We start from the raw sequence: 55,378 nt of genomic DNA on the forward strand, positions 1-55,378 counted from the left end.
AATGGTATTCAAACCCTCCGAGACGACCCCGCTTTGTGCCTTGCAGGTCGCTGAAATCCTGCATGAGGCGGGCCTGCCCGCCGGGGTCTACAACGTCATTCAGGGCATGGGCGACGTGGGCGGGGCATTGGTCACCGACCCACGCGTCAACAAGGTCTCTCTCACCGGATCTGTGCCGACGGGCAAGAAGGTCTATGCGGCCGCTGCCGAGGGCATGAAACATGTGACGATGGAGCTGGGCGGCAAATCGCCCCTGATCGTGTTTGAGGATGCCGATATCGACAATGCCGTGGGCGGCGCGATCAACGGCAACTTCTACTCCTCCGGTCAGGTCTGCTCCAACGGCACCCGTGTATTCGTGCATAAGGATATCAAGGAAAAATTCCTTGCGCGTCTGGCCGAGCGCGTCGGTGGCGCCGTTATGGGCGATCCGCAGAATGAGGCGACGAGTTTTGGGCCAATGGTCTCTGAGCGGCAGATGGAGATCGTTCTGGGCTACATTGAGAAAGGTCAGGAAGAGGGCGCACGCCTGATCTGCGGCGGCAAACAGGCCGATATGCCGGGCTACTTTATCGAGCCCACCGTCTTTGCCGATGTGACCGACGATATGACCATCGCCCGCGAAGAGATCTTTGGCCCGGTCATGTCGGTCTTGGATTTCGAGGACGAGGCGGATGTGATCGCCCGCGCCAATGACACGGAATTTGGCCTTTCGGCGGGTGTCTTTACCAAGGATTTCACCCGCGCCCATCGCGTCATCGGCCAGCTGGAGGCGGGGAGCTGCTTTATCAACTCCTACAATGACGCGCCGGTCGAAGCGCCCTTTGGCGGGGTGAAGGCCTCGGGCGTGGGGCGTGAAAACTCCAAGGAGGCGATCAAGCACTTCAGCCAGGTCAAATCCGTCTATGTGCGCATGGGCGATGTGGAAGCGGCGTTCTGATTGCCCTTCCGGTCAACGCCCACCCACCCGCCCCGGTGCCCGGAAGGGCAATCGTGTGGCGGGTTCAAAGAAACCCTTCTACGGCCTTTTTGCCGGTGACGGAGACAAGCGATGAGAGCTGATTATGTAATCGTGGGCGCGGGAAGCGCAGGCTGCGCCATGGCTTACCGTTTGTCCGAGGCCGGGAAATCCGTCCTGGTGATCGAACATGGGGGCTCGGATGCGGGCCCCTTCATCCAGATGCCCGGTGCGCTGTCCTATCCGATGAATATGTCGCTTTATGACTGGGGCTATAAATCCGTACCCGAGCCGCATCTAAACAACCGCCAGCTGGTCACCCCGCGTGGCAAGGTGATTGGCGGATCGTCCTCGATCAACGGGATGGTCTATGTGCGCGGTCATGCGGGCGACTATAATCATTGGGCGGAAAGTGGCGCTTCGGGATGGTCCTATGCCGATGTTCTCCCGTATTTCAAACGCATGGAGACCTGGGATGACCGCGGTCATGGCGGTGATCCCGATTGGCGCGGAAAGGACGGCCCGCTGCATGTGACGCGCGGCCCGCGCGATAATCCGCTGCACGATGCCTTTGTCAAGGCAGGGCAGCAGGCGGGCTATCCGGTGACAGCGGACTACAACGGCGCGCAGCAAGAGGGCTTTGGCCCGATGGAGATGACCGTCTACAAGGGGCAGCGCTGGTCTGCGGCCAATGCTTATCTGAAACCGGCGCTCAAGCGCGAGAACTGCGGTCTGATCCGGGGTCTTGCCCGCAAGGTTGTCATCGAAGAGGGCCGCGCCGTCGGTGTCGAGATCGAGCGTGGCGGCAAGGTCGAGGTCATCCGCGCAAATGCCGAGGTGATCCTTTCGGCCTCTTCGCTCAACTCCCCCAAGCTATTGATGCTGTCGGGCATCGGCCCCGCGTCCCATCTGGCCGAGCATGGGATCGAGGTGGTGGCCGACCGGGCCGGCGTTGGCAAGAACCTGCAGGATCATCTGGAGTTCTATTTCCAGTTCGCCTCCAAACAGCCGATCACCCTGTACAAATACTGGAACCTGTTCGGCAAGGCGCTGGTGGGCGCGCAGTGGCTCTTTACCAAGACGGGCCTTGGTGCCTCGAACCAGTTCGAAAGCGCGGCCTTCATCCGCTCGGACAAGGGGGTGGATTACCCGGACATCCAGTATCATTTCCTGCCCATCGCGGTGCGCTATGACGGGCAGGCAGCGGCCGAGGGGCACGGGTTTCAGGCCCATGTGGGGCCGATGCGCTCCCCGTCGCGCGGCGAGGTCACGCTCAACTCGGCCGATCCCAAGGACGATCCGCGCATCTTCTTCAATTACATGTCGACCGAGCAGGACTGGATCGATTTTCGCAAATGTGTGCGCCTGACCCGTGAGATCTTTGCCCAGGACGCGATGAAGCCCTTCGTCAAACACGAGATCCAGCCGGGCGATGCCCTGCAGAGCGATGACGAAATCGACGGCTTCATCCGCGAGCACGCCGAAAGCGCCTATCACCCCTGCGGAACCTGCAAGATGGGCGCGGTGGATGATCCGATGGCGGTGGTCGACCCGGAGTGCCGGGTGATCGGCGTTGAAGGCCTGCGCGTGGCCGACAGCTCGATCTTTCCTCGGATCACCAATGGCAACCTCAACGGGCCTTCGATCATGACAGGTGAAAAAGCCTCTGATCACATCCTGGGGCGGCGCCTCGCGTCCTCGAATGCGCAGCCCTGGTTCCACCCGGATTGGCAAAACAGCCAAAGGTAGATTTGCTCGGCATCGTGATCGCCCGTTGGGGGGAGGTGAGCTCTCCTGTCGTGGGCGCATTCAGGACAACGATTTTAGGAAGGCGTATGAAAAGGCTGCAACTGGGGGAGGCGCTCTCTGCCAGTGCAATTGCCTTTGCGGGGTGTTTCGGGACAACGCAGACGGTGCCGGTCAACGTCGACTTCTCCCGCACGAACTATGGCTTCATCACCTCCGGCAGATATGCTGCGGGCAGTTTCCTCGCTTGGGACAGGGAACAGGATGAACGGATATTCCCTGGCAGGATTACTGGGCTTGTGCCGCCCGATCCGGGCCGGGGTGTGGTTGCGGCCTACGCGGGCGGGCTGGAGAGTGGCGGCGAATACGGAAATGACGGCGGCTGGCCCGTGCCAAGGCAGATGCCGACGGGGCCCAGTCCGTGCCGGTCAAGGACGGCAGCGTCAAGGTTCAGCTGAACGGCCGCGGACTGGAGGGCGTCGCATCAGATCGGTGGATGTCTCCGGTTTGCCTGATCTGCTCAGGCGCAGTGGTGAGGACAGCTGACAACCGGGCGGCGCAATCGTGCGTCTTTGAAAAAAGTGCCTTTCGGCAGGCAACTTGATCCGGGTCAAAGTGAGGCGTTTCGGGCTGTCCTAATGTCCACAAGACAGATGAACAGAAGGAGCGAACAGATGTCCAACACACCGCACGAACTCGCCGAGGAATTCCCCGACAAAGTGGCTGCGATCAGCGCTTTGAAGCAATCCGATGCCCATTTCGCCAGGCTGGCGGATGAGTATCACGAGATCAATCGCGCCGTGCACCGCGCCGAAACCAATGTGGAGCCGGTCGAGGAGCTGGCAGAGGTCGAAATGCGCAAGAAGCGCGCGGCCCTGAAGGATGAGATCTGGGGCATTCTGGCCAAGGCCTGATCTTTCGATTTTGCGTAAATGGTGATTGGGGTCCGCAGTGCGGGCCCCTTTTTTTGGAACCCGTTTTGTTGAACTGGATTCAAAACACCCCGTCTCTCGCCGTAGGCTTGAACGGGCGTTTCGAACCCTCCGTTTCCGATGAAACGCAACGTGCTTGAGATCAGCTGACCTCGTAGGGCAGCACGCCGCGTGCATTGGCATCGATGCTGAGGCGCCGCTCCAGGGGCGGGACGGATCGCTGGTGGCAGTCCTTGCGCTCGCAGATGCGACAGGAAATGCCGATCGGCTCGTAGGCCGAGGCATTTGTCACATCCAGACTGTCGGCATAGACCAGCGCATCAGCGTGACGCACCTCGCAGCCAAGGGCAATGGCATAGCGGCGTACAGGCGATCCGAAAGAGCCGCCCGGTTTCGACACATCGCGCGCCAATGAGATGTAGCGGACCCCGTCGGGCGTTTCCGCAAGCTGCCGCAGGAAACGGCCCGGTGTTTCAAATGCGCGGTGCACGTTCCACAAGGGGCAGGCTCCGCCAAAGCGGGCAAATTGCAGGCGCGTGGCCGAATGGCGCTTGGTGATGGTTCCTGCCTGATCCACGCGCACAAAGAAGAACGGAATGCCCTTGGCGCCGGGCCGCTGCAGGGTCGAGAGGCGATGCGCCACCTGCTCGATGGAGGCGCCGAAGCGTGTCGCGAGCAGCTCCAGATCGTGGCGGCAGTCCTGTGCGGCGGACAGAAATCGCCCATAGGGCATCAGCGCTGCGCCCGCAAAGTAGTTGGCAAGGCCAATCTTGGCGATGGCGCGGGCTTCATGGGTCTGAAAGCGCGCAAAATCGAGTGTGGCCTCCAAAAGATCGTCCTGCGCCAGCAGTGCAACCTGCAAGAGGAGTTGAAACACCTGCGTCGACGGCGCCGTTCTGTTGGATAGGCGCAGCGTCTTGCTCGCGGCATCATATCCGCGCAGGCCAGTCATGTCGGCCATTTGAACGGTGATCCCGGCGGTCTCCAGCGCGGAAAGGGCCGCCGTGCGCACATCCGCCTCTCCGGCAAATCGTTCTGCGGCGCGGTCCACTGCATCGATGTAATTGTCGCAGTAGTGAAAGAAGTCGCGCACCTCTTCCCAGGGGCTGGCCTGAATGCGGGCGTCCTCGCGCCCCAGCGCCTCGTCCAGCGAGGCAAGCCGTTCGTGGGTCTGCCGATAGGCGCGGTGCAGCGTTAGAAAAGCCCGCGCCAGGGCCGGGGCATTGGAGGCGGTGAGGCGCAGATCCGCGAGCGGCGGCGGTTCGTCCGCAAAGACCGGATCAGCCATGGCCTCTCGCATGTCGCTGACCAGGCGTTCGCTGTCTCCGGCGCTCAGCTCGGTGACGTCCATACCGAACTCTTGCGCCAGCGCCAGAACAACGGTCGTTGATACCGGCCGGTTGTTGTTTTCCATCTGGTTGAGATAGGGCAGCGAAACGCCCAGCTTGGCGGCGAAGGCCTTTTGAGTCAGGTCAAGCCGGGTGCGCATCTCGCGCAGCTTGGCGCCGGCATAGAGTTTCTGGGTGGCCATTGGAAGTGCCTTTGCAAAAACGGAGTGCGCCTATTGTATAAATGCAAATTCCTTTGGGCAAGGTCGCTGCCGCCCGCGTCATAGCCCGAGACTTTTCTCTCGCTTGATGACCATGATGATGGCGGCAAGACCCAAGAGGGCGGTCACGAGCATGATCGCCAGCAGCGGCACGGCTGTCGCGCCGGGCACCAGCACCCAGCCTGCCATGGCGCTCAGCCCGGCGCCGCCACCGATCATGATGGCGCCGCTCAGGCCCGAGGCCGAACCGGCCAGGTGCGGGCGCACGGATATGGCGCCGGCGGTTGCATTCGGGATCGCCATGCCATTTCCGAGGCCGACAAAGGTCATGAAACCAAAGAAGGTGTAAAGGCTGTCCATCCCGGCGAGCGCGATGACCATTGAGACGGCCACACCGGTGCCATTCACGATACATCCCCACAAAACCATCCGGTTCACGCCAAGTGCGGTTGAGTAGCGACCCGATACGAAGTTCCCAAGGAAGTACCCCACCGCAGGGGCTGAAAAGCAGATGCCCAGAACCGCTGGATCCAGATTGTAGACCTGTGTTCCAACAAAGGGGGCGCCGCCGAGGTAGGCAAAGAAGGCCCCAGAGGCGAGGCCGGAGGCCAGTGAATACCCCCAGAACCGCGGCGAGCGGAACAGCTCGGGGTACTCGCGGAACTGAGCGACAAGGGTCTTGCCGCTTTTCTGGGCGGTCTCCCCGAAATCGAAATAGGTCAGCGCGTAGATCGCAAGACCGAGCGCAAGCAAGAGCCAGAAATTCGCCTGCCAGCCAAAGGCCTGCTCTAGGACGCCGCCAATGGCGGGGCTGATCATGGGCACCACGGCCATCCCCATGGTGACATAGCCGATCATGCTGGCGGCCTTGTCGGTGTCGTAGATATCCCGCACCGCAGCGCGGCTTAGTACCATGGTTGCGGCAATGGCCGCCTGTGCCATGCGGAAGAACAGAAAGACACCCGCAGTCGGTGCGAAGATACAGCCCAGTGTCGCCAGCAGAAACAGGACGATGCTGGTCAGGATGACAGGTCTGCGCCCCATCTTGTCGGAGATTGGCCCGACGAGGATCTGCACCACGGCATTCACCCCGAGGTACAGAGCCACGGACAACTGCATGAGGCGATAATCGACCTCATAATAGGCAGCCATACCCGGAAGTGACGGCAGGAACACGTTCATGGCCAGAGCGGAAATACCCGCCAAAAGGATCAGCGTGCCAATGTGCGGTGGTGAAACAGGGGAGCGGGACCCGCCGGTTTTAATTGTCATGGCAAGGATCTAATGCAGCAGCATCGGCTTGTCCATCGGCGCAATTCCACAGGTCATGTGCAGGCTGTCGGTGCGGTGCGCCTTCGGTGCCAGAGCCACAGGTCGCCGTCTTGCTCCGGCGGCGACATGGGCGCACCAGCTTGTCATCTGCGCCGGCTTTCTGAAAAAAAAGCGGCATTCCCGCTTTGTCTCATGGGGGGGCGTGCTCTTGCTTGGTGAGCTGCCAGGCGGCATGCGCCACCAGCGAACAGAGGGCGCTGTTCCTGGTGCCGGGGTGCAGGGGCGCAGCCGGTTCGTTAAAGGTGCCGGGTTCGCCGCTGGAATTCATTCGAGTTTTGCGAATTATTCAAACTTGCAGATCGCCTATGCAAAGGCTTTGCAAATTTGCGACAAAGGGCTTTGGTCCTTGCGGCGCGCAGGTTACAGTCCGGCGTAAATCTATAGGGGACCTGTGCCATGAAAGATATCCTTTCCGAGCTGGAAGAGCGCCGCGATGCCGCGCGGCTGGGCGGTGGGCAAAAGCGGATCGATGCGCAACACGGCCGCGGCAAGCTGACGGCGCGCGAACGGATTGATCTGCTGCTGGACGAAGGCAGCTTTGAAGAGTTCGACATGTTCGTCTCGCATCGCTGCACCGATTTCGGCATGCAGCAGCAAAAGCCGGCAGGCGACGGTGTTGTGACGGGCTGGGGCACTATCAACGGCCGTCAGGTCTATGTCTTCAGTCAGGACTTCACTGTCCTTGGTGGATCCGTGTCGGCGACCCATGCGCAGAAGATCTGCAAGATCATGGATATGGCCGTTCAGAACGGCGCGCCAGTGATCGGGATCAACGACTCCGGCGGGGCGCGCATTCAAGAGGGCGTCGACAGCCTTGCGGGCTACGGTGAGGTCTTCAAGCGCAATGTGATGGCCTCGGGCGTCGTGCCGCAGATCTCGGTCATCATGGGCCCCTGTGCGGGCGGCGCGGTTTATTCCCCGGCCATGACGGACTTCATCTTCATGGTGAAGGACAGCTCCTACATGTTCGTCACCGGGCCGGACGTTGTGAAGACCGTGACGAATGAGCAGGTCTCGGCCGAAGAACTGGGCGGTGCGGGCACCCACACCAAGAAATCCAGCGTTGCTGACGCGGCCTTTGAAAACGATGTCGAGGCCCTGGCCGAGGTGCGCCGTCTGGTGGACTTCCTGCCGATGAACAACCGCGAAAAGCCGCCGGTGCGCCCGTTCTTTGATGACCCGGCGCGCATCGAGGATAGCCTTGATACGCTGATCCCCGAAAACCCCAACACGCCGTACGACATGAAGGAACTCATCGTCAAAGTTGCGGATGAGGGCGACTTTTACGAGATCCAGGAAGAGTTCGCCAAGAACATCATCACCGGCTTCATTCGCCTCGAAGGGCAGACCGTGGGTGTCGTGGCAAACCAGCCGATGGTTCTGGCTGGCTGCCTTGATATCGACAGCAGCCGCAAGGCGGCGCGGTTCGTACGTTTCTGCGACTGTTTCGATATTCCGATCCTCACCCTGGTTGACGTGCCGGGCTTCCTGCCGGGGACCACACAGGAATATCGCGGTGTGATCAAACATGGCGCCAAGCTGCTTTATGCCTACGCCGAGACCACGGTTCCCACTGTTACGGTGATCACGCGCAAAGCCTATGGCGGTGCCTATGTTGTGATGGCCTCCAAGCATCTGGGCTCCGACTTCAACTATGCCTGGCCCACGGCCGAAATCGCGGTGATGGGCGCCAAGGGCGCAACCGAGATCATCCATCGCGCGGACCTGGGCGATGCTGAGAAGATTGCCGCCCACACGGCCGACTACGAGGACCGGTTCGCCAATCCCTTCGTTGCGGCAGAGCGCGGCTTTATCGATGAGGTGATCCAGCCCAAGTCCACCCGACGCCGCGTCGCGCGGGCCTTTGCCAGTCTCCGCAACAAGAAGCTCCAGGCCCCGTGGAAAAAGCACGACAATATCCCGCTGTGACTTTGAACAATGGAACGTGACGATACCAACTATTTGGAGGCTATGTCCGAGGTCTCGGATCAATCCAAAGCTTCTATTGGCATTTCCTCTGTGCCGCTGGGGATAATCTTGGTTCAGCTGAGGTACCTAGCGAACGTTGATACTACTTGGATCAAGGTTCTTGCCACTGGTGGTGTCGTCACGCTTTTTATCGCAACCGTTCTGGCGTGGATGATGGCCGTGACGATCCAGTCCACCTACGCGATGGAGCTGTACCGAAGGGACGGAAAAGAGTCGGTCAAAGGCAGTGACTATGCGAAATGGATTTTGTCATTGGCAAAAGACCCAGCTGCATACACTGAGCACTATGCCTTGAGTGTAAGCAGAAAGTTAGTTGTGCCATTCTGGGTACTTTGTTCTATCGGCTACTTGTCCCTATTTGCGTTGGTGATCGCTATTATCTGGCAGTCGCCGACTGAAATAGCGGTTCCCTCAAGACTGGTAGCTGAATGACCGGCAACTCTTGGCATATCCTGCGCGAGGAGGGGGCTTTGACGCTGTGCCGTCAGTCTCCGCCCCGCTTTGATGTGGCGGCTGTCACGGAACTGCCCCTGGCAGATCCGCTGCGGCTGGCGCATCAGATCCGACAGGATGTCTGGCGGGCGCTTCAGAACGTGCGGGGATTCTCGCCGGTGGTGCGGGTGGCGCGGAACTCTGAAGGCCTCAGAGTAACGGCTGGCGGGCGCGTTCTGGGGCAGGTGTCTGCAGTTTTGGCTGGACGGATCGGTGACGTTCTTGCGGATCCAGCCAACCGGAGCCGCTGGTTGCGTCATGCGCGTCGGGGATATGAGGTCAAGCTGTGAAACCGTCAATTCGTGAAAATTCGTGCGGTAAGATACGCCAAAAGGTGAGTCCGCAATTCTCCCTATGCCCCTATGCGGGTGCGGTGTTCTCGCGCCGCCACGGAATGACGCGCGGAAATATCATTCTGCACAAAATTGTAACAGCATTTGACACGAAGGGCGAATCGGCTCCATGATCCGGGTCACCGGCATAAGGATAGCGCGCGCCGCGTGCGCAGCGCCTGCAGCCCCGGCAGGAGGAGCCCATCGTGCATGGGGTCGGGGCTGCGGTTATGCCGGACTCGCAGGCGGGGTTCTGCTGAGCCTCTTTTCTTCTGCGGTGGCAGCCGCAGCAGATGGTGCCGTCAAGCGCGTTTCCGTTCCCTCTGGCCAGCCGGTCACACTGAATGAAATCCTGCTGGACCACGAGCCAGGCGCGCCTTGGCTGCGGTTGCGCTTTGTTGCGCCGCAGATCGCCCGCAACGGCGGCGCCATCACCCACGATCAGGCCGCACAGGATATGGATCACCTGTGCAAGGATCTTGCCTTGCCGTACATCGAGGCTCAGTCCATCGCACCAGAGCGCATTGTCATATCCTTTGCTGACCGCGCCGTTCCTTTTGGCGCGCAGGACGCATCGGCCACGCAGTTTTTCGAGGTTTATCGCCCGTCAGATGAAACCTGCATCTGGGAGGGTTTCTGATGGTGCCACAAAATCTTGGGGCACCGGGTCAGCGGGCCTCTCAGCTTGCGGCTTTGCCGCCACATTGGGCGCAGGCGCTGTCTTTTCGATGTGAAACCCCTGGTTTGCCGGCTATGATTGCGACGGGTGGCGACAAAGCCGCCCGTTCATTGAGGTCGAGCCATGTCCAGATGCACTCTGGCCATGGTTTCAAGGCAAAAATCAGGAGACAGAAATGTCCAAGAGCATCAAGCTTTTCACGCTGGCAAGCTTGCTGGCGGCCGTCGCAGCCTGCGGCAGCAAAGAAGAAGAATTTGTCGTCGTCGAGCCCGAACCCATTTCGGTCGAGCCGACTTACAACGGCAAATACAAGTAACACCGACAGGGGTCCGGCCCTGTGGCCGGCCCCCGACGCCGTGCGCGGTGCCGGATCGGGGGCATCGTCATGTTGAAACACCGTGGCTTTCCGGGCCGTCTTCCGGGTACCGATTTCCAATTCATAATCCGTCGTCCAAATCCCAAAGGGGTCACGCCGATCACCCGGCGCGAACGCTACCGGGACCGCCGTGCACCGGACCGGCGCGCCGATGCGGCCTTCATGAAGGCCCTGTGGGAGCACTTTGGCGACCAGCCCTTCGAGCGTGGCAATCTGGATGCCGGACGCCTGAGCTGGCTGTTCGGGCGCGAAGTGGTCGCTGTGGACGAGGACTTCGATCCCGCCGACTATGAGGCCCTGCTGGTCATTGATGTTGATCTGGCGCGCCAGTCCTTTCCCGAAGCCTTTGAGGGCGAGGGATACTGATGCGCGGCGGTCGGCCTTATAACGCTTTGCTGCGCAGCCCCGCCGGTCCCGGGGGTCGGGCGAGCGTCGGCACGAATTTGCACAAGCAGAAGCCATTTCAGCGGGAAACTGCGCAGCGCAGCGGGGCAGGGGATGCCGGGCTTTCACGCCTCGTCGAAACCTGCCAACCTCTGATGGCGGCATGGGGCTCCTGTGCCGCTACGCATCTGTTCCAGTCCCTCGACTTGGAAGGGCAGGCCCGCGTCCCCATCCGCGGCCTGCCCGTTTTTTCGCGGCCGCGTGTCGCTGGGCGCGCATGGGCAGAACCCCGCCCGGCATTGGGAGAATTCCGGCGGTTTGTCGCCATATCTGCCTGCGATGATGCTGCCGTATTGTCGGGGGACCGTGTTCCGGCCATTTCTTCTTGCCAAGAACACCTGAGCAGAAAAGGAAATTGGCAATGCAGGCCAAACAAATCGCACTGGCCCTCGCACTTTGCGGCGGGCTCGCTGCCTGTGGGCAGACAACCGGCGAACAGGTCGTATATGGTGCCAGCGCAGGGGCGCTCGGCTCGCTCCTTCTGGACGGCAACCCTGTCACCGGCGCGGCTGTCGGCACCGCTGCAAACCTCATTTACTGCAAGGAAAACCCAGGCAAGTGCTGATAGCACTTCCGCTTTCCTTGCCCTGACATTCCGGCCTTCCGTGGCCGGTTCACCCACCATTCAGATGCCGTGCCCGGATATGTTCCGGGGGCGGCATCTTGCATTCCGGCCCCATGAAACACCGGGGCCCACAAGAGCACAAGGGACTGCCAATGTTTGAAAAGATCCTGATCGCCAACCGGGGCGAGATCGCCTGCCGTGTCATCAAGACCGCGCGCAAGATGGGCATCAAGACCGTTGCCATCTATTCCGATGCGGACAAGCAGGCGCTGCATGTCCAGATGGCGGACGAGGCCGTGCACATCGGCCCGCCGCCTGCCAACCAGTCCTATATCGTGATCGACAAGGTGATGGACGCGATCCGTCAAAGTGGCGCTCAGGCGGTGCATCCCGGGTATGGTTTCCTGTCGGAAAACGCCAAGTTCGCTGAGGCGCTGGCTGCCGAGGGCGTGGCCTTTGTCGGCCCCCCTGTCGGTGCCATCGAAAGCATGGGTGACAAGATCACCTCCAAGAAGATCGCACAGGAGGCCAACGTCAGCACCGTGCCCGGCTACATGGGCCTCATCGAAGACGCCGACGAGGCGGTGAAGATCTCCAATGACATCGGCTATCCCGTGATGATCAAGGCCTCCGCCGGCGGCGGCGGCAAGGGCATGCGGATTGCATGGAACGACGAAGAAGCCCGCGAAGGCTTCCAGTCTTCCAAGAACGAAGCAGCAAGCTCGTTCGGCGATGACCGGATCTTCATCGAGAAATTCGTGACCCAGCCCCGCCACATCGAAATTCAGGTCCTCTGCGACACCCACGGCAACGGCATTTATCTGGGTGAGCGGGAATGCTCGATCCAGCGGCGGAACCAGAAAGTGGTCGAAGAGGCGCCGTCGCCGTTTCTTGATGAGGCCACCCGCAAGGCGATGGGTGAGCAGGCCGTCGCCCTGGCCAAGGCGGTGGGCTATGCCTCTGCCGGTACGGTGGAGTTCATTGTCGATGGCGACAAGAACTTCTATTTCCTGGAAATGAACACCCGCCTGCAGGTGGAACACCCGGTGACCGAGCTGATCACTGGCGTTGACCTGGTGGAGCAGATGATCCGCGTTGCCGGTGGTGAGCCGCTGAGCATCACCCAGGACGACGTGAAACTCACTGGCTGGGCGATTGAAAACCGTCTTTACGCTGAAGATCCCTATCGGGGCTTCCTGCCGTCCATCGGCCGTCTGACCCGCTATCGCCCCCCGGCAGAGCAGGCCTCTGGTCCGCTGCTGGAGAACGGCAAATGGCAGGGCGATGCGCCTGAAGGCGCGGTTGCGGTGCGCAATGATACCGGCGTCTACGAGGGCGGCGAGATCTCGATGTACTACGACCCGATGATCGCCAAGCTCTGCACCTGGGCACCCACCCGCGATGCGGCGATTGCCGCCATGCGCGATGCGCTGGACGGGTTCGAGGTCGAGGGCATCGGTCACAACCTGCCGTTCCTGTCGGCGGTGATGGACCATCCCAAATTCGTCAGCGGCGACATGACCACCGCCTTTATTGCCGAGGAATATCCCGACGGCTTTGAGGGGGTTGAACTGCCCGAGGCCGAGCTGCGCCGTATCGCGGCAGCCACCGCAGCCATGCACCGGGTCGCCGAGATCCGCCGCACCCGCGTGTCGGGCCGCATGGACAACCATGAACGCAAAGTCGGCACCGATTGGGTCGTGACCCTGCAAGGCCAGTCCTTTGATGTGGTCATCGATGCGGATCATGACGGTTCTACCGTGCGTTTTGCCGATGGCGACCCAATCCGGGTGACATCTGACTGGACACCGGGCGATCAGCTGGCGCGCATCTCCACGGATGGCGACATGCTGGTTCTGAAGGTGGGCAAGATCTCGGGCGGTTTCCGCATTCGCAGCCGTGGCGCCGATCTGAAGGTGCACGTGCGCACGCCCCGTCAGGCCGAACTGGCCCGCAAGATGCCGGAAAAACTGCCGCCGGACACCTCGAAGCTGCTGCTTTGCCCGATGCCCGGCCTGATCGTGAAGGTCGATGTCGAAGTCGGTCAGGAAGTGCAGGAAGGTCAGGCCCTTTGCACCGTTGAGGCGATGAAGATGGAGAACATCCTGCGCGCCGAACGCAAGGGCGTCGTCTCCAAGATCAATGCCAGTGCTGGCGACAGCCTTGCGGTTGACGATGTGATAATGGAGTTCGAATAAGGTGTGCCATCGGGCAGTCCATTCACGGGCGCGCGCTGCTCCCGGTTTTGAACGAGACAGGGCTCGCCCTGTCGGCCGGGCTGCCCGTGGTCCTTTGTTTTTTGGCAAAACGCCGAAATGCACCAATTCTTCAGATCTCGGTGCCAAGCTGTTCCAGCGGGTGATCCGCGCCACTGGGCTGCATGCTGACCGCATCGCGGCCCGTCGGTGCAGTTGCCCCGGGTTCGAAAGGTATCAAGGGGTTCTGGAGGCGACGAATGCAGCGGTTCACTTTAGGTCTCATCGCCAGTCTCGTTTACCTGGCGGGCTGCGCGCTGGACAAGGAAGAAGAGGTGCGGGCGCATGTTTCGCCCTGGGTGCAACTGGGCGATACCTATTTCTTCGAATCCTCCTCAAGTTGTACGGCCGCGGTTTTCCATACGGAAAGCCCGCGTATCAGTTCTTTGGTGTCCAAAGCACGCTCGGTGTCGACGGGTATGAAGATGCTGTCAGAAGGCAAGCCTGTAGCCTTCGACGTGGGCGGCAAGACTCCGAACATGCTGACCGAGGATATCATGTCCCGCGATCTGCCGCAGGGAATCAGCGTTCTGAATTCGGGCCTTGCCGGGGCCAACTGCATGAGCGAACTGGTCAAAGGGATCTACTACCAGGCCATCATGAACCCCCAGTCGCGGCTGATTTTCGACCCCGACGGGGATGCGATGATCGTGGTGGACCGTCAGGCCGGGGCTCTGATTTACGTGCGTGGCAGCGGCTAGGGCCTCAGCTGCCGCGCCGCTCTTCCACTTCGCGCAGGCGGGACGGGAATTTGTCGATCGTGCGATTAAGCTCGCGCACGCTCCAGGGGTGCGGTTTGCGAAGCTTGACCCCACCGTCCTTGCCCACCAGTACCAGCATAAAGCCGCGCGGGCGCAGCGCCTTGCGCAGTTCGGACCGTTTTGAAGGATCGGTGTCGGTCAGCACGACCACATCCCGGTCCAAGAGATCTGCGGCCCCCTTTTCAAGTCGCTGCATCTGGTCCTGGAACCGCGGGTCCTCGGGACTGTCCGCAAAGACGACAACCGGCCGTTTGTGCCAGAGAAAGGCGTCGAGCGCACCGTCATACTCCGGCAGGACAAGCACCGGCGCGTCTGTTGCCGTAGTATCATCCGCCAGCGCCAACACCGGTAGAAAGGCTGCAAGAACAAGGGCTAGGATTGGTTTCATGGTCTCTCCTGTTGCCGGTAATATATGTCGCCCGCCCGTGAATGCGATGGGGGATTGCCGCACGAGGGAAAAAAATTCAACTCGCATTAACCGCTTTGAGAGGGGGGATGCCGCATGATGATGCCGTCTCCTACTGATCGTCCGCAAAAGCGGGCCCCGTCCAAAGGACAGGAAAAGCGATGCAAGTGATTGTTCATCTCGGCGCCCATCGGTGCGCCACCACCTCGTTTCAGGATTATTTGCGGTTCAATGCCCCTGCGCTGGCCGAACAGGGATTGGAGGTCTGGGGGCCGGATCGAACCCGACATGGGCTGTTTCACGGTATCCTGCCGACACCCTCTGCGACCCCTCAGGCCAAGGCGGCCAAACGTGCAAAGGGGCGGCTCCGGATGCGTCTGGACCAAAGCCGTGCAGCGGGTGTGCAGCAGCTTGTGATCAGCGACGAGAACATGATTGGCAGCCTGCGTGAAAACATCCGGCTGGCCGGATTGTATGATGGGATCGGCGAACGCCTTGCCCGGTTTCACGAAGCCTTTGACGGGGCGGTGTCGGTGCTGGCTGTGAACCTGCGCAGCCTTGAGAGTTACTGGACCTCGGCCCTGACCTATGCCGTGGCACGGGGGCATCCTGTGCCGACCACGGGTCTGCTTGACCGCCTGGCGGGTAGCCCACGCAGCTGGCGCGATGTACTGACGGATATCGCCTGCTCGATGCCCGATGTCGAGATCCGTGTCTTGCCGTTTGAAACCTTTGGCGGACGGCCAGAGGTTCAGTTGGAGCTGTTGACGGGCCTTGCGGGACCCCGTGAGAACGCTCGGATGCGCCATGCCGCCTCGCCCCGGCTGGAAGAACTGCGTGCGATGATGTCCACTTCGGCGGCTCGCGCCCTGCCGGACGGCGAAGGGCGCTGGCGCCCCTTTGACGAGGTGCAAACCGCAGCTTTGCGCGAACGCTATGCGGATGATCTGATGTGGCTGGCGGCAGGTGCCGATGGGCTGTCTCAGATCCGGCTTATGAATGACCCAGACAAACAGGCAGCGGGAGATAACCCGCTCCAGAACGACTTGACGAGAGGAAGACCCCATGACGAAGACAGACGATTGGCGGGCTCTGGCTGAAAAAGAGCTGCGCGGACGCCCGCTTGAAGATCTGACCTGGCAGACGCTCGAAGGTATCGAGGTCAAGCCGCTTTACACCGAAGACGACACCAAGGAGCTGCCCCATATGGGCGGCATGCCCGGCTTTGGCCCCTTCACCCGGGGCGTTAAGGCCACCATGTATGCGGGCCGCCCCTGGACGATCCGTCAGTACGCGGGGTTTTCCACGGCTGAAGAATCCAACGCCTTTTATCGCCGCAACCTCGCTGCCGGTCAGCAGGGCGTTTCGGTCGCCTTCGATCTGGCGACGCACCGTGGCTATGACAGCGACCATCCGCGCGTTGTGGGTGATGTGGGCAAGGCCGGTGTGGCCATCGACAGCGTCGAGGACATGAAAATCCTCTTTGACGGTATTCCGCTCGACAAGGTGTCGGTCTCGATGACCATGAACGGCGCGGTGATCCCGATCCTGGCCAACTTCATCGTTGCGGGAGAAGAACAGGGCCACGACAAGAGCCTGCTGGCGGGCACCATTCAGAACGACATTCTGAAAGAGTTCATGGTGCGCAACACCTATATCTATCCGCCTGAACCGTCTATGCGGATCATCTCGGACATCATCGAATACACCTCGAACGAGATGCCGAAATTCAACTCCATCTCGATCTCGGGCTACCACATGCAGGAGGCTGGCGCGAACCTCGTGCAGGAGCTGGCCTACACGCTGGCGGATGGCCGCGAATATGTGCGCGCCGCCATCGATGCGGGCATGGATGTGGACAAGTTCGCGGGCCGACTGTCCTTCTTCTTTGCCATCGGCATGAACTTCTTCATGGAGATCGCCAAGCTGCGCGCGGCGCGCACGCTCTGGCACCGGGTGATGACTGACTTTGACGCCAAGAATGACCGCTCCAAGATGCTGCGTACCCACTGCCAGACCTCGGGCGTGTCCCTGCAGGAGCAGGACCCCTACAACAACGTCATCCGTACAGCCTATGAAGCCATGTCGGCGGTTCTGGGCGGCACGCAGTCCCTGCACACAAACGCGCTGGACGAGGCGATTGCCCTGCCGACCGATTTTTCGGCGCGCATTGCGCGTAACACTCAGCTGGTCCTGCAGGAGGAAACCGGCGTCACGAATGTGGTCGATCCGCTCGCAGGCTCTTACTACGTCGAAAGCCTGACCAACGAGCTGATCGAGAAAGCCTGGGCCCTGATGGAAGAGGTCGAGGAGATGGGCGGTATGACCAAGGCCGTCGCTTCCGGGATGCCCAAGCTGCGCATTGAGGAGAGCGCCGCCCGTCGTCAGGCGATGATCGATCGCGGCGAAGAGGTGATCGTCGGCGTCAACAAGTACCGCAAAGACAAGGAAGACCCCATCGATATTCTGGATGTGGACAACGTCAAGGTCCGCGAGAGCCAGATTGCGCGGCTTGAGAAAATCCGCGCAGAACGGGACGATGCCGCCTGCACGGCAGCCCTTGATGAAGTGACCCGTGTGGCCAGGGAAGGCGGCAACCTTCTGGCCGCCGCCGTCGAAGCCGCCCGTGCCCGGGCCTCGGTAGGAGAGATCAGCATGGCGATGGAAAAGGAATTCGGCCGTCACTCGGCAGAGGTGAAAACCCTGGCGGGCGTCTATGGCGCCGCCTATGAGGGGGATGAAGGCTTTGCCGCGATCCAGAAATCGATCGAGGATTTCGCCGCCGAAGAGGGTCGCCGTCCGCGTCTTCTGGTGGTGAAGATGGGGCAGGACGGTCACGACCGCGGTGCAAAGGTGATTGCCACCGCGTTTGCTGACATCGGTTTTGACGTGGACGTCGGCCCCCTGTTCCAAACCCCGGATGAGGCCGCGCAGGATGCCATCGACAACGATGTGCACGTGGTCGGGATTTCAAGCCAGGCAGCCGGTCACAAGACCTTGGCGCCGCAGCTGGTGCAGGCGCTGAAGGATCAGGGCGCCGAGGATATCATCGTAATCTGCGGCGGCGTTATTCCGCAGCAGGATTACCAGTTCCTCTATGACAATGGCGTCAAGGCGATCTTTGGCCCCGGCACCAACATCCCCGAGGCGGCACAGGACATCCTGAACCTCATCCGCGACGCCCGCAGCTGATTGGCTCGGCAATCGCCACTCGGTCTGCCCGGCGCCATCTTGGCGCCGGGTTTCCTGTTTTCGAAATGCCATATTATGGAGTGGCTTTAACGTTGTGAGCCCTGGATTTCCCGCTAATGTGCGCCAAAAGCAAAAGGAGGGACCGCGAATGATGGAACTGGATCACATCGCCGTTGCGGGTGAAACGCTGGAAGAGGCCACCGAATACGTGGAGACGGCCCTTGGCGTTCCTTTGCAGGCGGGCGGGCAGCATCAGGTCTTTGGCACTCACAATCGCCTTCTGGGGCTGGCGGATGGCCTGTATCTTGAGGCCATCGCCATAGACCCAGCCGCAACGCCGGAACGCAGCCCGCGCTGGTTCGATCTGGACAGTTTCTCCGGCACGCCGCGCCTGACGAACTGGATCTGCCGCGCAACCGGTCTGCCTGCGCTGCTGGACCGGCTCCCCGATGGCGCCGGGACACCCGTGTCGCTGACGCGCGGCGATCTGGTCTGGGACATGGCAGTGCCTGCGGATGGCAAGCTGCCCTTTGATAATGTCTTTCCCGCCCTCATCGAATGGCACAGCGATCATCCCGCACCCCGGCTTGAGCAGCAAGGCTGCGCGCTGCGCCGCCTCGTGATCACTCATCCGGATGCGGCAGACCTGGAAGAGCTGTTGCCGCTCAAGGACGGGCGCCTGGTGTTCGAAACCGGGCCTGCCGCGATGGAGGCCGAATTCGACACGCCCCATGGCACCCGCGTGCTGCGCTGAGAAAATTCCGGGCATTTGCGTGCTGCGGCCCTGACAGGGGCGCAAAAGGTCAGTAAGGTTACCGCATGTCGTTGTGGAGCCGCATATCCGAAGCGCTGGGCGCGCTTGCCAAGGGGGAAAGCCTTGCGCATGTCTTTGACAAACTCAGGGCACCGCCCGAGCGCACCGTGGGTTTTGCCATCGCGGTGATCGCCCTTGGCGCCAAGATGGCCAAGGCAGATGGGCAGGTGACGCGGGACGAGGTCGCCGCCTTTCGCGAGGTCTTCCAGATTGCACGCGCGGATGAAGCGGGCGCCGCGCGGGTCTTCAACATGGCGCGGACCGATGTGGCAGGCTACCAGGACTATGCCGCCCGCATTCAACGCATGTTTTCAAACGATCCGGCGACACTGTGCGACCTGATGGAAGGCCTCTTTCATATCGCCATGGCCGATGGGTTCTATCATCCCGGCGAGAATGAGTTTCTCGAAGAGGTCAGCCGCATTTTCGGCCAAACCTCTCAGCAGTTCACGGCTCTGCGCGCCCGTTTTGTAACGGACGCGCCGAAAGACCCTTACGCGGTCTTGGGGGTTGCTCCGGATATGCCGCTGGAGGAAATACGCAAGCACTGGCGGCGCCTGGTGCGGGAAACCCACCCCGATGCCATGATGGCACGCGGCGTGCCCGAAGAGGCGGTGCGCCTTGCCGAAAAGCGGATGATCGATATCAACCGGGCCTGGGACGAGATCAATGGATGTGGGGCCCATGCGGCTGGTCACCTATAACATCGAGTGGTTTTCCCACCTGTTTGACAAGGATGACCGGCTAATGCTGGACAACAAGCCCTCGGGGCGGCACGGCGTGGACCGCTACACCCAGGGGGTTTCGCTGGCGCATGTGTTTCAGACACTTGATGCGGATGCGGTGATGGTCATCGAGGCACCCAACACGGGGCGGCGTCAGCGAACCGTGCGCGCGCTTGGCGCCTTTGCCGCGGAGGCGGGTCTGCGCACCAGCGAGGTGGTCAGCGGCTTTGCCACCGACACGCATCAGGAGATTGCCCTGATGTATGATCCGTCCGTCCTCAGTGCCGAGCATGACCCCCGAACCAGCCCCGAAGCGCCGCGATTTGATGGCCGGTTCGAGCTTGATCTCGATATCGACACGGTGCCCGAACAGGTGCGCTTCTCAAAGCCGCCGCTTGAATTGAAAGTGGTGACCAGGGGCGGAACGCCCCTTCGGATCATCGGTGCGCATCTGAAATCCAAGGCGCCCTACGGGGTCGAGGGACATGATGCGATCATTCAGCGGGCGATTCAGAACCGCCGCACCCAGCTGGCGCAGGCGATCTGGCTGCGACGCCGTATCAGTGATCACATGACGGTTGGCGAGGATGTGATCCTGCTGGGAGATTTGAACGACGGTCCCGGCCTTGATGAATATGAACGTCTTTTTGGTCAGTCCTCGGTCGAGATCATCATGGGGCATGACCTTCGTGATCCGCATGCGCAGATCCTGAGCCAGCCGCGCCCTGGCAGCCCGCCCAGCACGGCGCGGTTCTATGACGAGGAAAAGAAGCGATACTTCAGGGCCTGCCTGGACTATGTGATGATCTCGAAGGGGCTGGAGCGCCGCGCCCCCCGTTGGCGGATCTGGCACCCCTTCGAGGATGCGGCCTGCTATGCCGACGAGGTGCTGCGCGAGGCGCTCCTGATGGCGTCGGACCATTTTCCCGTCAGCCTCGATCTCGATCTGACTTAAAACCGCCACGCATCCTGCCTATATTGGACCCATGAAACAGATTGCATGCATAACCGCCCTTTGCCTGACCTTCCTTGCCGCGCCCCTTTCGGCCGAAGAGGCAGAAGGCGGCGGCAAGGGGCTGATGGAAAAAGGCGCCGAGATGTTCTGGGAAGGGCTGCGCAAGGAAATGGGCCCCGCGCTGGAGGATCTGCAGGAGTTTGCCGAAACCTTTGCCAGTGAGGTTGGCCCGTCGATGCGCGAGTTCCTTGCCCAGATGGGCCCTGCCTTGGCCGAGATCGCCGCCGAGGTCGAGGACTGGAGCCGCTATGAGATGCCGGAAATCCTGCCCAATGGCGATATCATCATTCGCAGGAAACCCGACCCGGCCCCGGAAACGCCGGAAGATTCTGAACCAAAGCCGGGCGTGACGGATCTCTAGGCTCGGGCGGTCTTAGCCGATCACCTTGACCGTGCATTCGGCCTCCAGCGTGTCGCAGAGAGATCGCAGACGGGCCTCGGCGACTTCTCCGAACAACGGCTCCGCAGCGCGGGGCAGTTCCAACGTGAGGTGCTTCTTGCGCGGTTGCCAGCGCAGTGTGCCGATACTGTCAGTATCGCTCACCATTAGCATGGCGCCAAAACGCATGGCCTTGCCCAGAATCTCTGCCTCTTTCTGATCCTTTTCATCAAGGAGGTCATAGAGATACTCGAAAGCGGTGCCCTGGCGCTTATTGCGGTAACGGTGCAGCAGGGCAAGCCCCAGAAAGACGCGCTCGGAATGTTTCAGCCCGCCAAGGTTCGCACGGGTGGCATTGTCGAAACAAACCTCGGCGCGATAATCGGGATGCGCGCGCCAGCTGACATCATGCAGCAGGCAGGCCGCCTTGATGAGGCGTTTTTTTGTGTGCGGCCCGTTATTGAATAATGGGATCACAAAATCATACAGCGTCTTGCCAAAACCGGGGATGCGGGCATCCTTGGCCTCGGCAAAGCGGCTGGCCTCGATCAGCGGGTCGCGTTCGCGCAGGCGTTGTGGCATCTGTTCATAGAGCAGGCCTTCGCGGATCCCGTAGCTGGAGATGGCGATATCCTTGGGTTTGAACGTCTTGACCAGCCTGTTGAGCACGTCGATTGCATAGGGCACCAGCGAAATCCGTGCCGCAGAAATACCGGTTTCGGCGCGCAGCTCCTCAATGTCGCGTTTGTCTATGTATTTCAGCGTCGCGCGCACGTCCTTGGCGCTCATGCGGTATTCGTGCAGAACCTTCAGCGGATAGCCACGCCGCGCCATATCGATGCGGGCTATGGCGCGCCAGCTCCCCCCGACCAGAAACAGGCGGTCGTTCTGCCTGCCCATTTCGGCGTGCAGTTCGTCCATGACGGCGGCGATATGCGCCTTGCGTCCGCGCCTGCCGCCCTTGATGTCGCGCAATTTCAGCGGGCCGAGCGACGAACTCACACGTTTGCCCACCTCGCCGCCGTGAATCTCGGCCAGCTCCATCGAAGAGCCGCCAATGTCGCAGACCAGACCGTAGGAGCCCGGCCAGCCCAGAAGCACCCCTTGCGCCGACAGCCGCGCTTCTTCGCGCCCGTCAATCACCCAGATCTTGAGACCGGTTTCGCGCAGGACGTCGTCGCAGAAAGCAGGCCCGTCTTCGGCGTCGCGCACAGCCGCTGTTGCCACCACGGTCAGGGGGGGCAGGTCCATCCCTTCGGCGAGGCACTGGAACCGGCGTAGGGCGGCCAGGGCACGGGCGCGCCCTTCAGGATTCAGGCGGCCCGTCTCAGACAAGCCTGCGCCAAGGGCGCACATGATCTTTTCGTTATAGAAATAGGCGGGGCTGCGGGCCGCGCCGTCAAACACCACAAGCCGGACAGAGTTGGACCCGACATCCACGACGCCGACGCGGGACAGGGCGCGGGCATCAGGCGAGTCGAACAGAGGTCGGCCAAAGGGACCCCAGTCGGCGGCGGCCGGCTTCTCGGTCTCAAGTACGGTCATGGGCGCTCCGTATTGCGGCGTGTGGTCAGGATGAGGGACGGCAGGCCTTGGGTCAACAGTCCGGACCTGCATTGGTTTCCAGATGGTTGAGCAGGGGATCTTCGGACATCAGCCGCACGGCAAGAGGGCGCGACAGAGTGCGCTTTTCGGCCAGCGACAGCCTGTCCAGCTGCTCGACGATGCGGGCGGCGGCGGCAAATGAGCGGTCCATATGCGCCACAAGATAAGGGATTACATCGGGTTTGGGTGTGATCTGGCGGTCATTGAAGAGTTTCGCCAAGACCACGGCCAACAAAGCATCGTCCGGCGCCTGCAGCTCGGCGTGGGTGGCGGCCTGAACGCGACTTTGAAGGTCCGGCAGGGTCAGCCCCCAAAGATTCGGTGCGGCGCGCCCGGTCATCATCAGGGCAAAGCCATTGGCCAGCACCAGATTGTGCAGGTGAAACAGGGCCTCTTGCGCAAAGGCATCCTTGGCGATCAGGGGCACATCCTCGACCACAACGGGGCCGCTTGCCAGATCTGGCACCATGGCCTCACTCAGGTCACAGGCCTGCACGATGCGCGCGCCAGAGGCCGTGGCCCAGACATGCGCCAGGTGCGTCTTGCCCGATCCGGCAGGGCCGGTCAGCACCAGCTTCCCGCTGGGCCAGGCAAAGCCGGGGTCCAAGAGGGCGACTGCCATCGCATTGGATGGTGCGACAAAGAAATCATCGCGGCCCAGCGCGGTCTTGGCGGGCAGATCGAAACTCAGCTGTTGCGCCATGTTATTTCTGCGAATCCCGGTGGCTCAGTCCCTGGTAGAGACGGCTGTCCAGATACTGCTCTGTCAGGAAACGTGCAACCACGCCAAGGGCGGCCGCCACTGGGACAGCGACCAGCATGCCGACAAAGCCAAAGAGAGCGCCAAAAACCGACAGCGCCAGCAGGAGCCAGACCGGGTGCAAACCCACAGATCCGCCAACGAGCTTCGGTGTCAGGTAGTTGCCTTCGATCACCTGGCCGACGGCGAAGATACCCGCAACCAATGCGATCGACCACCACTCTCCCCAGAACTGGAACAGGGCCAGCCCGATGGCAAGGGCACCACCGATCAGTGCCCCCAGGTAGGGGATGAATGTGACAAGACCGGCGATGAAACCCACAGCCAGTCCAAAATTCAGCCCCACGACCATCAGCGCCACCGCGTAGTAGACGCCAAGGATCAGACAAACCGTGCCCATGCCGCGAATGAAGGAGGCCAGAACATTGTCGATCTCTCCGGCGAGCCTGCGGATGACCGGGGCATGATCCCGCGGCAAAAGCGCGTCGATGCGCTCAATCATACGGTCCCAGTCGAGCAAAAGATAGACGGCCACCACCGGTACGATCACGAAGAGAACCAGGATATTGACGACAGAAACAGCTGATCCAACGAGGGATTCAAACAGCTCGATTCCCTTGCCCTGCAGCGTGCCCGCGATTGATGCGATGGTCTGTTGCGCGCGGCTGCCTTCGGTAAAGATGGATGGAAAATGTGTTTGGGCAAAGCTGCGCAGATCGCGGAACGCCTCGGGCAGAACACGGATCAGATCGCTCAGCTGATAGAGCAGTGTCGGCACCACGACGAGCAGCACAAGCATGAAAGTCAGCATCGCGCCCACGGTGATGACAGCGGTGGCGGCTGTACGGCTGAGGCCCCAGTCTTCCAGTTTGTCGGCAATGGGGTCGATCAGATAGGCGATCGCCGCGCCCAGCACAAAGGGCAACAGCACATCGCCCAGCGCCCAGAGCACGATTGCAAAAACGACCGCGGCAACGCCCCAGTACTGAAACTGCTTCTTGGCTGGAAGTGCCATTTTCAAAGCGCCCCTGAATGACCTGTTCGCTGACCTCTTTAGTCATTGCCGATGCTGCGGGTGCATGCAACCGCCAATGGGCAGGTTTGCGAACATGCCAGTGGGATGGGCGCCTTTGGCTAGTGGATCCGAACGCCCTGGCGCTTCAATTCGGCCTGTACGGCGATGATGTCCACGCTGGCGAGCGGGCTGCCCGATTTGATCGACAGGGCTGCGGCAACGCCCGCACCCTGACCGGCAACGGCGCAGCAGGCCATGTTGCGGGTTGCGGCATGAGCGACCTTGTCGCCACCTATAGCCCGGCCCGTAACCAGCAGGTTCTCGACGCCCTTGGGCAGCATCGCTCGGTACGGGATCTGCATGTAGCGCCCGGTGGTCGGCAGAATCAGGATGCCGTAGCCGTCTATGAATTCGGGGTAGATGCCGATTGTATCCTCAAACCTGCCCTGGTTTCGGGTCTCGTCCTCGGTGATGTTGTGATGGGCGTCGATCTTGCGGGTGTCGCGTATGCCGATCGTCATTCCGAAATTGCGCAATCGTGCCCCCTCGCAGCCCGGCGTATAGGCCTTGAGCGCGTTGATCGCATGCATCGCCTGCTTGCGTCCTTCGATTTCAAAGCGTGTCATGCTGTCAGGGTCGGTGCCGTCGCAGCCCGCCAGGTGCACCAGATTCATATAGGTCATCTCGCCGCTGTCATGCACCGCGCCCCAGGTGCCGCCAATGGTGTTGAGATGCGCCGGGATCACCCCGTCGCGTAGGGCCTGGGCAAAGGGTTTGGCCAGGAAGGGAGAGAACATGTCGTCCTCCTTTCCGGAGGTTTCCACCTCCCACTCGCCCGTTGACCAGTCCTTGTAGGTTTGCGGATCGGCCTTCACCCCGTCCATGAACTTCTGCTTGTCGACGCCCGCGATGTGGAACATGACGCTGGCAGCCTGCATCTCCTCGACCGGTGTCTTGAGGGTGGGGGCGCCCATCATGTGAGCGATATCTGCATCGCCGCTTGCATCGATCACGCGTTTGGCGAGGATCGCCTCGCGCCCGGCCTTGGATTCGACGATCACGCCGGTGATCTTGTCTCCCTCACGAATGGGGGCCACGAACATGCGGTGCAGCATGGGGTGGATGCCTGCTTCTTCGACCAGCCGGTCCGCCACGAGTTTGAAGCCTTCGGCGTCCAGTTCATATGACAGGGATTGGCTTTCTGGAACGGCGGCGTCCATCGCCTTGGCGCGTTCCTCGAACTCCCAGCCGATACCGCCGGCCTCGACGGTCTGTTCGTGGCGATACCAGGCAAACCCCTCGACACCAACTGCGGTGATATTGCCGCCAAAACAGCCGAAGCGTTCCAACAGGGTGACCTCAACGCCGCAGCGCGCCGCCGCTAGTGCCGCAGCAAGGCCACCAGGCCCGGATCCAACCACAAGAACATCGGTGTGATGAACGACGGGGATTTCGCGGGCGGGTTCGGTGATTGTGTCGCGCATCGGTGCCTCCAACAAATTTGATCCACCATTTACAAAGTGAAATCGTTGTTCAAGGGATTTCACGCAAGAAATCGCGAAGGGCAAAGCCGCTCATTTTCAAAGCCCGATTGCCTGAGGCGCGGCGATGGCATAGACCCCATAAAAACCCTTCGAACGAATGAGAGCGACATGCGCCTGTCCCGTTACTTCCTGCCTGTTCTGAAAGAGACCCCCTCCGAGGCCCAGATCGTCAGCCACCGCTACATGCTGCGGGCCGGCATGATCAAACAGTCCGCCGCCGGGATCTATTCCTGGCTGCCGCTGGGCTTCAAGGTGCTGAAAAAGATCGAAGGCATCGTCCATGAGGAACAGATGCGTGCGGGCCATATCCCGGTCTTGATGCCCACCATGCAATCGGCGGACCTGTGGCGCGAATCCGGTCGTTATGATGCCTACGGCGAAGAGATGCTGCGCATCACAGATCGTCATGATCGCGACCTGTTGTTCACGCCCACCGCCGAAGAGCTGATCACCGATATCTTCCGCAGCCATGTCAGCAGCTACAAGGACATGCCGCTGACCATGTATCAGATTCAGTGGAAGTTCCGCGACGAGATCCGCCCGCGTTTCGGCGTGATGCGGGGGCGCGAATTCTACATGAAGGACGGCTACAACTTCGACCTGACCAAGGAAGACGCCCTGCACGCCTATAACCGCCATTTGGTCAGCTATTTGCGCACCTATGAGCGTATGGGTCTGCAGGCGATTCCGATGCGGGCCGATTCCGGCCCCATCGGCGGCGATGACACTCATGAATTCCTGGTGCTCGCCGACACCGGCGAAAGCGAGGTCTTCTATGACAGCGCGGTCACGGATATTCGCCTCGGCGAGCGGGACATCGACTACAACGATGTGGACCAGTGCCGCGCCGTGATGGAAGAATTCACCGCGCTTTACGCCCGCACCGACGAAACCCATGATACGGCTCTGTTCGATCAGATCCCGGCTGAGCGCCAGCGCAGCGCGCGCGGCATCGAAGTGGGTCAGATCTTCTATTTCGGCACCAAATACTCCGAGCCTATGGGCGCCACCGTTCAAGGCCCCGATGGCAAGACCATCCCCGTCCACATGGGAAGCCACGGCATTGGCGTCTCGCGTCTGGTGGGCGCAATCATTGAGGCGAGCCATGACGAGAACGGCATCATCTGGCCCGAGGGTGTGACGCCTTTCCACTGTGGGATCGTCAACCTCAAGCAGGGCGATGACGAGGCCGACGCGGCCTGCAACCAGATCTACGCAGCCCTGGTCGCCGCGGGCCTTGAGCCGCTTTACGACGACCGCAAGGAACGGGCCGGGGGCAAGTTCGCCACAATGGATCTCATCGGTTTGCCCTGGCGCATCACCGTCGGTCCGCGCGGGCTTAAAAACGGCGTCGTCGAAATCACCTGCCGCCGCACCGGCGACAGCGAGGAGCTCAGCCCCGAAGAGGCGGTGAAGAAGATCGCCAGGATCTACGAGCCGCACACCGCTGGGCGCGGTTTTTGATCTGCTGATCCTTTTGGTCTGCGCCATTTCGGCGTGGGCCGATTTCACTTCCTCACAATGGGCTATGCCTAGGATTTGCAGATGGATCGCACACCGCCGCCTTTCTCCCGGTTCGAATGGATGATCGCATGGCGTTACCTGCGTGCGCGCCGGGCCGAGGGCGGTGTCAGCGTGATGACATGGATCAGCCTGATCGGTATCACCCTTGCGGTTTTTGCCTTGATCGCCACTCTGGCCGTGCGCTCGGGCTTTCGTTCTGAATTCGTGGGGACAATCCTGGGCGCCAATGCCCATGTGACGCTTTACTCCTACGGTGAAGTGACCGAGGACGGGCGCCTTGACCGGAAGATCGAGGACTTCACCGACATGGCCGCCCGCGCAGGGCAGGTTCCCGGCGTGATCCGGGCCGCCCCTTTGATCAAGGGGCAGGTCATGGCCAACCTGCGCCAGCGCAATGCGGGTGTCGAGGTGTTCGGGATTTCCGCGGCAGACCTTCTGGCCATTCCCGGTGTCGCGCAGAGTGAGTCCTTCTCCGGCGATCTGGCCCGCTTTGAAGAGGGGGTCGCCATCGGATCGGGCGTGGCGCGCGAACTGGGAGTCGGTGTCGGTGACAAGATCAAGCTGATCTCCCCAAACGGCGTGAAAACCCCGTTTGGCACCAGCCCCCGCGTCAATGCCTATGAGGTGGTTTATATCTTCACTGCGGGCCGCTACGACATCGACCGCACGCGCCTCTACATGCCCTTTGAACAGGCACAGGCGTTTTTCAACCGCGAAGGTGCGGCGGATGAGATCGAAATCATGGTGACCGACCCCGAAGCCGTGGATCGCATGGTGGTGCCTTTGTTGCAGGCGGCGGGGCAGGGGATCGGCGTCTGGACCTGGCGCGATGCCTCGGGCGGGTTTCTGCGCGCGCTGGAGGTGGAGGACAATGTGATGTTCATCATCCTGTCCATCCTCGTCCTGATCGCCACCATGAACATCGTTTCGGGGCTTATCATGCTGGTCAAGAACAAGGGACGTGATATCGGCATCCTGCGCACGATCGGCCTCAGCGAAGGCTCTGTCATGCGAGTATTCTTTATCTGTGGCGCCTTTACAGGGGTTATCGGCACCGTCTGCGGTGTGATCCTGGGATGCCTTTTCGCGATCTATATCGACCCGATCTTCTCATTTGTGAATTTTGTCATGGGCGGCGGCGTCTGGGATCCATCGATCCGGGGCATCTATGCGCTGCCGGCCGAGTTGAACCTGCCGGATGTCCTGTCTGCCGTGGCCCTGTCGCTCGGGCTCTCATTCGTGGTCACTATTTTCCCGGCGCGGCGGGCCGCCCGCCTGAACCCGGTCGAGGCGCTGCGCTATGAGTGATGACAAGACGAAGACGCCTGCGGCGCTGGGACTGAAAGGTATTTCCAAGGCTTACAACCGGGGCGGCGCCTCGCAGGTGGACGTGCTGCGCGGCTTGGACCTGTCGCTGAACCCCGGCGAGGTGGTCGCCCTCGTGGCCCCCTCTGGCGCGGGGAAGTCGACCTTGCTGCACATAGCAGGGCTCCTGGATACGCCGGATGCAGGGATCGTGTCGATCGCGGGGCAAGAGGTCACAGGGCTTGGCGAAGGCAGCCGCACCCGCCTGCGTCGCCGGGACATCGGCTTTGTCTACCAGTTCCACCATCTTTTGCCGGAATTCACGGCAGCAGAAAACATCATCCTGCCGCAGCTCGCCAATGGGGCCAGCCAGAAGCAGGCGATGGCCCGCGCCAACGATCTGCTGTCCCTTGTCGGCCTGTCCGCACGCGCATCACACCGACCGGCAGAGCTGTCGGGCGGCGAGCAGCAGCGCGTTGCCTTTTGCCGGGCCCTTGCAAACCAGCCCAGTGTCCTGCTGGCGGATGAACCCACGGGCAATCTGGATCCGGGCACATCGGACCAGGTGTTCGAGGTCTTGATGACCCTTGTTCGCAGCTCAAACCTTGCGGCCCTGATCGCGACGCACAATCTTGAGCTTGCGGCCCGGATGGACCGGGTGCTGCGTCTTGAAAACGGCGTGGTGACCCAAGCAGATCCTGTCTGACCTTTGCGCATCCGGGCGGTTTACGCTGCCGTAAGAGCCAGATAGACTTGGCAAAAACATGCGATTGAACCGAGCTGACCGGCAGGAGCGAGCCCCATGAAAATGACCCGAACCCTCGTTGCGCTTCCACTCCTTGCTGGGCTGGCCGTTGCCTGCACCGAAGTGGTGAAGAGCATGCCCATGCCCGAGGAAGGGCAGGCGATCTTCAATCGCAATTGCGCACTCTGCCACGGAGAAAATGCCGATATCACCGCCCGGGAAACATCGCTCAAGGCGCCGGATCTGCGCCGTATCACCGCCCGCAACGGTGGTGAATTTCCGCGCGCCAAGGTGATGTCGCAGATCGACGGTTACGGGCGCGGCAAGGTCGGCGTCGAGAATATGCCCGAGTTCGGTACGCTTCTTGAAGGGGAGCTGATCCCGGTCGAGGTAAACGGAACCCTCACGCCCACCCCGCGCCCGCTGGCGGCCCTGATGACCTATCTCGAAAGCATCCAGCCCGAGGGATGATCATAGCGTGCCGCGTTTCATCAGAAACAGAGGTTTCAAAACGCCCGTTCGAGCCTATTGAGAGAGGCAGGGTGCCTTGAAGCCAGTTCAACGGATCACGTTCTAGCTGCAGATGCCGCGCAGGTCGGCGTCCTTCCAGGGCAGATAGACGTCGCTCTGGCGGCGCTTTGGCAGATCCGAGACCGGCATCACCTCTTTCAGCATCGCATGCAGCCGCTTGGTGCGCGCGCCCTGCGGCGCCAATGCGCGGCAGCAGACGTATTCCTCGACGATGGCGCCCTGCTGCTCGTAACCGTAGCTCAGGAAATCGGGGCTTTGGTCGAGTTCAAACAGGTAAGGATCCGGGTTGCCCGTATGCTCGGCGGCGGCCAGCAGCGGCGTATAGCCGGTGCGCGAGCGGTTCTGCCATTGCCAGACGTGGGTCACCTCATGGGCCAGCAGCATCGCCTCCACCAGGTAAAGGCGCTCAGGGTAGGCGGGCAGGTAATTCTCTGCGTACCAGTCGCTGATGAACAGGACCCGGTTGAAGACCGTCATCGCAGCCGGAGACGATGTGACGCGTCCTTCCTTCACGGGCGGCAGAATGCGTTCGCGGCAGGCCACGCGCGGGCGCGGTTTGCGATAAAAGGTGGTGGTCGGCACCGGCGCGCCATCCACGATGCGCACCTTCTCCATCTGCACGTCTTCCCCGTGAATATCCGACAGGAAGGCGCGCTCCTGCGGGGTCAACTCGCGCCCGCAGGAGGTCAGGATCAGGGCAATCAGGATGAGGCGCAGGATCATGGCATCACGCTAGCGCAGCAGGTGCGGGCTGCATAGCGGTGTTAGGCGGCATAGAAGCTTGCGGTGGCGGTGGCGACCAGCTTGCCGCTGTCCTCCTCGCTCATCTCGGCGCGGGCAAAGACCAGCGATTTCCCTGCCCGCACCACTGATGCACGGCACAGGATCGCGGTGCCCACACCGGGGCGCAGGAATTGCGTGTGCAGATCCGTTGTCGCCAGCGCCCGCACGCCGCCGTTATGGGCAAAGGCCGCCAGCACCATCGAGGTATCGGCCAGCGCCGCCAAAGCCTGCCCCGAGACGATCCCGCCCATGCGCGCAAGGTTCGGTGTCAGCGGCATGCGCAGGGTTGTTTCCTCTGGGCTGGCCTCGGTCACGGTCAGATCCAGCGCCTGCACCCAATCGGCAAAGCCTTCGGCCAGAACGGACTGCAAATCCTGTGGGGTCATGGGTCTCTCCCTGTTTTGATCGGGAGGTTAGCCGCAGGTAGAGGTAATGGAAACGGACAATTGAGACCTGTGCTGAAACGCCAACCCCAAGATGCACGGCCAGCAAGGTGGCCCCTTGGGACGTGAGGCGCAGCCGCACTGCCCGCGCCTGACCTTCCCGTCATGCCGGAGGCATGCTTTCAGCATGACGAAGGCGCATGAGCGCCCTCCCAAGGTCAGGCACGGGCCGAGTTTAGGCACTTGTTGGACGTTTTCTGGGTACTCATCCTCTGGAGCAGTATGCTCCGCTCAAGTCATGCAAATAGCTTTGATATCAGCAACACTCCGATGACAATAGCCATCGACAGGACAGAAGCTAGAATGATGATCCCAATCGCTGCGAGAGTGGCTTTTGCATATTGCCACCACCACTGAAAATAGGCGCGAACCCATCTCATCACCCTGTATTCCTTTCAGAGTTCAAGCTGACATAGTCGGTCCAAGTTATGGCCCACTTTAAACTTTTGGAGCGGGGCATTATCCCGAATGAACAATGGCTTTTCCTATGACGAATAGTAAGAACAAACTCGGAATTGAAATTGCACAAGCGAATATCATCAGTGGATCAAACGGTCGCCTGTGGCGTATGAACATGTATGCCAAAGGTGTAAGGCTAGGGTCCCTTCGCTTGGCTCTTGGGTGGAATAAAGCAAAGAACACAAGGTTCACGGCAAGGAGGGCAACGAGCACCTTTAGAAAGGAAACCACCGGTCTAGACGTCCAGCTCCTCCACGAACTTGGCGTTCTCCTGAATATACTGGAACCGCAGTTCGGGTTTCTTGCCCATCAGACGCTCCACCAGATCGCCGGTCTCACCCGGTTCGTCCTCGTCAATCGTGACCCGGATCAGCTTGCGGGTCTTGGGGTCCATGGTGGTCTCTTTCAGGTCTTTCGCATCCATTTCGCCCAGACCCTTGAAGCGGGAGACATCGATCTTGCCCTTGCCGCCCAGCCCTTTTTCCAGCCATTTGTCGCGCTCTGCCTCATCGAGGCAATAGACCCGGCGCGCGCCTTGGGTCAGGCGGAACAGGGGCGGGCAGGCGAGGTAGAGGTGCCCATTGTCGATCAGCGGGCGCATCTGGGTGAAGAAGAAGGTCATCAGAAGCGAGGCGATATGCGCGCCGTCCACATCCGCATCGGTCATGATGATGATCTTGTCATAGCGCAGATCATCCAGGTTGAATTTGGTCCCCAGGCCCACCCCCAGCGCCTCACACAGGTCGCTGATCTCCTGGTTTGATCCCAGCTTGTTCGAGGCCGCGCCCAGAACGTTCAGGATTTTCCCTTTGAGCGGTAGCAGCGCCTGATATTCGCGGTTGCGCGCGCCCTTGCCGGACCCACCGGCCGAGTCGCCCTCCACGATGAACAGCTCGGTGCCGCTGCGGTTTTTGGCGGTACAATCGGTCAGCTTGCCGGGCAGGCGCAGCTTCTTGGTGGCGGATTTGCGCTGGGTCTCTTTCTCCTGCTTGCGGCGCAGGCGTTCCTCGGCGCGCAGAACAAGGAAATCAAGGATGGCGCCGGCGGATTTGGTATCCGCCGCCAGCCAGTTGTCGAAATGATCGCGGACGGAGTTTTCGACCATTCGCGTGGCGGATTCGGTCGACAGGCGATCCTTGGTCTGCCCCACAAAGGCGGGATCGGCGATGAAGCAGGAGACCAGCGCGCAGCCCCCGGTCAGTAGGTCCTCGCGCGAGATCTGTGTGGCCTTCTTGTTGCCGACCAGCTCACCGTAGGCCTTGATGCCCTTCAGGATGGCGGCCCAGAAGCCCGCAACATGGGTGCCGCCCTCTGGCGTGGGGACGGTGTTACAGTAGCTCTGGATGAAACCGTCGCGAGCGGGGGTCCAGTTGATCGCCCATTCCACGTAACCCGGCTCGCCGAATTTCTCGCGGAACTCGACCTTGCCCGCAAAGGGCGCTTCGGCATAAGTGGTGGCTTTTCCCAGAACCTCGGTCAGGTAGTCGCGCAGACCGCCGGGGAAGTGGAAGGTGGCCTCCTGCGGGGTTTCGCCGTCGTTGATGGCCGATTTCCATCGGATCTCGACGCCCGAAAACAGGTAGGCCTTGGAGCGCACCAGCGTCATCAGCCGCTTGGGTTTGAAGCGGTGGGAGCCGAAGATCTGCTCATCCGCGTGGAAGGTGACGGAGGTGCCGCGCCGGTTGGGCGCGGCGCCGACCTTTTCCACCGGCCCCTGCGGGATGCCGCGCGAGAAACGCTGTTCGAACAGCTCCTTGTTCTTGGCGACCTGCACAACCATAGAATCTGACAGCGCGTTCACCACCGAAGAGCCGACCCCATGCAGACCGCCCGAGGTCTGATAGGCCTTGCCCGAAAACTTGCCGCCTGCGTGCAGGGTGCACAGAATGACCTCAAGCGCGGATTTGTCAGGGAACTTGGGGTGCGGGTCAATCGGGATGCCGCGCCCGTTGTCGCGCACGGTGACCGAGTAATCGGCGTGCAGCTCAACTTCGATGCGGTTGGCGTGGCCCGCGACCGCCTCGTCCATGGAGTTGTCGAGAATCTCGGCCACCATGTGATGCAGCGCGCGCTCATCCGTGCCGCCGATGTACATGCCGGGGCGCTGGCGGACAGGTTCCAGTCCCTCCAGCACCTCGATGGAGGAGGCGTCGTAGGTTTCGGCGTCAGGCGTGCTCAGAAGATCGTTGGCCATCTGTTTCGGGCTGCTCTTGGTTGCTTTTGGTTAAGGCGCATTATGGCAGGTGTCTGCCCTGCGGGGAAGAGGGGGAGCGGCCCTGTGGATAAGCGCGCTGCCATGTGTCATGAAGGCTGCAGAAGGCGAGGGGAGGCGTGGGTATGACGCAAGGGAATGATCTGGACCCAGAGGATTGGGCGGCTTTCCGGGCCGATGCGCACCGCATGCTGGAGGCGTCGCTCGATCAGCTCGAAAACGTGCGGGATCGCCCCTGGCGGCCGGTGCCGGATGACCTGCCGCAGCGATACCAGATCGGTCAAGGTGGTGATCTGGTCGGGCGGATCGAGCGGGACGTGCTTCCCCATCATGGCGGCAATATCCATCCGCGTTTCTGGGGCTGGGTGCAGGGTTCGGGGCTGGCCTCTGATCTGATCGCCGGCATGGCGGGCGCGGTGATCAACGCCAATGTGGGCGGGCGGGATCACGGTGCGGTCTATATGGAACGCGCGGTGATCGACTGGACCCGTGCAAGAATGGGAATGCCCGAAGGGGCAAGCGGCGTCTTGACCACCGGCAGTTCACAGGCGACGGTGATTGCCTTTCAGGCGGCGCGGGTGCGGACGCTGCCCGAGGTGCGAAAAACTGGGCAGGGGAGCGTGCAGCTTACGGCCTACGCGGGCATTGGCGTGCACAACGCGACCCGCAAGGCGCTGGAGCTGATCGGGGTCGGCGCCGACAATCTGCGCCAGGTTCCGCTGAAGGCCGGGCAGATGGACCCGGAGGCGCTGTCCCGGATGATCGCACAAGACCGGGCGGCGGGGGCCGTGCCTTTCCTTGTGGTGGGAACGGCGGGATCTGTTGATCTGGGTCTGTTTGATGATCTGGGCGTTTTGGCGGATCTGGCGGCAGAGCACGGGCTTTGGCTGCATGTGGATGGCGCCTTTGGCGCCTGGACGCGGATCACGGCAGAGCCCTGGCGGTCCCTCAGTGACGGGATCGGGCGAGCGGACAGTATCGCGCTCGATTTTCACAAGTGGATGTATGTGGGCTATGACTGCGGCGTTGCGCTGATTGCAGATGAGGCGGCCCATCGCGCCGCTTTTGCCGCGCGGCCCGCATACCTTGAAGGGGCCGAAAGCGGTCTGGCGGGGGGCGATCCTTGGTATTGCGATTACGGTATTGATCTGTCGCGGGGCAATCGTGCGCTCAAGGTCTGGTGCGCGCTGGAGGCCTACGGGGAGGGGGCCTTTGCCGCAGCGATCACGGGCAATTGCGCCCTTGCCCGCGTCATGGGGGAGGAGGTCGAGAGACATCCCAATATGGCCCTTGGCGCCGATGTGGTCTCAAATATCTGTGTTTTCACTGCGCGTGTAGACCTTCTGCCAGAGGAACAATCGCAGCTTAACAGCCGGATTGCACGACGGTTGCAGGAAACCGGCGAGGCGGTGTTTTCCACTACGCGGGTGGGGGCCGTGACGATGTTGCGGGCCGCCATAACCAACCATCGCACGCGACAGGAAGACATTGTTGCGGCCGTCGATGCGGTGGCCCGGATGGCTGCCCTGCCGTCAATTTGATCTGATCTGGAGCCGAAGGCTCTGGCGCTGGCGGGGATCCTGTTTAAGCTGCGTCGAAACCATGGGAGGACATGCATGGCCTGGATCGATACCGTTCCCTTTGCCGAAGCCACCGGCAAGCTCAAGAAGCTCTATGATCGCGTCACCGGTCCGGGGGGCAACGTGGACAACATCATGATGGTGCACAGCCTGCGCCCCCATTCGATGGAGGGGCACATGGCGATCTACAAGAACGTGCTGCATCACACCGGCAATACGGTGCCCAAGTGGTTCCTGGAGGTGCTGGGGGTCTGGGTCTCCTCCCTGAATGACTGCGCCTATTGTGTCGAGCATCATTTCGCGGGGCTGCAGCGTTTGCTGGGTGATGAGGCGCGCGGGCTTGAAATAAGAGCGGCCATCGAGGCGCGCGATCCCGACGCTGCGCCGCTCGATGCCGCGCAGAAGGTCGCGCTTGCCTATGCTCGCAAGCTGACACTGGCGCCTTCCAGTGTGGAGCAAGCCGATGTGCAGGCCCTGCGCAATGCCGGTTTCGATGACGGCGAGATCCTCGAGATCAACCAGGTCACGGCCTATTTCTCCTATGCCAACCGGACGGTTCTGGGGCTTGGCTGCTCGACTCATGGCGATATCCTGGGGCTTAGTCCGAACAACTCCGAGGATCCTGAGGATTGGGGGCACAGGTAAAGGCCCGCTGCCGGTGGGCGTTCTTCACACCGTTTGAGCCGTCCAACTCAAGATGACTTCGGCCAGTGCCTGCGGCTTTTGATGATGCAGCCAGTGATCGCATCCCTGGATCTCGGTGCGGGTCAGCTGCGGTGCAAACTCTTCCAGCCCTTCGGTTGCTTCCGGCAGAAGGGCCGTGTCATTGGCGCCCCAGACCAGCAGGTGCGGTTGTGGCACATGCAACCGGTCGAGCGGCAGGTCCGGCATCGGGATCGGCGCGCCCGGAGCCGCGATCTGCAGGGGCGATGCGCGATACCAGTTCACCATGCCGCGCAGCCGGCCCGGGCGGGACCATTCGGCCTGATAGCGGGCCAGCCGATCCCCCCTGAGCCAGCCAAGATCCATGTTTGCGGAAAACAGGGCGCGCAGGCCCGCGAACTCATCTGTCCTCAGGCCGACTTCGCTGTCCTCTTCGCGTAGTGCAAGAATATACTGAGAGGCCGCCGCCTGAGCGCCGCCTGACACCAGTGCGCGCTGAAACGGCACCGGATGCACCCCGTTCGCAATGATGAGCCGAGAGACAAGATCCGGGCGGAACATCGCCAGCCCATAGGCCACCGCCGCACCCCAGTCGTGGCCCAGTACGGTCATGGGCGCGCCGATCTCGGCTATCAGCGCACCCATGTCGGCCACCAGTTTCGAGGTTGCATAGGCGCCCACCTCGGGCGGTGCCCAGCTTTGGCCGTAGCCCCGCTGATCGGGGGCAATGCAATGGAAATGCTCACAGAGATGCTCTGCCAGTTCCTCCCAGGCGCCGCCATATTCGGGAAATCCGTGCAGCATCAGCAAGGGCGGCAGGGCGGGATCTCCCCAGCGTCTGACGAAGAAGGGCCTGTCGTTCAGCGTGGTAAAACCGGCCTGCATGATGCGTTCCTCCCTGCTTTGTGCCATGCTGTGGTGTCCCTTGGTCTCGTGCAAGCGGTTCGCCACGTCATGCGAAGCATCCGGATGCGCCTTGATGCAGGTCAGCGCGCGGCGGATCTTAAGCTGATAAGCTTCTGGGCAGTTCTGATCATCTGGAGTACCCCATGCCGACGCCCGCCCCCGAACCTCAATCCAACCTGAACGGACAGGACACCCCCGCCGCAAAGGCCGCGCCCAAAACGCCAGGTCCCGAAGAGATCCGCCGCGCCTTTGAAAGCGGGAAGTACCCCTATGCCCGAAAAATGGCCCGAAAGGCCTATGAAGAAGAGAAAGCCAAGCTGCAGGCCGAGCTTTTGAAAGTGCAGCATTGGGCGCTCGAGACAGGCGAGAAGTTCGTGATGTTGTTCGAGGGGCGCGACGCGGCGGGCAAGGGGGGCACGATCAAGCGCTTTACCGAGCACCTGAACCCAAGGCATGCGCGCGTGGTGGCTCTGAACAAACCCACCGATGAGGAACGCGGCCAGTGGTACTTTCAGCGCTATCTGCAGCACCTGCCCACCAGCGGGGAGATCGTCCTTTACGACCGCTCCTGGTACAACCGCGCCGGGGTCGAGCGGGTGATGGGCTTTTGCGAGCCGAACGAATATCTGGAATTCATGCGCCAGACACCGGATCTGGAGCAGATGCTGGTACGCTCAGGCATACGGCTTTACAAATACTGGTTCTCGGTGACGCAGGACGAGCAGTTGCGCCGTTTCAAATCCCGTGAGACGGACCCCCTGAAACAGTGGAAACTGTCACCCATCGACAAGGCGTCACTGGACAAATGGGACGATTACACCGAGGCCAAGGAGGCGATGTTCTTTTACACGGATACGGCGGACGCACCCTGGACCGTGGTCAAGTCCAACTGCAAGAAACGCGCGCGGCTCAACTGCATGCGGCATTTCCTTAGTACGCTCGACTATCCCGGCAAAAACTCCGAGATCGCGCAGGCCCCCGATCCCCTGATCATCGGACAGGCGCATCATGTGATCCACCGCTCGGATCATATCCTTGGCAAAGCCCTGCACCCGGATACGCGCCTGCGCTGACTCTTGCCGGTTGAATTTGACAGCTCCCTTTGCCGCTGTTGTCTTGCGCAGGGAGTGGGGCTACACCCTTTTGCATGATGAACCGCATCGCCTTTCTGGCAGGAGTTGCCTTGGTGACCAGCGCGCCTTCGGGTGTGCAGGCGCACCCCCATGTTTTTGTGGATACTGGTCTTGCGCTCAGCCTGGACTCGCAGGGTCAGCTCGAGGCGGTCGAGGTCACCTGGGCTTATGACGATTTTTATTCGCTCCTGGTATTCGAGGATCTGGGCCTTGATGGCGACATGGACGGGCGGCTGAACACGGCGGAGCTTGGGCTTCTGAAGGGCTTCGATCTCAACTGGGTGGTTGGCTTTGCTGGCGATACCTACCTGCAGCAAGGCGAGAAGCATCTTGCCTTGCAGGCACCAGAGCATGTCTCGACCGAGGTCGTGGATGGCCGCATCATCACCCGCCACCGGCGCAAACTGTCTGAACCGGTTTCAGCGGATGGTGTGGTGATCAAGGCCTATGATCCGACCTATTACACCGCCTATACCGTCAATCAGGGCGTGAGCGTGGGCACAGGCTGTGTGGTGGATATCATCCCGCCGGATCTGGATCGGGCCTACACGCTGGTGGAAGAGCTGCTTTATGCCATGCCCGCCGATCAGGCCGAAGAGGCCTATCCCGAGGTCGGCGCCGCCTTTGCCGATACGGTGCACGTGATCTGCGGGGGCTGAGATGCGGATCCTGACGGCGGTGCTTGCACTTTGTGTTGTTGCGGTGGCGATCTGGCTTTGGGGCTTTGGCGGTGCGCAGGATGTTGCGCGCTGGGCTGCCGAAGGCCAGCGTGAGGCGCAGAACACCCTGGCGCGCGGCCTCAGAGCCCTGAAATCCGGCCAGCCGGGCGCTTTGCTTTCGCTCCTGTCGTTGTGTTTCGCCTACGGTTTCTTTCACGCGGCCGGGCCGGGCCACGGCAAGCTGGTGATCGGCGGATATGGGATCGGCAGGCCGGTTGCACTGGCGCGTCTTGCGGGTTTGGCGGTGGCCTCTTCGCTGGCACAGGCCGCCTCGGCTGTGGTTCTGGTGGCCGGTGGCCTCGTGCTGCTGGACTGGAGCCGGCAGCGCATGACCAATGTCGCCGAAGAGGTGTTGGCGCCCCTGTCGTACGGTCTGATCGCCTGCCTGGGCCTTTATCTGGTCTGGCGCGGCGGGCGGCGGCTCGTCTCCTTGCGTAAGTCAGCCAGCACGCAAACCGGGCAGGCAGATCACTCAGGCTGCGACCACAGCCATTCGCATGACCACCATCACCATGATCACGATCACAACGAGGATGGCGCCTGTCCCACCTGTGGGCACCGCCATGGGCCGACGCTCGAAGAGGCCGCTCAGGTGCACGGGCTGCGCGATGCGCTGGCCATCATTGGCGCCGTTGCCATGCGTCCCTGCACCGGGGCTGTCTTCCTGCTCTTGGTGACCTGGCGGATGGATGTTCTGCCTGCCGGTATCGCCGGAGCCTTTGCCATGGGGCTGGGTACGGCAAGCGTGACGGTTGCTGTCGCCGTCGCTTCGGTCTTTTTGCGCGAAGGCGCATTGCAGAGGATGGAGGGGCGCGGCGCGCTCGCCCTTGCGGCGGGGCTTGAGCTGCTCGCAGGGGGCGTCATTGCCGCGCTGGCGCTGCAGATCATGCTGCGCGCGCTATGAGATGAACCCCGCTGCCGACTGACGCAAAAGCGGCGGCAGGGTTTTGCTGCGGCTATTCGCCTTTGCTCAGGGTCTCAAAGGTCAGTCCCTGCGCCGTGCGCGGTGCAAAGCCTTTCCAGTAGCTGTGAGCGGCCTGCTCCTTGCCAGCATCGTCCACATCGATGACGCCATCGGCTGCTCGCTCGACCAGCTCAAGATAGACAGCCTTTTCCGCATCGCCCTTGAGGTGCAGATCCATATAGGCCGTAGCGAAATGCTGGGTGATGTTGTTCATCCGGTTGGTGTCCCAAACCGCATCCGCGTAGTGTTCAAAGGGGATGAAATCGAGCGTATCCGATGGCTCCCAGCTCTCGATCGGGGCGGGCATCGGGGCGGCGGCATTGTGGTTGGCTGCTTCGAAGGTCAGGAGGTGCCGGTCGGTGTTGACCATGCCTTCAAAGATCTGGCGCATGGCCGGGTACTTCGACACATCGTCCACGCTGCCGGCCATCATCAGGACCGGTTTTTCAACGCCAGAAAGGCCTGCCGCATCCCAGAAACCGGTGTTCATGCCCCAGGGACCGATCGAGATCACCGCCTTGACCCGGTCGTCAATCAACGCGGCATGGCTTTCGCTCCCGGCCATGTTGCGCTTCAGCAGGCCCGCAGGCGTGCCCCAGCTGTATTCTGTGGAGGCTTCGGTCACTCCGGCGCCTGCAAAAATCAGCGCGCCATAACCGCCCATGGAATACCCGATCACCCCGGTTTGAGAGGTGTCTGTGATTTCGCCCAACGGGCCATCCAGCGCCTCCATCTGGTCGATCACGAACTTCTGGTCAATCGGGCGATTGAGCAGAGTCGAGCCAAAGGCGGCCTTGTCGGAATAGGTGCTGTCGGTATGGTCAATGGATACCGTGACGTAGCCCTTGGATGCGAGGTTCTCGCCCAGATGCGACAGCAGATAACGGTTGCCGGGATAGCCGTGCGAGATCACCACAAGGGGAAACCGCTCGCCGCTGGCCGGATCCGCGGCGCGGGCGGCGCGGCCATGCAGGGTCGTGGGGGTGGTGCCATCGCGCAGCACGGTCTCATAAGTGCCGCCCGCAGGCGTACCTGGTGCCGCCGGATACCAGACCTCGACTGTGATCGGGCGATCATAGAGCGGCTGGCTTTCGTCCGTGGTGTTCAGAATGTCGTTCTGGCCGGGGTTGACGAACTCCAGCGTCTGAACGCCGATGGGGTAGGTCCCAAATGCTGCCAGTTCCGGTGCGTCCGGGCGGATGCGGTCGATCCGGTTTTCGGCCACTGCCTGGCCTGCGGCCAGGGATGCGGCCAGGCCGACCATTGCAATCTGTTCGCGCATGAATGTTCTCCTATCGAATGAATGCCGCAACGGTAGCCGCTGTGCGTCGCATGTGTAGGGAATCTTGTGCGATTTTTTCGTGACACTGCGTCACGAGATGCCACGCCAGCAAACGCGGGCCCGGGAAAGGGGCGATCTGATTTTGAGACGTCGCCTATTGCCAGACCAGCCCGCCGGGCCTAAGGCGGATCCATGAAGACCGTGATGACATATCGTGAGCACGCCCGAGCCGTGGCTGTGCTGGGGCTGCCGCTGATCGGAGGGCATGTGGCCCAGTTTGCGATCAGCATGACAGACACCATCATGCTGGGCTGGTACGGGGCCGAGGAACTGGCAGCGGTCACACTGGCAAGTTCCTATTTCTTTGTCTTCTTCATGCTGGGCGCCGGTTTTGCCTTTGCGGTCATGCCGCTGGTGGCGGCCGCCGCCGGAGCAGGGGAGGAGCGTCAGATCCGCCGCTCGACCCGGATGGGATTGTGGCTGTCGCTGGCCTATGGCGTGGTCGCGCTGCCCGCCTTGTGGTATTCGGAGCCGATCCTGTTGATGCTGGGGCAAAAGTCCGAAGTCGCGGCGGACAGCGCCATCTACCTGCGCCTTGCGGGCTGGGGGATGTTTCCGGCCCTTCTGGTGATGGTGCTCAAATCTTACCTGGCGGCGCTGGAGCGTACGCAGGTGGTTCTCTGGGTGACGATCCTTGCCGCAGCCATGAACGCCGTCGTGAACTATGCGCTGATCTTCGGCAATCTGGGTGCGCCCGAGCTCGGGATCGAGGGCGCTGCGCTGGCTTCAGTCCTAACCCAGAGCCTGTCTCTTCTCGCAGTCCTGATTTATGCCCTGCGCGCGCTTGCCCAGCATGAGTTATTGCGAAACTTCCATCGCCCCGATTGGGAGATGCTGCGCGAGGTGTTCCGCCTTGGCCTGCCGATTGGCCTGACCAACCTCAGCGAGATCAGCCTGTTCACCGCCTCGGCCATGATGATGGGATGGCTGGGCACGGCGACGCTTGCGGCGCATGGGATTGCCATCACCCTCTCCGGCCTCACCTTCATGGTACATCTGGGGTTGTCCAATGCGGCGACGATCCGGGCTGGCAATGCCTATGGGCGCAAGGACAGGGGGCACCTGGAAAGTGGAGCCAGAGTTGTGATTGCGCTTTCACTGATTATGGCAGTGGCTACGATTGTGCTGTTCCTTGCTGCGCCGGGTCCGCTGATTTCCCTGTTCCTGGCGCCGGACGATCCCGAAAAACCCCAGATCCTGGTCATCGGCGCCGCGCTTTTGGCGGCGGCGGCCCTGTTCCAGCTGATGGACGGGATGCAGGTCGTGGCGCTGGGCCTGTTGCGCGGCGTTCAGGATACAGGCGTGCCCATGGTCATTGCTGCCCTCAGCTATTGGGCGGTGGGGATCCCGGCATCCTACCTCTTCGGCTTCACCTTTGGTTGGGGCGGCGCAGGGGTGTGGTACGGTCTTGCTTTGGGGCTGAGCTGTGCCGGTTTCTTCTTGCTGATGCGGTTTTGGCGGAGATCTGTTCGCAAGTTGACGCCTGCCGCCTCAAAAGGCTTCCGGCTCTAGACCTTGCGGTTCTTTGTCAGCCGGTCGGCCTTTTTGCGCACCAGCACGCTGCGCAGATCGTGCATGGCCATCAAAAGCGCATCTGTCACCTCATCGAGCTGCTCGTCCGTCGCGCGGGTTTGCACCCAGTGGGCGGTAAGGTTCATGTGATCCATTGCCCGGTGGATGTCGTCGATGTCGCGCCGGGCCAGGACCTTTGTGCGCTGGTCCATCCAGGCCTTGATCTCGGCCAGATCCCGAGAGGACAGTTCGCGGTCGCCATGGGCGCGGATCTCGCCGTTGCGTATGTTCACAACGGCGATCTGATCCATGTCGATCCGGCGCTGCCGGTTTTCCGTATCCACGCGAAAGACGAAGGCGCCGTTCTCGCGGACGCGAAAGTAGTATTCGGGCAGCGCGACCGACATGGGCAGAACTCTCCTGTTTAGCTTAGACCATCGCAGAACGCTTTGATGCGGCGACAGGCTTCGATCAGGGCGTCGTCCGAGGTGGCGTAGCTGATGCGGAAGTTCGGCGACAGGCCAAAGGCGGCACCAAAGACCACCGCGACATCCTGATCTTCCAGCAGTGCTGTGGCAAAGGCTTCGTCATCACTGATGACGGTACCCTTCTCCGTGGTCTTCCCGATGAGCCCCGCGATGGAGGGGTAGACGTAGAATGCGCCTTCGGGCGTGGGGCAGGTGATGCCGTCGATCTCGTTGAGGGCGGCCACCACCAGATCGCGGCGGCGTTTGAAGGCCACGTTGTTTTCGGCAATGAAATCCTGCGGACCGTTCAAGGCCTCCACCGCCGCCCACTGGCTGATCGAGCAGGGGTTGGAGGTGGACTGCGACTGCACCTTGCGCATTGCGGCAATCAGATGCTCAGGGCCTGCGGCGTAGCCAATGCGCCAGCCGGTCATGGCATAGGCCTTTGACACTCCGTTGCAGGTCAGCGTGCGCTCATAAAGGCCGGGTTCAACCTCGGCGGGGGTGCAGAACTCAAAGCCGTCAAACACGAGATGCTCGTACATGTCATCCGTCATCACCCAGACATGGGGATGACGCATCAACACATCGGTCAACGCCTTGAGTTCGGCGCGGCTGTAGCCTGCGCCGCTCGGGTTCGAGGGCGAGTTGAAGATGAACCATTTGGTCTTGGGCGTGATCGCGGCCTCAAGCTGCTCTGGCGTCAGTTTGAAGCTGTTCTCGAGCGTGGCCTCAACCGCGATCGGGGTGCCGCCCGCCAAGAGGACCATATCCGGGTAGCTGACCCAGTACGGCGCGGGGATAATGACCTCGTCTCCCGGGTTGAGGGTGGCCATCAGCGCATTGTACAGCGTCTGCTTGCCACCCGTTCCAACGGAAACCTGCTTGGGCGTGTAGGTCAGCCCATGATCGCGCTGCATCTTGGCGCAGACGGCTTCTTTCAGCTCGATGATCCCGTCCGGCGCGGTGTATTTCGTCTTGCCTGCGGCGATGGCCGCGACGGCGGCATCCTTGATGTTTTGGGGGGTGTCGAAGTCCGGCTCGCCCGCGCTGAGGCCGATCACATCGCGGCCCTGCGCCTTCAGTTCTGCCGCAAGCGTGCTGATCGCGATCGATGGTGACGGTTTTACGCGAGAAAGCGTTGCAGACAGGAAAGACATGGCAAAAGGGCCTCGGTTTGAATGTTGCTGAGAACTGTCATAGGGTGCGGCCAATTCGCGATCAAGCGGCAACACCCCAAACAACCAAGGGAGAGCCAAAATGGCCGAGGAAACAACAGACTGGTTCGGGCCCGATGCGGCTACCTTCGGCGACCGGGTCGCCGCCGCACGCGAGGCTGCAGGCATGAACCAGGCTCAGCTGGCTCGCCGTCTCGGGGTAAAGAAAAGCACGCTCATGGGCTGGGAGCAGGATATCTCAGAGCCGCGCGCCAACAAGCTTTCGATGATGGCGGGATTGCTGAACGTGTCGATGACCTGGTTGCTGACGGGCGAAGGTGAAGGCATGTCCGAACCTAACGAGATGGATCTGGACATCGGAGATTTTGCCTCTGTCCTGAGTGAGCTACGAGACCTGCGTGCCGACCTGCGTGCAAGTTCGGAGCGCGCCGCGCGGCTGGAGAAAAAGCTGCGTACACTCCTTCAAAACGCAGCCACCTGATGTGAAACGAATCTCATGAACGAACAGACAAACAGTGTTGAAACACGCGAGAACCGCCTGAAACGTCTTCGGATGCGATCCATGCGGCGGGGCATAAAGGAGATGGATATCCTGCTGTCAGCATTTGCGGACGCAAATCTGGCAAGCATGGATGAGGGACGCCTCGCCCTCTATGATCGTCTTTTGCATGAGAATGATCAGGATTTATATCAATGGGTTACGGGGCAGGTTCCGGCACCGGATCCGTTTGCCGAGCTAATCCACGACATCGCGCAAACCTATCAATAATCATAAAAATCCAGCTTAACCGATTTTTCGGGAATTGTCTGCATTCTGTGTCTCAGCAAATTCGAGTCGGAGATGCGAATGAGTATGGAAATGCCTATTGGCCAGCAGGACCGCAAAGGGTTCATGACTGGCTACCTTGAAGCCCTGGCCCTGGTGGAGCGACTGCACCGCCTGTTGCTGGACGTGATCAAGGATGAGTTCGAGCGCGTTGGCGTTCTGGAAATCAATGCTGTGCAGGCACTGCTTCTGTTCAACATCGGCGACAATGAAGTCACCGCTGGCGAACTGAAAACGCGCGGCTACTACCAGGGCAGCAACGTCAGCTACAACCTGAAAAAGCTGGTCGACATGGGGTACATGCACCACCAGCGCTGCGAGATCGACCGCCGGTCGGTACGCGTTCGCCTGACACCGCGAGGCCGGGAAATCCGGGATATCGTGGCCGGGCTGTTCTCTCGTCATGCCGAAGGCCTTGAAGGCAAGGGCGTGATCAGTGGGCAGGGGATCGAAGACATCACCACTGCGCTGAAACGCGTGGAACGGTACTGGTCTGACCAGATCCGCTATATCTACTGACAAGTTATCACAGGCCTGTACGGCAGAATGCCCGGCTGCAGCAAGAATTGCTGCAAGGTCTGCTCAAAAGCGTTTTGGATCGGAACGCCCACGAAAATAGAAGCCTTCCCTTCCGACTTGAAGAATTCAAGATCCAGGACTGCGTCGCGCGTGGACAACAAGACCGTGCAGACGTTCTGACACCGGCAAGAATGCCTCTCCCCGAAAAATCAACCTTGCAAGGGCCGCAGCATGGCTGACGCGCAGTCGGCCCATGGCCGGTCGCGTGCCTTTGCGCGGAAAGCCCCCGCATATTGGTGCGGTGGCAGGATCACTTCACAAAAGCGGCCCCCCAATGGGAGCCGCTTCTTTGTTGAGACCTACGCCCAAGCCAGTGCCGTGACGTTGATATCACCAGTGGCCTGTGCTCTCCATGCTGGCCCAGGGTTCGGCGGGCGCGAGCGCATCACCGTTTTGCAGCAGTTCGACCGAGATGTTGTCGGGGGAGCGGATGAAGGCCATGCGCCCGTCGCGCGGCGGACGGTTGATGGTGATGCCGTTGTCCATCAGGTGCTGACACACCTCATAGATGTTGTCGACGCCATAGGCGAGGTGGCCAAAGTGGCGGCTGTCGCTGGGCAGACCCTCGTCACCGTCCCAGTTATAGGTCAGCTCGACCGGAGCTTCCGGTTGGCCCGGAGGGGCCATGAAGATAAGCGAAAACCGCCCCTCTTCACTGTCATAGCGACGGGTCTCTTCAAGGCCCAGGAGTTTGTAGAAGGCCATGGATTTCTCCAGATCCTTCACGCGGACCATCGTGTGCAAATAGGTAAGGGGCATGTGGTTTTCCCTGCTTTGATCTTGTCTTGAAAGGAGACTAAGCGTGCGTATCGAAAAGTCGAGGGGCTGTCGTCAAAAAGCGGACTGAATACCGAAATTCACCCCAAATCGATTGGATTCGAAAAGGCCGATATTGCTGTCGACCTTGGCCGCCGTCATGCTGAGCGTCGGGTTGAAGCCGTAGTAATCGACCTTCTTGAAGGTCAGAGAGATATCCGCCTGATAGTGATTGTCATGCCGCCCGTCCGGGCTGTGGGGAGAGACATCGTAGTCCCGCACCCGTCCCCAAAGACCAAATCGCGCAACCGCGCCGAAAATCGGCTTTTCAAGGGTCAGTTGGGTTCTGAGCCCGATTTCCTGAAATTCATCTGAGGCTCTGCTCGCTGTTGCCGAGGCCAGCGACAGGTTGGTCCAGAGCGTTGCCCCCGAGCCGAGATGGAAGCTGTAGGAAAGATCCCCGCGCGATGTGTTCTGGTCGCTGGTGATCACGCCGTCCTGAACTTCGTGCGAAAGGCGGGCGTTGATCCGTCGACCTCGCTTCAGTTTGTAGCTTTGCCCTGCTGACAGGCGCAGGAAGCGGGCGTATTCTTCGCCACCATACCAGCTTTGACCCAGATCGACTGCAAAGCGGAATTCACCACGCCGATCCAGGTTTATGCCCTTGAGACCATAGCCGATCTGGTAGGAGGTAAAGGCGAAATCGTTTCCTTCGGCGCCGGGGGCCTGGGCCTTGGCATCCGAAGACAGGGTGTAGGTTCGCGATGTCAGCGAGAAGGCAATGTCATGGGCCCGGGTTTCCGTCTGGTGAAAACGGTACCGGGAGCGGACACTTACTTCGTACTCGATACCGGACAGGGCGCGCTGGCTTCCCCCCAATTGGTATTCGACCGGTTGACCGAGCAACAGCTCCGACAGCTGGTAGTTCAGAAATGAAGAACGTTCGGAAGATCCGTTGTTGATATTGGATTCCGGTGAGACGGAAACCGAGAACCGGTGCAGCCAGGGGCTGCTTGCGCGCACATAGCGGAAATCCCGCACCGCGCGGCGTTCAAGCGTCTCGTTGGGGGCGTATTCCACAGCGCGGCGCAGCCAGAATTGCGCCAGGGTGCGCTGCCCACCCGATGAGAGCGCCTGCGCGGTGATCATCGCGGCGGCGTATTTCTCTTCGTCGGTCGTGGAAAGGGACCAGGCCCGTTTGGCAGATTTGCGCGCCAGAGCGTAATCGCCAAGGTCGCGCGCGGCGCGGGACCTGATCAGAAGGGCAGAGCGATCGTGGGGATCCCGGGCAATCAGGGCATCCGCAAGGGCCATGGCCTGTTTGGGATTGCGCAGGCGCAGCAAGTCCGCCGCCGCAGAGCGCATCTGGGGCGGCGTCAGCACAGCCCTGTCTTCGGGCACAGCATGGGCTGCGCCCGCGCCAAGGCAGGGGAGCAGCACGCAAAAAAGGATCGCGGCTCCTCGATTTGCCTTTTGTCCTATGCGCCTGGCGCGCCGCATTAGGGGATGTTGTTGTAGACGATGAAACCACCGGTTTCACGGACGGTGCCGGCGGCCGGGTCAATCGTGTTTTCCAGAACCACGACACCGACGATTTCCTCTGCATTGTCGCCCGACACGATCGCATAGTAGTTGCCGCTTTCGTAGGTCTGCAGATCCCCGTTCGCATCGGTGTATCGGCTGCGCAGTGTGCCGATGATCTCGCCGTTGTCGTCCAGGTTGCCGGGGCCGACGTCAAAGGTGGCAACCGGAATGCTCGACAGGGTCAGATTGTTCTCCGTGTTGATCCTGTTGATGACATCGTTGGTGATGTCCGTTCCATTGGTGTTGTAGATCGTTCTGTTGGTCAAAGAGCCTGACACCGCGTCCCCGCGCCCGCCTGTGGTGGGGTTGAAGTCGTCAAAATCGATTGCGATCTGCACATCCGCAGTGGTGTATTCGATGCCGCCGGAACCATTGAAGTCACGTACCCCTGCAAGGGCGCCGTTGTATTGCGCCTGACCGGAGGAGGGCAGAGTTACGGCATTGTCGCGCTGGTAGATGAAGCCGCCGAATCCGTAGTCGGCATAGGCGCCTGTGCGAACAATTGCGAACTGTGTGTTGCCCGAGGTGCTGACGCCGTAAATGGCGCGATGGGTGAACTGGTTGATCGCTTCGCTGTCGTTGATGTCCGTGTATTGCGCGTCCGCCTCGTAGACCGCGAATGGCCCGAGGCTGCTGACGGCCGTGCCGCGTGCGTAGGTGCCATCGCCGTCAAAGGCCAGGTTGTCGACAGAAAAGGTGTCACTGGTGCTGTTATAGCTGATATCGGTGGCGTATCCGTTGCCCCGATAGGCGTCTTCCGTGCTCGTGCCTTCGCGCCGAAAGATGGCAACAGACGCAGACGGAGAGGCCGTGCCCGGGGGGCGTCCGTTGCTGTCAATGCCAGATCCCGTATCTGTTCCGGAATCTGCGCCGGAATCGGTGGTCTCTTCGGTGAAGGGATTGCCATTGCCGCACGCCGAAAGCGCAAGCGCCGCAATAAATGCGCCTGTAATCTTATTCATGATGTGACTGCCTCTGCTCGAAACTCTGGGCGTTTTTTTGCCTAGCATTCGCTCAGGTTGTCAAAATGTCAACGAATTTGGCGCGGCTATGGAATATTGCTTCGAAGGTCTGGCCCGAATGCCATAGTCGTCTCGCTCCGACCCTTGTTCCAGGCCCTTGGCCTGCGCTTGCGCAACGGGTATGACCGAAGGCGCAAAAGTCCGCAGCGCGGCCAAGGTCGGGGAGAGATGATCGTGCAGCAATACCATGATGCACTGCGCCATATACTTGAGAACGGTGTCCGCAGCAGTGACCGGACCGGCACTGGTACGCTCTCTTGTTTTGGCATGCAGGCGCGGTATCCGCTGGCGGATGGGTTTCCGCTTGTGACGACGAAAAAGCTTCACCTGCGCTCGATCATTCATGAGCTTCTTTGGTTCCTGTCGGGGGATACCAATATCAAGTACCTCAAGGACAATGGCGTTTCGATCTGGGATGAATGGGCGAACGAGAACGGTGATCTGGGTCCCGTTTATGGCTATCAGTGGCGCCGGTTTCCAAAGCTTGAGCTGGCGCCGGGTACCACGGGGGACGAGCCGCTGTACCGCGCAGGCAGCGTTGATCAGATTGCGGAACTGGTACGGATGATCGAAACCTCTCCGGACAGCCGCCGTCTTATCGTGTCGGCCTGGAATCCCGGAGATGTGCCCGATATGGCCTTGCCACCCTGCCATACCCTTTGGCAGGTGCGCATTCTGGGCGGCAAGCTGCATCTGCAGCTGTATCAGCGGTCCGCCGACATGTTCCTTGGCGTGCCTTTCAATATCGCCTCATATGCGCTGTTGCAGGCGATGCTGGCCCATGTAACCGGCTACGAGGTGGGTGATTTCGTCCATACCATGGGGGACGCCCATATCTATGCCAACCATATGGATCAGGTGAACGAGCAACTCTCGCGTACGCCCAAGGCCCTGCCCACATTGCGGATCAAGCGCGACGTCGGCTCGATCTTTGATTTCCGCTACGAGGATTTTGAGTTCGTCGGCTATGATCCCGACCCGGCCATCAAGGCGCCGGTTGCCGTCTGATCGCAAAGGAGCGGTGATGATTACACTGATTGCGGCCCGCGCCCGAGACGGGGCCATCGGCAAGGACAACACGATCCCCTGGCACGCACCGGAGGATTTGAAAGCCTTTCAGCGTGAAACGCTGGGCGGTGCCATTATCATGGGGCGCCGGACCTGGGACAGCTTGCCCGTGAAGCCTTTGAAAAACCGGCTGAACATTGTTGTCTCGTCCAGTCCGGACGCTGCTGAAACGGTATGCACCTCGATCGATGAAGCGATTGACCTTGCCTATGGGGAAGGCTACCGGCGTATCTATGGCATCGGAGGCGCGGGGATTTACGCCGCCATGATGGCGCGCGCGGATCGTCTCTTGATAACCGAAGTCGATACGCATGTCGCAGGCGCAGACACCTTCTTCCCGGAATTCGCCGCCGAAGACTGGAAGCGTCTTGGTGTCACCCCTTTGCGCGCCTCGGACCCCGCTTGCACCCTGGTGGAATACCTGCGGTGTCCGGGCCACTGAATGCGGCTCCGAGCGACCAAGCTGCGTCAGCGCAGGCCGAGGGCCTGTTCAGCTTTCCTTTGAGCGTTCTGCAGATCCAGCAGAAACAGAAGTGAAATCGGCCGGGATGAGCGACGGCTCACCGTTGAGGCTGAAGCCTGTGTGCCAATAGGGCCTGCCGGTGCGATGGTGCGTCTGCTTCTGGTTGGAGGACGCGGGATACGTCAAAGTTCGACGAGTTCTCCGGCCATTTCACGTCCGTCTCGCCCTTCGGTGAGCTGATAGCCGACCTTCATGTTATCGGCGAGGCCCTTCAAACCGGACCGTTCCACCTGAGAAATATGTACAAAGACGTCCTTGCCGCCGGTGTCGGGTTCGATAAATCCGTAACCCTTTGTGGTGTTGAACCATTTCACGGTGCCACTTGGCATTTCCCGTGTCTCCTTCTACCTTACAGCCGCTCCCCGAAACCTGGAGGGGGCACTCATTTACGCCCAACCGCAGCGTCGATGGCGCGGTGTGGGGCAACAAACGACGCATTAACAAAGGCTAAGCAACATTAACTCTTACACGTAGGATTTGAAAATCAAGGTTCGGATGCGAATTCTACCGTAAATTGCGAGGGGCAGCCCGCAAGGAGGGGCGAAAACATGCAGCTTTATGGACTGAAGGTCTGTGATACATGCCGCAAGGCTTTGAAGCTTGTGCCTGAGGCGCAACTTGTGGATGTCAGGGTGGACGGGGTGCCGGATGAGATCCTCGAGAAAGCCTATCGCGAGTTTGGCAGCAAGCTGGTCAACACGCGCTCCACGACCTGGCGGGGCCTCAGCGAGGAGGAACGTGCCAAACCTGCGCTCGAGTTGCTGCGGGCGCACCCTGCCTTGATGAAGCGGCCGTTGATTGAAAAGGAAGGACAACTCTTTCTTGGTTGGGACAAAAGCGTTCAGGCGTCTCTTGGAGTTGCCTGAACCTGTTGGCAAAGAGGGCCCTTCGACCGCTGTGCCGAAGGGCCGGTGCTGCCGGGCGGCCTCAGGCCGGGGCGGCGATGGGCTGCCTGCTGCGCAGTAGGGCATCGACGGACAAGGCACCGGCGCCCTTGACCACCAGAAGGCTCAGAAGAAAGACCCAGAACAGACGCTGATCCAGGATCACGCCATCAGGAAAGCGATCGAACCACGCTCCCAGCGTTTTGATGTCGGTGCCATTGTGCCCATAGATATCGGTCAGCGATTGCACCACCACAAAGCCGATCATGCCAAGGGCTGCAAGGCGCGTGAACAGGCCGATGATGATCAGCAGAGGCAGAATGAATTCCGCCCAGGTTCCGGCCATCACCACCAGCCAGTGGAAGACTCCAAGCTGCGAGACGTCATAGCCGACCGCCTCAAGCTGTTTGGGGAAGATCTGCGAATAGGCGCCGATGGAGGGCGAGAAAAGGCCAAGAATACCGTCGCCCAATTTGGTGACGCCGGACACCCAGAAATACATCAACAGGGTCGCGGCAAACACCAATCGCGCGGCAATCGGCAATATCCAGTTCCCCGCGGTCTCGATCTTCTCGAAGGCCGCGTTGTGGAGCGATACAAGAGTATGCATGGGGATATCCTTTATGTCATGAGGTCGGTCAAACCGCCCCCGTCAATCAGCAGGGCAAGCGGTGTGGACAGGTCGAAATCGGGGGTGGTCTTGAGCGCTGCGTCATAGGCTTCGCTGATCGAGCGATCTGCCGTCAGCGCTGCGATCCAGTCGGCGGATCCAGGCGGGAGCGCATGTGGGATCGGGTCGAATTCGGGGCGGGTCACCAGCACGTCCTGCGGGTCGGCTTGCGGTTTCTGAGCATCTGGCTGGGTGGCAAAGCGCCAGATGTCAAACAGCGGCCAGTCGGATCTGACCAGTTCCACCGAAGGGGCAAGGTGCAGGCGTGCGCGCATCAAGTCTTCCGGCGAGAGACGTGCCAAGCGCTCGGCGGGCAGGGCAGTGGCATCCGCTGCATGATAGGATCGGCGCAGCGCTAGTTCCAGCCGGGCCACATCTGGCAGATAGCCAAGGTGCGAGAGCTGCTGCATCTCCGCCAGAAACGCGGGAAACTCGGCCCCGAAATGCATCATCAGCGGAGAAGACGGCGGGTGCTGGCGCAGGTATATTCCGGCCAGACCGTCCATGTTCTCCTTGCCAAGAAGGCTGGCAACGGCTGGAAAGCCCTCGTGCAGAGCCTCGGTCAGGGAGGCCGCGACATTGTTGCGATAGACGGCGAACCGGCGCCCGGCAGGGCGGCCTGCTGCATCCTGAAGCCCCTCCGGTACCGGGGCCTCGGGCGCAAGAAGCGCCTCGGTGAACTGGTCCTGCGTGTGTGTCATGCCGACACCGGGGCGGGGGCGAGTTTGGCCAGGGCGGTGGCAGCGCGCGCCGCCTCATCCCGCAGGACGGGCCACTCGGGCACATCTGTGTCCCATTCGATCAGAACGGGCTTGGGCCCGGATGCCTGCAGGGTGTAATCCAGCAGCGACCAGACAGGGTCCACCACTTCACGCCCATGGCTGTCAATGAGCAGCGGCGCGCCGTGGTCGTCCTCATCCTCGTCATGGCCGCCCAGATGGATTTCCCCGACCTTATCCAGCGCGAAGGCGTCGATATAGCCGGTCGGCGAAAAGCCAAGGTTGGTGGCGGAAACAAAGACGTTGTTCACATCCAGAAGCAGCCCGCAGCCGGTGCGGCGGCTGACCTCGGCAAGGAAGTCAGGCTCGGACCAGTCGCTTTCGGCAAAGGCCAGGTAGCTGGAAGGGTTCTCAAGCAGCATCTTGCGCCCGATTGTCTCTTGCAACTGATCGATGTGGTCGCAAACGCGGGTCAGGGTCACCTTGGTATAGGGCAGGGGCAGCAGATCATTCAGGAAATGGCTGTCATGGGTGGACCAGGCCAGATGTTCGGAAAAGCTGGCCGGGTTCAGCCAGCCGACCAACTTATTCAGGCGCGCAAGGTGATCCGGGTCAAGCGGCCCCTCACCGCCGATGGACAGGCCCACGCCATGCACCGAGATGGCATAGCGCTCGGACAGGTGGCGCAGCTGCGCCGGGGGGCGACCGCCATCACCCATGTAGTTTTCAGCGTGAATTTCGAGCCAGCGTACCGGGCCGGGGCCGTCTTCATCCTCGGGGGGGCGTATCAGGGCCTCAAAATGCTGCGGCTTGTAGCCAACGCCGGGGGTGGCAGGAAGCCGGTCCAATCTGGTGCTGTCCAACATGGCGTGTCCTGACTGCGATCTTATCACTGCAAAGGGAGTGTGAAGGGGGGCGTGCCCCCCTTCGTGCATGCGGCTTATGCGGGCAGATCACGCTCAAGCGGATCGAGCGAGCCTTTACGCTCGGTGCCATCGGCCATGGCGGGCAGTTCGATATCAAGGCAGGAGCCAGCATCGACCAGGGTCCAGGCATTGCCCTGATAATCGACGACCGAAGAGCCGGCGCAGGTGGTGCCGGGGCCGGCAGCGCAATCGTTCTGTCCGGCCAGCGAAACGCCATAGCATTTTTCCTTGCTCTGGGCGGCGACGGGCATGGTGGTGGCGGCGGTCAGAGCCGCTGCAACGGCGCTGGCGACGGCAAGGGTTTTGGCGTGCTTCGACATGAAGGTGTCCTCCTCGAAAAAAATGGGGCGGGATCGACGTGATCCGCTTTGGGTGTGAAATCACTCTAGACGAGCTTTTTCGTGCTTTGAATTCACGAGCCTGTGCCTCACGCGGGCGTCAGATTTCGTGACAGATTGAATGCGCGCAAGGGGCAGTATTTCAAGGGGAATTGCCGCGCAAAAGAAAACCGGCCCCCAAGTGGGAGCCGGAAAAATCTGTCTGATCGGTGCAAATGTTACAAAAGGTCCGGCGGGGTCGCTTCGCGCCCAAGGGTCTTTGTTACATCTTCAAGGCTTGCGACCTTGGTCTGTTTTTCGCCAAGGCGGCGGACGGAAACGGTGCGCTCTTCCACCTCGCGGTGACCGACGGCGAGGATCACGGGTACCTTGCCGACCGAGTGTTCGCGGACCTTGTAGTTGATCTTCTCGTTGCGAATATCCGCCTCGGCCCGCACGCCAGCATCGCGCAGGGTCTGGACAACTTCATTGACGTAATCGTCCGCCTCGGAGGTGATCGAGGCGACAACCACCTGGCGCGGGGCCAGCCAGAAGGGCAGCTTGCCGGCGTGTTCTTCGATCAGGATGCCGATGAACCGCTCGAACGAGCCCAGCGTTGCGCGGTGCAGCATGAACGGGCGGTGCTTGTTGCCGTCCTGCCCGATATAGGTCGCATCCAGGCGCTCCGGCAGATTCGGGTCCACCTGCAGGGTGCCGCACTGCCAGTTCCGGCCGATGGCGTCGGTCAGAGTGAACTCAAGCTTCGGCCCGTAGAAGGCGCCTTCGCCCTCAAGGATCTCATAGTCGTACCCGGCCGCCTTGCAGGCATCGCCAAGCGCTTTTTCCACGAAATCCCAGCTTTCATCGCTGCCGATCCGCTTTTCGGGGCGGGTCGAAAGCTTGATCGTCCAGTCATGGAAGCCAAGATCGGCGTAGATCTTCGACAGGAAGTCAATGAACCGCGCGGTTTCGCTTTCGATCTGATCTTCTGTGCAGAAGATATGCCCATCATCCTGGGTAAATCCGCGCACCCGCATGATGCCATGCAGCGCGCCCGAGGGTTCATAGCGCGCGCAGGAGCCGAACTCAGCCATGCGCAAGGGCAGGTCGCGGTAGGATTTGAGGCCCTGGTTGAACACCTGCACGTGGCAGGGGCAGTTCATCGGCTTGAGC

General features: G+C 61.1%; 57 protein-coding genes (2 of these 57 only partly in view). 34 read left to right on the forward strand and 23 right to left on the reverse strand.

The window, feature by feature from the left end; translation table 11 throughout:
• The 3 genes from betB to AADA15_RS04430 form a co-directional block, all read left to right on the forward strand.
• Positions 1-940 carry the 3' portion of a betaine-aldehyde dehydrogenase gene (gene betB, locus AADA15_RS04420; RefSeq protein WP_341640334.1) on the forward strand. 518 nt of this gene lie to the left of the window's left edge, so only the last 940 of its 1,458 coding nucleotides appear in the window; its start codon lies beyond the left edge, outside the window; it ends in the stop codon at positions 938-940.
• Between the two features lie 111 nt (positions 941-1,051).
• A complete protein-coding gene (gene betA / locus AADA15_RS04425; RefSeq protein ID WP_341640335.1) occupies positions 1,052-2,707 on the forward strand; it encodes a choline dehydrogenase in 1,656 nt (551 codons plus the stop codon).
• A 671-nt stretch (positions 2,708-3,378) separates the two neighbouring features.
• Positions 3,379-3,618 (forward strand): HP1242/YdcH family protein, encoded by a 240-nt coding sequence (locus tag AADA15_RS04430; RefSeq protein WP_341640336.1) that lies wholly within the window; start codon positions 3,379-3,381, stop codon positions 3,616-3,618.
• A 160-nt stretch (positions 3,619-3,778) separates the two neighbouring features.
• On the opposite strand, the gene AADA15_RS04435 is transcribed toward AADA15_RS04430, so the two are convergent.
• Together AADA15_RS04435 and AADA15_RS04440 are read right to left on the reverse strand one after the other, a co-directional pair.
• Positions 3,779-5,167: a helix-turn-helix domain-containing protein gene (locus AADA15_RS04435; RefSeq protein ID WP_341640337.1), complete on the reverse strand. Its 1,389-nt coding sequence runs from the start codon at positions 5,165-5,167 to the stop codon at positions 3,779-3,781.
• A gap of 78 nt (positions 5,168-5,245) precedes the next feature.
• Positions 5,246-6,457: a multidrug effflux MFS transporter gene (locus AADA15_RS04440; RefSeq protein ID WP_341640338.1), complete on the reverse strand. Its 1,212-nt coding sequence runs from the start codon at positions 6,455-6,457 to the stop codon at positions 5,246-5,248.
• A 456-nt stretch (positions 6,458-6,913) separates the two neighbouring features.
• On the opposite strand from AADA15_RS04440, the gene AADA15_RS04445 reads away from it, so the two are divergent.
• From AADA15_RS04445 to AADA15_RS04485, 9 genes are all read left to right on the forward strand, one after another.
• Positions 6,914-8,446, forward strand: a complete 1,533-nt coding sequence (locus AADA15_RS04445) for an acyl-CoA carboxylase subunit beta (RefSeq protein ID WP_341640339.1) — start codon at positions 6,914-6,916, stop codon at positions 8,444-8,446.
• A 9-nt stretch (positions 8,447-8,455) separates the two neighbouring features.
• Positions 8,456-8,938 (forward strand): hypothetical protein, encoded by a 483-nt coding sequence (locus AADA15_RS04450; RefSeq protein WP_341640340.1) that lies wholly within the window; start codon positions 8,456-8,458, stop codon positions 8,936-8,938.
• On the forward strand, positions 8,935-9,288 hold the full coding sequence (locus AADA15_RS04455) for a hypothetical protein (RefSeq protein WP_341640341.1): 354 nt from the start codon (positions 8,935-8,937) through the stop codon (positions 9,286-9,288). The genes AADA15_RS04450 and AADA15_RS04455 overlap by 4 nt, the downstream gene beginning before the upstream one ends.
• Before the next feature lie 319 nt (positions 9,289-9,607).
• The gene (locus tag AADA15_RS04460; RefSeq protein WP_341640342.1) at positions 9,608-9,970 is read left to right on the forward strand and encodes a DUF6497 family protein; all 363 of its coding nucleotides are present in this window, start codon (positions 9,608-9,610) and stop codon (positions 9,968-9,970) included.
• A 214-nt stretch (positions 9,971-10,184) separates the two neighbouring features.
• Entirely contained in the window at positions 10,185-10,325 is a 141-nt protein-coding gene (locus tag AADA15_RS04465; protein ID WP_341640343.1) for a hypothetical protein, read from the forward strand.
• A gap of 69 nt (positions 10,326-10,394) precedes the next feature.
• Positions 10,395-10,751 (forward strand): hypothetical protein, encoded by a 357-nt coding sequence (locus tag AADA15_RS04470; RefSeq protein ID WP_341640344.1) that lies wholly within the window; start codon positions 10,395-10,397, stop codon positions 10,749-10,751.
• A 439-nt stretch (positions 10,752-11,190) separates the two neighbouring features.
• A complete protein-coding gene (locus AADA15_RS04475; protein WP_341640345.1) occupies positions 11,191-11,394 on the forward strand; it encodes a hypothetical protein in 204 nt (67 codons plus the stop codon).
• Positions 11,395-11,546: 152 nt separating this feature from the next.
• Positions 11,547-13,592: an acetyl-CoA carboxylase biotin carboxylase subunit gene (locus tag AADA15_RS04480; protein WP_341640346.1), complete on the forward strand. Its 2,046-nt coding sequence runs from the start codon at positions 11,547-11,549 to the stop codon at positions 13,590-13,592.
• Positions 13,593-13,849: 257 nt separating this feature from the next.
• Positions 13,850-14,350, forward strand: a complete 501-nt coding sequence (locus AADA15_RS04485) for a hypothetical protein (protein ID WP_341640347.1) — start codon at positions 13,850-13,852, stop codon at positions 14,348-14,350.
• Between the two features lie 4 nt (positions 14,351-14,354).
• Here AADA15_RS04485 and AADA15_RS04490 read toward each other — a convergent pair whose 3' ends face one another.
• Positions 14,355-14,798 (reverse strand): DUF4174 domain-containing protein, encoded by a 444-nt coding sequence (locus AADA15_RS04490; RefSeq protein ID WP_341640348.1) that lies wholly within the window; start codon positions 14,796-14,798, stop codon positions 14,355-14,357.
• A gap of 179 nt (positions 14,799-14,977) precedes the next feature.
• Here AADA15_RS04490 and AADA15_RS04495 point away from each other — a divergent pair, with 179 nt between their 5' ends.
• The 6 genes from AADA15_RS04495 (at position 14,978) to AADA15_RS04520 (ending at position 20,923) form a co-directional block, all read left to right on the forward strand.
• The gene (locus tag AADA15_RS04495; protein WP_341640349.1) at positions 14,978-15,916 is read left to right on the forward strand and encodes a hypothetical protein; all 939 of its coding nucleotides are present in this window, start codon (positions 14,978-14,980) and stop codon (positions 15,914-15,916) included.
• A complete protein-coding gene (gene scpA / locus AADA15_RS04500; RefSeq protein WP_341640350.1) occupies positions 15,882-18,008 on the forward strand; it encodes a methylmalonyl-CoA mutase in 2,127 nt (708 codons plus the stop codon). Before AADA15_RS04495 ends, scpA begins: the two co-directional genes overlap by 35 nt.
• A gap of 151 nt (positions 18,009-18,159) precedes the next feature.
• The gene (locus tag AADA15_RS04505) at positions 18,160-18,762 is read left to right on the forward strand and encodes a VOC family protein (RefSeq protein ID WP_341640576.1); all 603 of its coding nucleotides are present in this window, start codon (positions 18,160-18,162) and stop codon (positions 18,760-18,762) included.
• Between the two features lie 65 nt (positions 18,763-18,827).
• Positions 18,828-19,526: a TerB family tellurite resistance protein gene (locus AADA15_RS04510; protein ID WP_341640351.1), complete on the forward strand. Its 699-nt coding sequence runs from the start codon at positions 18,828-18,830 to the stop codon at positions 19,524-19,526.
• Complete coding sequence (locus tag AADA15_RS04515) at positions 19,507-20,502, forward strand: endonuclease/exonuclease/phosphatase family protein (RefSeq protein WP_341640352.1); 996 nt, start codon at positions 19,507-19,509, stop codon at positions 20,500-20,502. The genes AADA15_RS04510 and AADA15_RS04515 overlap by 20 nt, the downstream gene beginning before the upstream one ends.
• A gap of 31 nt (positions 20,503-20,533) precedes the next feature.
• Positions 20,534-20,923 carry a hypothetical protein gene (locus tag AADA15_RS04520; protein ID WP_341640353.1) on the forward strand — a complete coding sequence of 130 codons (390 nt, stop codon included), beginning with the start codon at positions 20,534-20,536 and terminating at the stop codon, positions 20,921-20,923.
• 12 nt (positions 20,924-20,935) lie between these two features.
• On the opposite strand, the gene AADA15_RS04525 is transcribed toward AADA15_RS04520, so the two are convergent.
• The 4 genes from AADA15_RS04525 to AADA15_RS04540 all read right to left on the reverse strand — a co-directional run bounded on the left by AADA15_RS04525 (position 20,936) and on the right by AADA15_RS04540 (position 25,805).
• A complete protein-coding gene (locus AADA15_RS04525; protein WP_341640354.1) occupies positions 20,936-22,486 on the reverse strand; it encodes a Ppx/GppA family phosphatase in 1,551 nt (516 codons plus the stop codon).
• 52 nt (positions 22,487-22,538) lie between these two features.
• Complete coding sequence (locus tag AADA15_RS04530; RefSeq protein ID WP_341640355.1) at positions 22,539-23,249, reverse strand: HdaA/DnaA family protein; 711 nt, start codon at positions 23,247-23,249, stop codon at positions 22,539-22,541.
• 1 nt (position 23,250) lies between these two features.
• Positions 23,251-24,321, reverse strand: coding sequence for an AI-2E family transporter (locus AADA15_RS04535; RefSeq protein WP_341640356.1), 1,071 nt, complete (start codon positions 24,319-24,321; stop codon positions 23,251-23,253).
• A 119-nt stretch (positions 24,322-24,440) separates the two neighbouring features.
• Positions 24,441-25,805 (reverse strand): FAD-dependent oxidoreductase, encoded by a 1,365-nt coding sequence (locus tag AADA15_RS04540; protein WP_341640357.1) that lies wholly within the window; start codon positions 25,803-25,805, stop codon positions 24,441-24,443.
• Between the two features lie 168 nt (positions 25,806-25,973).
• On the opposite strand from AADA15_RS04540, the gene proS reads away from it, so the two are divergent.
• The 4 genes from proS (at position 25,974) to AADA15_RS04560 (ending at position 29,910) form a co-directional block, all read left to right on the forward strand.
• Positions 25,974-27,329, forward strand: coding sequence for a proline--tRNA ligase (gene proS / locus AADA15_RS04545; RefSeq protein ID WP_341640358.1), 1,356 nt, complete (start codon positions 25,974-25,976; stop codon positions 27,327-27,329).
• 81 nt (positions 27,330-27,410) lie between these two features.
• Entirely contained in the window at positions 27,411-28,697 is a 1,287-nt protein-coding gene (locus tag AADA15_RS04550; protein ID WP_341640359.1) for a lipoprotein-releasing ABC transporter permease subunit, read from the forward strand.
• Positions 28,690-29,400 carry an ABC transporter ATP-binding protein gene (locus tag AADA15_RS04555; protein WP_341640360.1) on the forward strand — a complete coding sequence of 237 codons (711 nt, stop codon included), beginning with the start codon at positions 28,690-28,692 and terminating at the stop codon, positions 29,398-29,400. Before AADA15_RS04550 ends, AADA15_RS04555 begins: the two co-directional genes overlap by 8 nt.
• Before the next feature lie 96 nt (positions 29,401-29,496).
• Positions 29,497-29,910 (forward strand): c-type cytochrome, encoded by a 414-nt coding sequence (locus tag AADA15_RS04560; RefSeq protein WP_341640361.1) that lies wholly within the window; start codon positions 29,497-29,499, stop codon positions 29,908-29,910.
• Between the two features lie 102 nt (positions 29,911-30,012).
• On the opposite strand, the gene AADA15_RS04565 is transcribed toward AADA15_RS04560, so the two are convergent.
• From AADA15_RS04565 to parE, 3 genes are all read right to left on the reverse strand, one after another.
• Positions 30,013-30,693 (reverse strand): hypothetical protein, encoded by a 681-nt coding sequence (locus tag AADA15_RS04565; protein WP_341640362.1) that lies wholly within the window; start codon positions 30,691-30,693, stop codon positions 30,013-30,015.
• Between the two features lie 41 nt (positions 30,694-30,734).
• Positions 30,735-31,139 (reverse strand): PaaI family thioesterase, encoded by a 405-nt coding sequence (locus tag AADA15_RS04570; RefSeq protein ID WP_341640363.1) that lies wholly within the window; start codon positions 31,137-31,139, stop codon positions 30,735-30,737.
• Positions 31,140-31,890: 751 nt separating this feature from the next.
• Positions 31,891-33,849, reverse strand: a complete 1,959-nt coding sequence (gene parE, locus AADA15_RS04575) for a DNA topoisomerase IV subunit B (protein WP_341640364.1) — start codon at positions 33,847-33,849, stop codon at positions 31,891-31,893.
• Positions 33,850-33,992: 143 nt separating this feature from the next.
• On the opposite strand from parE, the gene AADA15_RS04580 reads away from it, so the two are divergent.
• Both AADA15_RS04580 and AADA15_RS04585 read left to right on the forward strand, forming a co-directional pair.
• Positions 33,993-35,408 carry a pyridoxal phosphate-dependent decarboxylase family protein gene (locus AADA15_RS04580; RefSeq protein WP_341640365.1) on the forward strand — a complete coding sequence of 472 codons (1,416 nt, stop codon included), beginning with the start codon at positions 33,993-33,995 and terminating at the stop codon, positions 35,406-35,408.
• A gap of 75 nt (positions 35,409-35,483) precedes the next feature.
• Complete coding sequence (locus tag AADA15_RS04585; protein ID WP_341640366.1) at positions 35,484-36,092, forward strand: carboxymuconolactone decarboxylase family protein; 609 nt, start codon at positions 35,484-35,486, stop codon at positions 36,090-36,092.
• Between the two features lie 24 nt (positions 36,093-36,116).
• Here AADA15_RS04585 and AADA15_RS04590 read toward each other — a convergent pair whose 3' ends face one another.
• A complete protein-coding gene (locus tag AADA15_RS04590; RefSeq protein WP_341640367.1) occupies positions 36,117-37,022 on the reverse strand; it encodes an alpha/beta fold hydrolase in 906 nt (301 codons plus the stop codon).
• A 137-nt stretch (positions 37,023-37,159) separates the two neighbouring features.
• Here AADA15_RS04590 and ppk2 point away from each other — a divergent pair, with 137 nt between their 5' ends.
• From ppk2 to AADA15_RS04605, 3 genes are all read left to right on the forward strand, one after another.
• Positions 37,160-38,089 (forward strand): polyphosphate kinase 2, encoded by a 930-nt coding sequence (gene ppk2 / locus AADA15_RS04595; RefSeq protein ID WP_341640368.1) that lies wholly within the window; start codon positions 37,160-37,162, stop codon positions 38,087-38,089.
• A 113-nt stretch (positions 38,090-38,202) separates the two neighbouring features.
• Positions 38,203-38,808 carry a DUF1007 family protein gene (locus AADA15_RS04600; protein WP_341640369.1) on the forward strand — a complete coding sequence of 202 codons (606 nt, stop codon included), beginning with the start codon at positions 38,203-38,205 and terminating at the stop codon, positions 38,806-38,808.
• Between the two features lies 1 nt (position 38,809).
• Complete coding sequence (locus AADA15_RS04605; protein ID WP_341640370.1) at positions 38,810-39,772, forward strand: nickel/cobalt transporter; 963 nt, start codon at positions 38,810-38,812, stop codon at positions 39,770-39,772.
• 52 nt (positions 39,773-39,824) lie between these two features.
• Here the strand turns inward: AADA15_RS04605 and AADA15_RS04610 are convergent, their stop codons facing one another.
• Positions 39,825-41,114, reverse strand: a complete 1,290-nt coding sequence (locus AADA15_RS04610) for an alpha/beta hydrolase family protein (RefSeq protein WP_341640371.1) — start codon at positions 41,112-41,114, stop codon at positions 39,825-39,827.
• Between the two features lie 204 nt (positions 41,115-41,318).
• On the opposite strand from AADA15_RS04610, the gene AADA15_RS04615 reads away from it, so the two are divergent.
• Positions 41,319-42,686, forward strand: a complete 1,368-nt coding sequence (locus AADA15_RS04615; RefSeq protein WP_341640372.1) for an MATE family efflux transporter — start codon at positions 41,319-41,321, stop codon at positions 42,684-42,686.
• Here the strand turns inward: AADA15_RS04615 and AADA15_RS04620 are convergent.
• On the reverse strand, positions 42,683-43,093 hold the full coding sequence (locus AADA15_RS04620) for a hypothetical protein (protein ID WP_341640373.1): 411 nt from the start codon (positions 43,091-43,093) through the stop codon (positions 42,683-42,685). The genes AADA15_RS04615 and AADA15_RS04620 overlap by 4 nt on opposite strands.
• Positions 43,094-43,110: 17 nt before the next feature.
• The gene (locus AADA15_RS04625) at positions 43,111-44,313 is read right to left on the reverse strand and encodes a pyridoxal phosphate-dependent aminotransferase (protein ID WP_341640374.1); all 1,203 of its coding nucleotides are present in this window, start codon (positions 44,311-44,313) and stop codon (positions 43,111-43,113) included.
• Positions 44,314-44,413: 100 nt separating this feature from the next.
• Between AADA15_RS04625 and AADA15_RS04630 the strand changes: the two genes are divergently transcribed.
• From AADA15_RS04630 to AADA15_RS04640, 3 genes are all read left to right on the forward strand, one after another.
• On the forward strand, positions 44,414-44,812 hold the full coding sequence (locus AADA15_RS04630; protein WP_341640375.1) for a helix-turn-helix domain-containing protein: 399 nt from the start codon (positions 44,414-44,416) through the stop codon (positions 44,810-44,812).
• A gap of 15 nt (positions 44,813-44,827) precedes the next feature.
• Positions 44,828-45,100 carry an FAD assembly factor SdhE gene (locus AADA15_RS04635; RefSeq protein WP_341640376.1) on the forward strand — a complete coding sequence of 91 codons (273 nt, stop codon included), beginning with the start codon at positions 44,828-44,830 and terminating at the stop codon, positions 45,098-45,100.
• A gap of 78 nt (positions 45,101-45,178) precedes the next feature.
• Positions 45,179-45,676 carry a MarR family winged helix-turn-helix transcriptional regulator gene (locus tag AADA15_RS04640; RefSeq protein ID WP_192966192.1) on the forward strand — a complete coding sequence of 166 codons (498 nt, stop codon included), beginning with the start codon at positions 45,179-45,181 and terminating at the stop codon, positions 45,674-45,676.
• 390 nt (positions 45,677-46,066) lie between these two features.
• Here AADA15_RS04640 and AADA15_RS04645 read toward each other — a convergent pair whose 3' ends face one another.
• From AADA15_RS04645 to AADA15_RS04655, 3 genes are all read right to left on the reverse strand, one after another.
• On the reverse strand, positions 46,067-46,495 hold the full coding sequence (locus tag AADA15_RS04645; RefSeq protein ID WP_341640377.1) for a VOC family protein: 429 nt from the start codon (positions 46,493-46,495) through the stop codon (positions 46,067-46,069).
• A gap of 72 nt (positions 46,496-46,567) precedes the next feature.
• Positions 46,568-47,875: a tetratricopeptide repeat protein gene (locus AADA15_RS04650; protein WP_341640378.1), complete on the reverse strand. Its 1,308-nt coding sequence runs from the start codon at positions 47,873-47,875 to the stop codon at positions 46,568-46,570.
• Between the two features lie 116 nt (positions 47,876-47,991).
• Positions 47,992-49,038 (reverse strand): hypothetical protein, encoded by a 1,047-nt coding sequence (locus AADA15_RS04655; protein WP_341640379.1) that lies wholly within the window; start codon positions 49,036-49,038, stop codon positions 47,992-47,994.
• 234 nt (positions 49,039-49,272) lie between these two features.
• Between AADA15_RS04655 and AADA15_RS04660 the strand changes: the two genes are divergently transcribed.
• Together AADA15_RS04660 and AADA15_RS04665 are read left to right on the forward strand one after the other, a co-directional pair.
• On the forward strand, positions 49,273-50,106 hold the full coding sequence (locus tag AADA15_RS04660; protein WP_341640380.1) for a thymidylate synthase: 834 nt from the start codon (positions 49,273-49,275) through the stop codon (positions 50,104-50,106).
• Between the two features lie 16 nt (positions 50,107-50,122).
• Positions 50,123-50,608: a dihydrofolate reductase gene (locus AADA15_RS04665; protein ID WP_341640381.1), complete on the forward strand. Its 486-nt coding sequence runs from the start codon at positions 50,123-50,125 to the stop codon at positions 50,606-50,608.
• 203 nt (positions 50,609-50,811) lie between these two features.
• Here the strand turns inward: AADA15_RS04665 and AADA15_RS04670 are convergent, their stop codons facing one another.
• On the reverse strand, positions 50,812-51,018 hold the full coding sequence (locus AADA15_RS04670) for a cold-shock protein (protein WP_192966197.1): 207 nt from the start codon (positions 51,016-51,018) through the stop codon (positions 50,812-50,814).
• Positions 51,019-51,237: 219 nt separating this feature from the next.
• On the opposite strand from AADA15_RS04670, the gene AADA15_RS04675 reads away from it, so the two are divergent.
• Positions 51,238-51,555 carry an ArsC/Spx/MgsR family protein gene (locus AADA15_RS04675; protein ID WP_341640382.1) on the forward strand — a complete coding sequence of 106 codons (318 nt, stop codon included), beginning with the start codon at positions 51,238-51,240 and terminating at the stop codon, positions 51,553-51,555.
• A gap of 61 nt (positions 51,556-51,616) precedes the next feature.
• Here AADA15_RS04675 and AADA15_RS04680 read toward each other — a convergent pair whose 3' ends face one another.
• The 5 genes from AADA15_RS04680 to thrS form a co-directional block, all read right to left on the reverse strand.
• Positions 51,617-52,183 carry a DoxX family membrane protein gene (locus AADA15_RS04680; protein WP_341640383.1) on the reverse strand — a complete coding sequence of 189 codons (567 nt, stop codon included), beginning with the start codon at positions 52,181-52,183 and terminating at the stop codon, positions 51,617-51,619.
• Positions 52,184-52,194: 11 nt separating this feature from the next.
• On the reverse strand, positions 52,195-52,944 hold the full coding sequence (locus tag AADA15_RS04685) for an HvfC/BufC family peptide modification chaperone (protein WP_341640384.1): 750 nt from the start codon (positions 52,942-52,944) through the stop codon (positions 52,195-52,197).
• Complete coding sequence (gene bufB / locus AADA15_RS04690) at positions 52,941-53,828, reverse strand: MNIO family bufferin maturase (protein ID WP_341640385.1); 888 nt, start codon at positions 53,826-53,828, stop codon at positions 52,941-52,943. The genes AADA15_RS04685 and bufB overlap by 4 nt, the downstream gene beginning before the upstream one ends.
• Before the next feature lie 74 nt (positions 53,829-53,902).
• Positions 53,903-54,208, reverse strand: coding sequence for a BufA1 family periplasmic bufferin-type metallophore (locus AADA15_RS04695; RefSeq protein WP_341640386.1), 306 nt, complete (start codon positions 54,206-54,208; stop codon positions 53,903-53,905).
• A 236-nt stretch (positions 54,209-54,444) separates the two neighbouring features.
• A protein-coding gene (thrS, locus tag AADA15_RS04700; protein ID WP_341640387.1) for a threonine--tRNA ligase crosses the window boundary here: on the reverse strand, positions 54,445-55,378 show its final stretch. It continues 1,013 nt past the right edge of the window; the window shows 934 of its 1,947 coding nt (coding positions 1,014-1,947); its start codon lies beyond the right edge, outside the window — the gene reads right to left on this strand; it ends in the stop codon at positions 54,445-54,447.

Origin of the sequence: Phycobacter sedimenti (genome assembly GCF_038148855.1) — a bacterium.
GTDB lineage: Bacteria > Pseudomonadota > Alphaproteobacteria > Rhodobacterales > Rhodobacteraceae > Phycobacter > Phycobacter sedimenti.

Coding starts and splice junctions, on each gene's coding strand:
- betA (WP_341640335.1), top strand. CDS start 1,052: ATGAGAGCTGATTATGTAATCGTGGGCGCGGGAAGCGCAGGCTGCGCC.
- AADA15_RS04430 (WP_341640336.1), top strand. CDS start 3,379: ATGTCCAACACACCGCACGAACTCGCCGAGGAATTCCCCGACAAAGTG.
- AADA15_RS04435 (WP_341640337.1), bottom strand. CDS start 5,167: ATGGCCACCCAGAAACTCTATGCCGGCGCCAAGCTGCGCGAGATGCGC.
- AADA15_RS04440 (WP_341640338.1), bottom strand. CDS start 6,457: ATGACAATTAAAACCGGCGGGTCCCGCTCCCCTGTTTCACCACCGCAC.
- AADA15_RS04445 (WP_341640339.1), top strand. CDS start 6,914: ATGAAAGATATCCTTTCCGAGCTGGAAGAGCGCCGCGATGCCGCGCGG.
- AADA15_RS04450 (WP_341640340.1), top strand. CDS start 8,456: ATGGAACGTGACGATACCAACTATTTGGAGGCTATGTCCGAGGTCTCG.
- AADA15_RS04455 (WP_341640341.1), top strand. CDS start 8,935: ATGACCGGCAACTCTTGGCATATCCTGCGCGAGGAGGGGGCTTTGACG.
- AADA15_RS04465 (WP_341640343.1), top strand. CDS start 10,185: ATGTCCAAGAGCATCAAGCTTTTCACGCTGGCAAGCTTGCTGGCGGCC.
- AADA15_RS04470 (WP_341640344.1), top strand. CDS start 10,395: ATGTTGAAACACCGTGGCTTTCCGGGCCGTCTTCCGGGTACCGATTTC.
- AADA15_RS04475 (WP_341640345.1), top strand. CDS start 11,191: ATGCAGGCCAAACAAATCGCACTGGCCCTCGCACTTTGCGGCGGGCTC.
- AADA15_RS04480 (WP_341640346.1), top strand. CDS start 11,547: ATGTTTGAAAAGATCCTGATCGCCAACCGGGGCGAGATCGCCTGCCGT.
- AADA15_RS04485 (WP_341640347.1), top strand. CDS start 13,850: ATGCAGCGGTTCACTTTAGGTCTCATCGCCAGTCTCGTTTACCTGGCG.
- AADA15_RS04490 (WP_341640348.1), bottom strand. CDS start 14,798: ATGAAACCAATCCTAGCCCTTGTTCTTGCAGCCTTTCTACCGGTGTTG.
- AADA15_RS04495 (WP_341640349.1), top strand. CDS start 14,978: ATGCAAGTGATTGTTCATCTCGGCGCCCATCGGTGCGCCACCACCTCG.
- scpA (WP_341640350.1), top strand. CDS start 15,882: ATGACGAAGACAGACGATTGGCGGGCTCTGGCTGAAAAAGAGCTGCGC.
- AADA15_RS04505 (WP_341640576.1), top strand. CDS start 18,160: ATGGAACTGGATCACATCGCCGTTGCGGGTGAAACGCTGGAAGAGGCC.
- AADA15_RS04510 (WP_341640351.1), top strand. CDS start 18,828: ATGTCGTTGTGGAGCCGCATATCCGAAGCGCTGGGCGCGCTTGCCAAG.
- AADA15_RS04515 (WP_341640352.1), top strand. CDS start 19,507: ATGCGGCTGGTCACCTATAACATCGAGTGGTTTTCCCACCTGTTTGAC.
- AADA15_RS04520 (WP_341640353.1), top strand. CDS start 20,534: ATGAAACAGATTGCATGCATAACCGCCCTTTGCCTGACCTTCCTTGCC.
- AADA15_RS04525 (WP_341640354.1), bottom strand. CDS start 22,486: ATGACCGTACTTGAGACCGAGAAGCCGGCCGCCGCCGACTGGGGTCCC.
- AADA15_RS04530 (WP_341640355.1), bottom strand. CDS start 23,249: ATGGCGCAACAGCTGAGTTTCGATCTGCCCGCCAAGACCGCGCTGGGC.
- AADA15_RS04535 (WP_341640356.1), bottom strand. CDS start 24,321: ATGGCACTTCCAGCCAAGAAGCAGTTTCAGTACTGGGGCGTTGCCGCG.
- AADA15_RS04540 (WP_341640357.1), bottom strand. CDS start 25,805: ATGCGCGACACAATCACCGAACCCGCCCGCGAAATCCCCGTCGTTCAT.
- proS (WP_341640358.1), top strand. CDS start 25,974: ATGCGCCTGTCCCGTTACTTCCTGCCTGTTCTGAAAGAGACCCCCTCC.
- AADA15_RS04550 (WP_341640359.1), top strand. CDS start 27,411: ATGGATCGCACACCGCCGCCTTTCTCCCGGTTCGAATGGATGATCGCA.
- AADA15_RS04555 (WP_341640360.1), top strand. CDS start 28,690: ATGAGTGATGACAAGACGAAGACGCCTGCGGCGCTGGGACTGAAAGGT.
- AADA15_RS04560 (WP_341640361.1), top strand. CDS start 29,497: ATGAAAATGACCCGAACCCTCGTTGCGCTTCCACTCCTTGCTGGGCTG.
- AADA15_RS04565 (WP_341640362.1), bottom strand. CDS start 30,693: ATGATCCTGCGCCTCATCCTGATTGCCCTGATCCTGACCTCCTGCGGG.
- AADA15_RS04570 (WP_341640363.1), bottom strand. CDS start 31,139: ATGACCCCACAGGATTTGCAGTCCGTTCTGGCCGAAGGCTTTGCCGAT.
- parE (WP_341640364.1), bottom strand. CDS start 33,849: ATGGCCAACGATCTTCTGAGCACGCCTGACGCCGAAACCTACGACGCC.
- AADA15_RS04580 (WP_341640365.1), top strand. CDS start 33,993: ATGACGCAAGGGAATGATCTGGACCCAGAGGATTGGGCGGCTTTCCGG.
- AADA15_RS04585 (WP_341640366.1), top strand. CDS start 35,484: ATGGCCTGGATCGATACCGTTCCCTTTGCCGAAGCCACCGGCAAGCTC.
- AADA15_RS04590 (WP_341640367.1), bottom strand. CDS start 37,022: ATGGCACAAAGCAGGGAGGAACGCATCATGCAGGCCGGTTTTACCACG.
- ppk2 (WP_341640368.1), top strand. CDS start 37,160: ATGCCGACGCCCGCCCCCGAACCTCAATCCAACCTGAACGGACAGGAC.
- AADA15_RS04605 (WP_341640370.1), top strand. CDS start 38,810: ATGCGGATCCTGACGGCGGTGCTTGCACTTTGTGTTGTTGCGGTGGCG.
- AADA15_RS04610 (WP_341640371.1), bottom strand. CDS start 41,114: ATGCGCGAACAGATTGCAATGGTCGGCCTGGCCGCATCCCTGGCCGCA.
- AADA15_RS04615 (WP_341640372.1), top strand. CDS start 41,319: ATGACATATCGTGAGCACGCCCGAGCCGTGGCTGTGCTGGGGCTGCCG.
- AADA15_RS04620 (WP_341640373.1), bottom strand. CDS start 43,093: ATGTCGGTCGCGCTGCCCGAATACTACTTTCGCGTCCGCGAGAACGGC.
- AADA15_RS04625 (WP_341640374.1), bottom strand. CDS start 44,313: ATGTCTTTCCTGTCTGCAACGCTTTCTCGCGTAAAACCGTCACCATCG.
- AADA15_RS04630 (WP_341640375.1), top strand. CDS start 44,414: ATGGCCGAGGAAACAACAGACTGGTTCGGGCCCGATGCGGCTACCTTC.
- AADA15_RS04635 (WP_341640376.1), top strand. CDS start 44,828: ATGAACGAACAGACAAACAGTGTTGAAACACGCGAGAACCGCCTGAAA.
- AADA15_RS04640 (WP_192966192.1), top strand. CDS start 45,179: ATGAGTATGGAAATGCCTATTGGCCAGCAGGACCGCAAAGGGTTCATG.
- AADA15_RS04645 (WP_341640377.1), bottom strand. CDS start 46,495: ATGCCCCTTACCTATTTGCACACGATGGTCCGCGTGAAGGATCTGGAG.
- AADA15_RS04655 (WP_341640379.1), bottom strand. CDS start 49,038: ATGAATAAGATTACAGGCGCATTTATTGCGGCGCTTGCGCTTTCGGCG.
- AADA15_RS04665 (WP_341640381.1), top strand. CDS start 50,123: ATGATTACACTGATTGCGGCCCGCGCCCGAGACGGGGCCATCGGCAAG.
- AADA15_RS04670 (WP_192966197.1), bottom strand. CDS start 51,018: ATGCCAAGTGGCACCGTGAAATGGTTCAACACCACAAAGGGTTACGGA.
- AADA15_RS04675 (WP_341640382.1), top strand. CDS start 51,238: ATGCAGCTTTATGGACTGAAGGTCTGTGATACATGCCGCAAGGCTTTG.
- AADA15_RS04680 (WP_341640383.1), bottom strand. CDS start 52,183: ATGCATACTCTTGTATCGCTCCACAACGCGGCCTTCGAGAAGATCGAG.
- AADA15_RS04685 (WP_341640384.1), bottom strand. CDS start 52,944: ATGACACACACGCAGGACCAGTTCACCGAGGCGCTTCTTGCGCCCGAG.
- bufB (WP_341640385.1), bottom strand. CDS start 53,828: ATGTTGGACAGCACCAGATTGGACCGGCTTCCTGCCACCCCCGGCGTT.
- AADA15_RS04695 (WP_341640386.1), bottom strand. CDS start 54,208: ATGTCGAAGCACGCCAAAACCCTTGCCGTCGCCAGCGCCGTTGCAGCG.